This is a genomic window from Paenibacillus sp. CR_12 (genome assembly GCF_041953985.1).
In the GTDB taxonomy this organism is placed as follows: Bacteria; Bacillota; Bacilli; order Paenibacillales; family Paenibacillaceae; genus Paenibacillus_AQ; species Paenibacillus_AQ lautus_A.
Genome location: NZ_JAVFHO010000004.1, coordinates 460,294 through 517,964, shown reverse-complemented (window position 1 = coordinate 517,964; position 57,671 = coordinate 460,294). Strand labels below are relative to the sequence as shown.

Here is a 57,671-nt window from a genome sequence, read left to right as displayed (position 1 = left end):
CTGGCCAACGATTTCGACTTTGTCTACGACAATATTGAGATCAACGAAAAAACATGGGAAAAGGCGGAACGGAAGCTGCTGGAGGACGCGTCGAGAAAAGCCGTCGAAAAGGCGGGCATCAAGGAAGACCAGCTGCAGTTTTTCGTGGGCGGGGACTTGATGAACCAGATCATCAGCAGTTCGTTTGCCGCCAGACAGATGGGCGTGCCGTATATCGGCGTGTTCGGTGCTTGCTCCACATCGATGGAGAGCCTTGCGGTCGCCTCCATGCTTGTCGATTCGGGCGGAGCCCAGTATGTCATGGCTGGTACGGCCAGCCATAACTGTACCGTCGAGAAGCAGTTCCGGTATCCGACGGAATACGGATCGCAGAAACCGCCTTATGCGCAATATACGATCACGGGAGCAGGCTGCTCCGTCGTTTCGGACAAGGGAGACGGACCTGCCGTGACGTATGCCACCATCGGCAAGGTGGTCGATCTGGGCATCAAAGATCCGTTCAACATGGGGGCGGCGATGGCTCCGGCGGCGGCCGACACGATCACGAAGCACTTTAAGGACACGGGCCGGCAGGCGAAGGATTATGATCTGATCGTGACGGGCGATCTGGCCTCGGTCGGACTTCCCATTGCGAAAGACCTCCTGCAGCAGAACGATGTCATCATGGACGGCACGGTATTTGCCGATTGCGGCTTAATGATCTACGACATGGAAAAACAGAAATACGTCAACGCAGGGGGCAGCGGCTGCGGCTGCTCGGCGGTTGTCACCTACGGCCATATTTTGAAACGGATGCGCAAAGGCGAATTGAAAAAGGTGCTGGTCGTTGCTACCGGTGCCTTGCTGTCGCCCCTTTCTTACCAGCAGGGTGAGAGCATTCCGTGTATCGCTCACGCCGTAGCCTTAGAGATGGGAGGATAACAAGATGCAGTTTTTATGGGCGTTTATTATTGGCGGATTGATTTGCGTCATTGGGCAAATTATGATGGACGTTATTAAACTGACGCCGGCGCATACGATGAGTACGCTGGTGGTTGCAGGGGCCATCGCGGACGGCTTCGGATTGTACGAACCGCTGGTGAAATTCGCGGGAGCGGGAGCCTCCGTGCCGATCACGAGTTTTGGCAACTCGCTTGTGCACGGCGCGTTGACGGAGCTGGGGAGGGACGGCTGGATCGGGGTCGTGACGGGGATATTCGAAGTAACCAGCGCGGGGATATCCTCGGCGATCATTTTCTCCTTCCTGGCAGCGCTGTTCGTTCGTCCGAAGGGATAACATCGTGAACATCCAGAAGCAAAAGATCTCGGCTTTATGCCGGGGTCTTTTTTTTCTGCCTAATGGGCCTGTAAGAAGGAGAACAACCAAAATATCTCTACGAATGTACTCCGGGACTTCGATCATGTACAATAGTACTAAATTAAGTATTTATTCCCTTACAGGAGGTTAGTCATACATGCCCGTAAGCCAAGAATCCATGAAAATCATTACCTCGGTACGAACCAATCTGGAGTCGTGCCTGCTAGGCAAAGAATTTGAGATCCAATTGCTCCTTACGGCGCTGCTCGCTGGCGGACATGTACTGATCGAAGATGTGCCCGGCACGGGAAAGACCCAACTGATCAAAGCACTAGCGAAATCCATGCAGGGGGATTACCGCCGCATTCAATGCAACCCGGATATCCTCCCGAGTGATATAACAGGCGTTTCCGTTTTCCACCCTCGAGACGAGATGTTTTACTTCCGACCAGGTCCGGTCATGACCAATATTTTGCTGGCGGACGAAATCAACCGGGCCACAACCAAAACGCAGTCGGCCCTGCTTGAAGTGATGGAGGAGCGCAGCGTAACGGTGGACGGGGCTACCCACGAACTCCCGCATCCTTTCATGCTGTGCGCGACCCAGAACCCGATTGATTTTGAAGGCACCTATATGCTTCCGGAAGCGCAGCTGGACCGGTTCATGCTGAAGCTGAGCCTGGGTTACCCTGATGCCGCCACGGAGAAGCAGCTGATGTACCGTTCGCGCGACGGGCAACTGTCGGACAAGCTTCAGCCTGTGACGCATATGGATAAGATTTCATCCATTCAGCGCGAGATTCGCGAGGTATTCATCGGCGAGCCCGTTGCCGATTACCTGCTGAATATCACCCGTTCGACCCGTGAGCACCCTTCCGTTATGCTGGGCGCAAGTCCACGGGCCACCCTGTCCTTCATGAATGCGGTTAAAGCCTATGCCTTCCTGCAAGAGCGGGATTACGTTCTGCCAGATGACGTGAAGACGCTTGCTCCCTACGTACTTTCGCACCGGATCATGCTGCGTCCGGAAGCCAGGCTCGACAATGCGAGTCCGGAGTCGGTGCTTGAGTTTATACTCCGTCAGGTTAAAGTGCCTGTTCAGATGGGGAGATAGGCATGCGCCGCGCGGTTTCGTTATTTTTGAATGGCATGCACCCGTCCAGACTGGCAGCGGTATTGGCGGTATGGTGCCTATGTCTTTTGTATGTTTTATTCCAGGGAGGGAAAACCTCGCTCATGCTCTTCTCCATGGTCAGCCTTCTGACGGTCTATCTGATCGGCGCTGGTTTTGGCGGGGTCAATCGCGTCAAAGCGCACCGGGTCGTCCTTGGGGGAACGGAGCGCGGTGGAGAACAGCTTCATGCCGGCGAGCAAGTGCGCGTTAAGCTCGAGGTCCATGTCCCGGGGCTGCTGCCGATGCCCTATATGATCGTGCGCGAAGTGCTGCAGAGGCATAACGGAGACTCCTGGTCCTTTGAAGACAGCGTCATTCCGAACCTCCGGGGGGCAGGCAAGCTTGTATTCCAGACGCCTCCGCTCGAACGCGGGCGATATGTTTTTTCCAAGACGGAATGCATAAGCGAAGATATCTTCGGATTGATGGAGCATAAGGGACGCATCGAGGTTCAAACGGATTTCCGCGTTCTGCCGAGAACCATTTATATTCCAAAGTGGCAGCGGAACATTAGGAACTCCAGATTGGGCGGGACGCAAACTACGGTGTCGGCTTCAAGACGGGAAACCACGCAAATTAACGGCGTCCGCGATTATGTATATGGCGACCGGATCTCCCGGATTCACTGGAATGCAACGGCGAAGACCGGCTCGTGGAAATCGAAGGAATTCGAGCATGAGTCCTTCCCCAGAACGATGATCGTTCTGGATTGCGCCGCCGACGGATACGACAATGCCCAGCAATTCGAGCTTGCCGTATCGGCAGCCGCTTCGCTGATCGAATACGGGGCCAAGGAGCATGCGGGGACGGGGCTGTTCACGGCTGCCCAGGAAACCCAAATGTTCGCTCCGGCCGATCACGCCGGGGAACGGATGCGCATGATTCAGCATTTGGTTGACGTGGATTATAACCGGAAGAGCAAGCTGATTGCGTCCCTTGAGAAATCCTATCGCCATTTTCCCAAAGGAGCCTTGTTCCTGCTGATCAGCCCGATGAGCGGCAAAGAGGCTTCTGAGATCATGCGCTGGGTGGAGACCAGAGGGATGAACCCGTGCTTCTTGCAAATCGCTCCTTCCAAAGAAACAACAAAACGCGATGAATCGATTTCGCTCCTGCAATCCCGGGGGATCTCAAGTTATTCGGTTGCTTCCCTCGATGAGCTTCCGGCTGCGCTTGGAGGTGGTGCATGATGAAGTTATGGCTGGACAAACTATCGACGACCTTCTTCAGCACGTTAACGATGCTGTGGATCTGGATCATGGGGATGCAGTGGGTATCCTTCACGGAAACGATATGGCTGTCGGAAACGACCGCCATCGTTATCGCGGCTCTAACGATTACGGCGGTTACCGAAGCGCTGCTGCCGATCAAGCAGGGTTACCGAGTGGTTCTCCAGTTTCTATTGATCCTGTATTGCGTATACAGTTTGCTGAAAACTTCCGGCAATCCGGTTCCTGTCTTCGGAGCGGAAAGTTTCCTGACCGAAGAACTCCTGTATCTCTTTCCTTATTTATGGTTTGCTATCGCTGCTTGGGCCATGTTCCTCTTTCTTGCCCGCTGGGCCAAAACCAAGGGACGCGTCCTTCTTGTAGTCGGGATCCACGTCATTAGTTTTGCCATTTTGGATTCCTTCACGAAAATCGTGCTGTGGGACGAGATTGCTTGGGTCGTCGGGGCCGGAATGGGCTGGCTCGTATCCAGCCACTTCAACCGGTTCCGCAGACGCTTTCCTCAAGGATGGGTCAATCTGTCGAAGTATCCGTTTAAGATTATCGCCAATATTCTGGTCATTTTCTCATTGATTATCGTGGCCGGCGTGAACATGCCCCACGTGAAGCCGACACTGACCGATCCTTATACGGCATGGAGAGAGTGGAACGGGGTACCGTTATCCGGCGTCGGCACATCGGGGACCGGAACCCTTATCGAGTCGGCGTCCGAAAGCATGTCCGGTTACGGAAGAGAGGATAACGATCTTGGCGGCGGTTTTAATTTTGATTATTCGCCGGTGATGTCGATCACCTCGGAAGAACGCAGCTATTGGCGCGGCGAAACCAGAGCCGTGTACTCGGGCACGGGCTGGGCTGACGGAGCCAGCAGCGGTCGATCCGGGACGGGAGTCGACATCGGCGACTCCTTGCCGGGAGAAGCCGGCACATCCGTACCTACCAAAAAGCTGGAACAATCGGTAACGATGCTGAGCGACACGGTGTATCCGGTCTTGTTCGGGGCCTACAGCGTTCGTCAGCTGGAAAGCCTGGATGAGGACATCGATCCGGACCGGCTCAGCTGGGTGACCGAAGGCGCGGAGATGCATTTGGACGACGTTCGCGATGCGGACTATCCGAAGAGTTATACCTTAACGTCGGAAGTTCCCGTCATCCCGATCGATGAGCTGAGCGCCAGAACTTATGATGAGCTGTATTCCGGCTCGTTCGACGAAGCCTACGTCCAAATGCCAAGAAATTTCCCGGACCGCGTATCGGATCTGGCCGAAGAAATTACGTCGGACGGAGACACGCCGTATGAGAAGGTTATGCTTTTGCAACAATATTTAACGAGCAACTATACCTATACCAACACCCCCGACCTTTCGCTCAAAAAGAGCGACGATTTCGTAGATGCCTTTTTGTTCGAAATCATGGAAGGGTATTGCGATTACTTCTCCACGTCCATGGTGATGATGACTCGGTCGCTGGATATCCCTGCTCGCTGGGTCAAGGGCTACGCCCCCGGCAGGATGACGGCTACGGAATACGTTCCGGTCGACGGTCAAACCTCGATCGAGCCTGATAACTATACCGTTACGAACGCTGACGCCCATTCCTGGGTTGAAGTATACTTCGGCGAGTACGGCTGGGTTCCGATCGAAGCGACTCCGGGATTCAGCATGCCGATTCTGACGGCAGACACCGAGGCTGAGCCCGTCATCGAGGAGGAAGTCGAAGAGGAAGAGAAGGCCGAGGACGAGGCAGCTCCTGCCCCGACTTCTGATAATCCATCATCCGGATGGGTTAAAGTCATAGTAACGGCAGCGGTGGTTGTCATCGTGCTGTGGATTCTGTATATCATGTGGAGAATGCGTATCAGCCTGCGCTTCGCCGGGGCACGGATTCGGGCAGGCAAGCCGCTGACGGCAGCGGATAAGGTGATTGCCGAGACGGAACGCTGGATCCGTTCCGTGCAGCGCAAGGGGTTGGTAAGGCAAGAACATGAAACGCTCCGTGAATCGGTTCGCCGCTGGGCATTTGCGCATCCTGAACTGGAAGCAGAGCTGAGACCGCTGCTGCAGCAGTTCGAGGCTGCCCGTTACAGCCCTGCGGAAGTGAAGGAAGAGCAGTGGCGCTCGGTCCAACAGGATGCCGAGAAGCTGAAGAAGTCCATCAAGAAGGTCCGCATTGTGCCGGACAAACGTCTATCAACGTAATCCAAGAAGACAGACCGCGTCACAAGTGGTTGTTCTTGCGATATCAGGATAGCTTGATATGAATACGTTCTGATATCGGTCATTTCAAGACCGCCCGGTCCGCTTCGACGGCTGCCGGGTGGTCTTTTGCTGGTAAAGATTGCAATCCGGAAAGAAGGAAGGCGCCGGCCGTGATTATTTTTACTAAGGAACCGGAATATGGTATAGTTTTTCGTATGAAATTGAGGTGACGAATTTGTTTGAAATGTTAATCCCCAAGCTCCGTGTCAACACGGTTTTTGATATTAACCTGGAGGAATTATATGAGCAGGGGTATCGTGGAATCATTACCGATTTGGACAATACCCTTGTTGGGGCCAAGGCGCCGCTTGCCACGCCGGAATTGGTCGTTTGGTTCAAAAGAGTGAAGGAGATCGGTTTCCAGCTCATCATCGTCTCGAATAATCAGCTCGAGCGCGTATCTAAATTCGCGACGCCGCTGGACATCCAGTATGTGCATGAAGCCCGCAAGCCAAGCAATACTCCGTTTCGCAAAGCGATGAACATGATGGAGCTCACTCCGGAGAAAACGGTTGTTGTCGGCGACCAGATGCTGACCGACGTATACGGCGGGAATCGGCTCGGCTTGTATACGGTTCTGGTTATGCCCATCGCCATCAACGATGAAGGATGGTTTACCCGCCTCGTCAATCGTCGGGTGGAACGCATCGCCTTGACCCGTTTGCGCAAAAAAGGATTATGGATGGAGGAGGAACCGAAATCATGACGTTGCCTACAGGCGGAGATGACATCAAGAAGTGCAGCGGCTGCGGCATACAGCTTCAGAGCGCTGCACAGGACAAGCCGGGCTATTTGCCGGAGAAGGCTTGGGACCGCGACCCGGTGATTTGCCAGCGCTGTTTCCGTATCAAGAATTACAACGAGGCTTCTTCGGTCGCCGTAGACCAGGATGAATTTTTACGGCTGCTCGGACAGATCGGCGGCAAGAATGCGCTGGTCATTCACATCGTGGATCTTTTCGATTTTGAAGGAAGCCTGATTTCAGGGCTGCAGCGGTTTGTCGGCAACAATCCGGTGATTCTGGCGGTTAACAAAACCGATCTTCTGCCGAAGGTGACCAATTGGAACAAGGTTCTGAATTGGGTGCAGAAGCAGTGCAAGGAGCATGGTCTGAGAACGGAAGACATCGTGCTCTGCAGCGCGAAGAAGAACCAAGGCTTTGAGCGGCTGCTGGAGACGGTTGCGCATTACAGGGGCGACCGGGATGTCTATGTAGTCGGCGCCACGAACGTGGGGAAATCCAGCTTGATCAATCGCCTGATCCGCGACTACAGCGATCTGGACCAGGAGCTGACCGTTTCCCGTTATCCCGGAACGACGCTCGATATGGTCAATATTCCGCTGGATGACGGCCGGTATATTATTGATACGCCCGGCATTGTGTACCCATGGCGCTACAGCGAGCTCGTGAGCCGTGAGGATCTGGGGACGGTCATGCCGGAGAATCCGCTGAAGCCGATGGTATATCAGCTGAACGAAGGGCAGACCCTCTTCTTCGGAGGTTTCGGCCGCTTTGATTTTCTGCAAGGGGAGCATCAATCCTTTACTTGCTTCATCAGCGGCCGGCTCGGCATTCATCGGACCAAGCTGGAACGGGCGGATTCGCTATTTGCGGAGCATGCCGGGGAGCTGCTGTCCCCGCCGACTAAGGAACGGCTTGAAGAGCTTCCGGAATGGACGAGACACGAAATTCGTATTCCTAAGGGTGCGCGCCAAGACGTGTTTATCTCGGGACTCGGCTGGATCAAGATCAACGGTGAGCAGGGAGCGCTTGTAGCGGTTCATGTACCTAAAGGTATCAAAGTCTTGTCGCGTCCATCCCTGATATAAGTGATATATCCCAATGGTAACCGTCCGGCTATCATGGGAGAGGCAGAGGAGAAATGAAAGTGAATCCAATGAACGAGCGTGATTATTTGCTCCTTGGCGTAATGGGGGATCCGATCGGCCACTCGAAATCGCCGGCCATGCATGATGCGGCGATCAATGCCCTAGGTTTGTCAGGAGCGTACGTCCCCCTTCATATTCGTCCGCATGGCCTGGGCGACGCCATCCAGGCCGTCAAAGCACTGGGATTTCGAGGGGTGAACGTAACGATCCCGCACAAGGTGGAAGTCATGAAGTATTTGGACGTCGTCGATGAAGGGGCGCAGCGCATCGGTGCCGTGAACACCATCGTCAATGACAACGGCAAATTGACGGGTTACAATACGGACGGCATCGGATATGTTCGTTCATTAAAGGATGAAGCCTGTCCCGACCTGAAGGGAAAGCGCATCGTTGTCATTGGTGCGGGCGGAGCCGCAAGAGGCATCATCTATGCCCTCATCGGCGAAGGGCCCGAGAAGATATCCATTGTAAATCGGACGTCCGCCAAAGCATTGGCGCTTGCCGAGGAGTGGGGCTCGCTTGCGGACTTGAGAGGGTACGGAGAGGAACAGGCCGGAGAGGCGTTGTCGGATGCCGATGTCATCATTAACACGACCTCGGTGGGCATGTTTCCCCGGGTTTCGGAGCTTCCCATTCCGTCGGAGTCCATACGTGAAGGGACCGTTGTCAGCGATTTGATCTACAATCCGTTGAAGACCGAGCTGCTGCGGCAAGGGGAGCTTCGGCGATGCACCATACACGGCGGGCTTGGAATGTTCATTAATCAAGGTGCCTATGCATTCGAATATTGGACGGGTCTGACGGCACCCGTGCAGGCCATGAAGGAAGCCGTTCTGACCAGCTTCCAATCCGAGTCTTAATATCTTTGTTTATTGATTAATGCTTATGCAAAAGCTACAATATAGCTTTCGACAAGCGCCAGGTTTTAATAATTGAATGTTTAAGGAGTAATGACCAAGCATGTTAACAGGAAAGCAAAAACGACATTTACGCTCGCTCGCCCATCATCTGGATCCGATGTTCCAGGTAGGCAAGGGAGGCAGCAACGAGCATCTGATCCGTCACATTTCCGAGGCGATCGAGAAGCGGGAACTCATGAAGGTATCCGTGCTCAACAACTGTCTTGAAGACCCGCGCGAAATCGCCCAGGAGCTTGCTGAAGGAGCCGGAGCCGAGCTGGTGCAGGTGATCGGCAAGACGATCGTGCTTTATAAAGAATCGAAAGACCACAAAACCATCGAACTGCCGTAGGGGGGCCGGACGGCTCCAGCTTAGCGGATATTAATAACTCTCTAATTAGGGGAGGTGAACCCGGATGAAGGTGGGGATAATGGGCGGAACCTTCGATCCCATTCACATCGGGCATATGCTCGCAGCCGAATGCGCGCGGGACGCTTACGATCTGGAAGAGGTGTGGTTTATGCCAAGCCACATCCCGCCGCATAAGGAAGATGCCGGCGTAACGGGCCTGATGAGGCTGGAGATGACCGCTGAAGCCATAGCCGGTCATCCGTCGTTTCGCACGTTGGATTGGGAAGTGAAACGCGGCGGCGTCTCCTACACGGTAGATACGGTCAGAGAGCTGCGCGATGCGTACCCCGAGCATGACTTCTACTTCATTATCGGTGCGGATATGGTTGCGTATCTTCCCAAGTGGAACCGGATCGGCGAACTGGCGGAAATGCTGACTTTTATCGGGCTTAACCGTCCCGGAACCGAACTATCGGTGGATGATCTGCCCGATTTTCTGCAAAAGGCGGTTGTCACGGCCGAGATGCCGCTGATCGAAATCTCCTCCACCATCATTCGGAGCCGGGCGGCATCAGGTTCGTCCATCCGTTATATGGTGCCGGACCGAGTATACGATTATATTGTTAGGAGCGGTATTTATGGACTACAGCCGTGATGAGCTCATAGAAGCCGTATCCTCCCAGATGCCGGCCAAGCGCTGGGAGCATACCAAAGGCGTCATGGAAACCGCGGTCATCCTTGCCGGCAGGTTCGGAGCCGACCCGGTTAAGGCGGACTTGGCCGCCATCCTGCATGACGTGGCTAAATACTGGCCCGTGCAGAAGCTTCATCAGATGATGGTGGAGCATAAGCTCTCCGACGAGCTGCTCCATTACGACAAACAGCTTTGGCATGCTGAAGTCGGGGCATTCGTAGCGGAACACGAATATGGCGTAACGGATGCCGAAGTGCTTGACGCCATTCGGTACCATACGTCGGGGCGCATCGGCATGACGCTCCTTGACAAGGTGGTCTGCCTGGCGGATTATATGGAACCGGGGCGGGATTTCCCCGGCGTGAATAATATTCGCGAACTGGCCAACCATAGCCTTGAAGAGGCGCTTGCAGCCGGTTTTGATTCGACGATTGGATATCTGCTCTCGCGCAGACAAATCATTTTTCCGTTGACGGTGCTTGCCCGCAACGATCTAATTAAGCAATTGGAGGCGAATTCATGACGTTGAAACCGAATGAATTGTTAAATGTGGCAGTAGCTGCCGCTGAAGATAAAAAAGCGATGGATATCGTGGTCCTGGATCTCAGAGGGATTTCCCTGATCGCCGACTATTTTGTCATTTGCCACGGTAACTCGGATACCCAGGTTCAAGCGATCGCAACCGAGGTCCGCAAACGGGCTCACGACGAGGGCGTGGCATTGCGCGGACTGGAAGGAATGGATGCTGCCCGTTGGGTGCTGATGGACCTTGGAGACGTGATCGTTCATATTTTTCACCGCGATGAGCGGGAATACTACAACATCGAGCGTTTGTGGTCGGACGCCAAAGTGGTGGAGAACGTATGAGTCTGATTGCCGGCACATTAACGAAACTCGTTGTATCCAGGGAAGTGTCCCCTTACGGTTATTTTCTGGATGGCGGAGATCGGGATGTGCTTCTTCACTATTCGGAGCTTACGGGTAAAATCGAGCCGGGGGATACGATAGAGGTCTTTATATTCTTCGATACGGAAGACCGCCTAGCCGCAACGATGAAGAAGCCGTTCCTAACGCTGGGCGAAACGGCGAAGCTTGAAGTGGCCGACGTCCATCCGCGCCTCGGCTGTTTCCTTGAGATGGGACTTGGCAGGCAGCTGCTGCTTCCGATCCGGGAATTGCCGGAGCTGCGGGAGCTTCACCCGCAAGTGGGAGACCACGTGTTTGTGATCATGGAGCATGATAAGCAAGGCCGGCTGCGAGCGAAACTCGCCGGGGAACAAGAGCTAGCTCCGCTTGCGTTCCATGCGCCGGATTCGTGGAAAGGCCAATGGTTTACTGCCCTGGTGTATAAACCGCTCCAGATGGGCACGTTTGTCATCATCGACGGCGGCGTGGTCGGCTTCGGCGCGATCGGCATGATCCATTCCTCGGAACGGACGCGGATGCTGCGTCTTGGCGAAGAGGTAAAGGTTCGGGTCAGCCATATCCGGGAGGATGGCAGGGTCAATCTGTCCATGGTTCCGCAAAAAGAGATCGGACGGACCGACGATGCAGACCGGCTGCTTGCTTTTCTGAAGGAGCGTCCCGGCCATGCGATGCCGTATTCGGATGAAACGCCGCCCGACATCATCAAGCAGCGTTTCGGCATCAGCAAATCCGCCTTTAAACGCGCCCTTGGCAAGCTGATGAAGGAAGGCCAGGTTACGCAGAAGGACAGCTGGACGTATATGGTCAAAAAAGAGGAGAACTCCGGTTCAAACGAATAACCCGGCAACGCAGGGGAAGCTTCTAAGAAAGTGGTGTCATCATGTTGTCTTACCGCAAGTTTGCTTACGTATATGATCAACTCATGGAAGACATGCCGTACCCGGACTGGATCCGCTTTGCGAGAACCGCCTGGGAGAAGCACGGAATGCCAAAAAGCGTCGTCGAGCTCGGATGCGGGACAGGCAGCATCACCATACCGCTCGTCAACTCCGGTTTTGAAGTAACGGGGATTGACCTGTCAGCGGATATGCTGTCGGTTGCCAGGCGCAAGCTGGAGGGCACGCCTCAGGGACATCGCTTGTTCCGGGAAGGGAGCGTCCGCTGGGTGCAGCAGGACATGCGTTCCTGGGAGCTGCCCGAGCAGGTGGATTCCGTCATTTCATTTTGTGATTGTGTGAACTACCTGCTGGAGGAGAAGGACATCCGCTCCGCTTTTGCAAGGACCTACAACGGTCTCAAGGAAGGCGGCACGTTCCTGTTTGACGTGCATCACCCCAATACGCTGCTGCGATACGACGAAGAGCAGCCATTTGTTCTGGATGAACGGGAAGTGTCCTATATATGGACATGCGACCTGGACGAACGCAGGATGGAGATTGAACACCATCTCTCCATTTTTGCACGGGATGACCAAGACCGAACGATCTACCGCCGCTTTGAAGAAACGCATGTCCAGCGGGGATACGACCCGGAATGGATGAAGGTTGAGCTGATTAAGGCCGGATTCCGGGACGTGAAATGCTATGCCGATTTTGAGTGGACGGAAGCGGGTCAGGATGCATCCAGGCTGTTCTACGTTGCCGTAAAATAAACGAATACCCTATGAGAAGGCACGCTTCTTCGTCTATTCAGGACGGAGGAGGTGCCTTTTTTGGTTATATAAGAGTGCCTAAACTTCGAGTCCGGGCCTCTTCGAAAATCGCTATGGATGCGACGGCTCATCGCGGTCTGTTCTCAAGGGAAACACGTCGATGGACACTGTGCTTGTATCAACGGGAGCTGCATTATATTCAAAGACATTTCTTTTCGGCTTTATTTGACTGTGGTTAAGGTTCATGGGAAGGGATATGGGTTTGCTTTCGGTACTGTGCTACGATGGGGGATAGATAGGATCATCAGATATGAGAGCGCTATCTTTCGGGAGGCTTTTAACCATCCGGAACGCACTGAATGACATCATATGAGTTCAACGTTGGTCAAATGATGCATAAGCTAATAAATTTGGTCGAGAGAGGATGAATGATTATGAAACTGTCCGTATTTACGGTCGCCACCCCTGATTTACTGCCGGAGGAATTGGCCCAAGCGGCGGCGGATGCCGGTATCGAAGGGATCGAGTGGCGCTTCAAGGAGATTCCGGAAGAGGCTGCCGGAGAGAAGCCTTCCTTCTGGCGGCATAACCGCTGCTCCATTGATCCAAACGGCACGCAGGAAGATTGGCTCAGATTTAAGCAAGCAGCCGACAAGCATGGCCGGCGCAGTCTTGCGGTCGTTCCTTATCTGACCTGCGGCGACGTGGAAGCAACGGAGAAGGTCATGCAAGCGGCCAAGCTGATCGGAGCCTCTTTCATTCGCGTTGGGATTCCGGGATATGACCGAACGCGCAATTACAACGAGCTGTACGACCAGGCGGTCCGTTACCTCCATGAGGTGCAGGATCTCGCTGCCGCTTACGGGGTTAAAGCCGTGGTGGAAACCCATCATCTTACGATCACTCCGAGCGCCGGACTGACGCACCGGCTCGTATCCCACTTCAATCCGCAGCATATCGGCGTGCTGTATGATCCGGGCAACATGGTCCATGAAGGTTATGAGAACTACCGGATGGGCTTGGAGCTTCTCGGTCCCTACCTGGCTCATGTCCATGTGAAGAACGGGGGATATCGAAAAACGCCTTCGAAGGATGGAAGCTCGGCATCCTGGTCCGGAGAATGGGTCTCGCTTGACCAAGGGGCCGTCCCATGGAAGCAGGTCATACAGGATTTGCAGTCGGTCGGCTATGAAGGTTACTACGGAATCGAGGATTTTAGCGGGACGTTTGAATCCAGGGAGATGCTGCTTCGTTTTGCCGAGCAGATGAACATGTGGGCAGACCATAAACAAAGCGTATAGGACACTTATGAAGGAGGCGATAGATATGGAACAGGTAAGAGTAGGGGTTATCGGACTGGGGATGGGTTTTTCGCATGCCAAATCGCTTGCCGCGGGGCGGATTGCGGGGGCGCGGCTTAGCGCCATATGCGACCTCAACCCGGCCAAGCAGGAAGAAGCGAGGGCTACGCTCCCTTCGGACGTGAAAATTTGGAGTGACACGGACGCTATGATCTCTTCGGGAGAGATCGATGCGGTGATTATCGCAACGCCCCATTATGCCCATCCTCAAGTGGCCATCGCGTGCCTGAACCAAGGACTCCACGTCCTGATTGAGAAGCCGGCGGGCGTGTATACGAAGCAGGTGCGGGAAATGAACCGCGCGGCCGAAGCCAGCGGCAAAGTGTTCTCGATCATGTACAATCAGCGCTGCAATCCGCTGTATAAAAAGCTTAGAGAGCTCATCGCGGCCGGCGAGCTCGGCGAAGTGCGGCGAATGAATTGGATCGTCACGAATTGGTACCGCTCACAGAGTTATTACGATTCAGGCGGATGGCGCGCGACTTGGGCGGGAGAAGGCGGAGGCGTCCTGATTAACCAATCTCCGCACCAGCTGGATCTGTGGCAGTGGACAACCGGCATGATGCCGAAAAGAATCCGCGCATTTTGTTCGTTCGGCAAGTACCGGAACATTGAAGTGGAAGACGACGTGACGGCTTATGCGGAATACGAGAACGGCGCCACGGCCGTCTTCATTACGACAACGGGGGAAGCGCCGGGCACGAATCGGTATGAAGTGACGGGAGACCGCGGTAAAATCGTCATCGAGGACGGCAAGCTTACCTTCTGGCGTCTCCGGGTGCCTGAACCGGAGTTCAATCAGCAGTATACCGGGGGCTTCGGCGAACCGGAATGCTGGAAATGCGAGGTGCCGATTTCGGGGGACAATCCGCAGCATAACGGCATCATCCAGAACTTTGCGGACGCCATTTTGCACGGAACGCCATTGATTGCGCCGGGCGAAGAGGGAATCCACGGATTGACCCTGTCCAATGCCATGCATTTGTCCACCTGGACCGACAATTGGGTCGACCTGCCGTTGGACGAAGATCTGTATTACGAGATGCTGCAAGAACGGATAGCGAATTCGTCCACCCGGAAAACGGTCAAGGAGATCGGGCCGGTGGATATGAGCAAGACGTTTGGCGCTTATTAAATTACAATCGGGGAGGCTCTTGGTATGGACCGCAGCAATGGAATGCTCTATGCGCCGGTGGGCAAGGCCCAGCCGGTGTGCAAGCCCGGAGAATTTATTTTTGCAGCCATGTCGCTGGAGCATGGCCATATATACGGCATGTGCAACGGCTTGATTGAGGCCGGGGCGACGCTGAAGTGGGTGTATGACTCAGACCCCGCCAAGGTTGCTGCTTTTTGCAAGGCATACCCGGAGGTTGCCGTGGCTTCCTCCGAGGCCCAGGTGCTGGAAGATACCGAAGTTCATCTGGTGGCGGCTGCCGCCATTCCTTCGGAGAGATGCGAGCTTGGCCTGAAGGTCATGTCGCACGGCAAGGATTATTTCACGGATAAAACGCCGTTCACCACGCTGGAGCAGGTGAACGCTGCACGCGCGAAAGCCGCGGAGACGGGCAAGAAATACATGGTCTATTACAGTGAACGGCTGCATGTGGAGAGTGCCGTCCATGCCGGGAAGCTGATTCAGGACGGGGCGATCGGGCGAGTGGTGCAAGTGATGGGAACCGGACCGCACCGTTTGAATGCGTCCTCCCGCCCGGACTGGTTTTTCCGTCATCAACAGTACGGGGGCATCCTGTGTGACATCGGCTCCCACCAGATCGAACAATTTTTGTTTTATGCGGGATGCCGCGATGCCAAGGTGCTCAGCAGCAAGGTGGGCAATTATGCGAATCCGGAATACCCCGAGCTGGAGGATTTCGGAGATGCAACGCTGGTGGGAGACAATGGAGCCACCAATTATTTCCGCGTCGATTGGCTGACGCCCGGAGGACTTGGCACTTGGGGAGATGGCAGAACCTTTATTCTGGGAACGGAAGGATACATCGAGCTTCGCAAATACATCGATATCGCAAGGCATCCGCAGGGGGATCATCTGTACTTGGTTAACGGTGAAGGAGAGTTTCATATGGAACTCCAGGGGAAAGTGGGCTATCCGTTTTTCGGGGAGCTTATCCTGGACTGCCTGGAACGCACGGAACATGCCATGTCCCAGGAGCATGCCTTCAAGGCCGGAGAGTTGTGCGTGATTGCCCAAAATGAAGCCGTGCGCATTCCCTAAAATCATTTATAATAGAGAAAACCCCGTTACGTTGAGGGTTGGGGGTTAGACGACTCCAAAATCGCTAAAGGGGCGATTCTCTAAATGACCTCATCTGTCGATATGATGCCAGGCTTTGACCGCATGCAGCTTCAAGCGCCGTTCGATCTGACCTACTACAATGAACAGCCGCTGTCGGGAGGGCGGTTTCACTCGCATGCTTTTTATGAAATTTATTATTTCCATGAGGGACGCTGCACGTATTTGATCGGCGATTCCGTGTTCACCCTGAAACCGGGGGATCTGCTCCTGATGAACGGGCTTACGCTGCACTGTCCGAACGTTGAACCCGATTCCAGATATGTCAGGAGCATTTTGCATTTTGATCCGGCCTGGGTCTGCAGGGGGCTTTCGGAGACGGCCAAATCGATATTGCTGGACCCCTTCGAAACGCTGCGGAATCATCGCATGACGCTGACGGGGGAGAACCGGGAAGAATTCGAAGGGATGCTGGCCGATATACACCGCCTGTCGTCCTCCACGGCCGGCTTTCGCCAGGAGCGGATGACCCTTCGAATCCAGGAGATGATGTACGTCATCGCCGATTGGTGCCAGGCCGCCGTGCAGGATCACGACTCGATCTCGGAGAAGGAGCGGCATGTCCAGCATGTCGTCTCGTTTGTCGAGGAAAATTATATGCTGGATTTGACGCTGGAGGGAATCGCCCGCGACATGCATATCACGAAACACTACTTATCCTCCTTATTCAAGGAAGTGACCGGAACGACGGTGTTCAAATATGTGTATCACCGGCGGATCAACCAGGCCAAAATCATGCTTAGGCTCCACCCCCATCTGAGCATAACGGAGATCAGCCAGGCGTCCGGTTTCAAGCATTTGGCCCATTTCAGCCGGATGTTCAAGGCCATGGTCGGGACCACGCCGGAACATTACCGCAGAAGCGGAGAAGAGCTTTCGTTGACTTGACCGCGCTTTTTGGGTATAATAGCCACATTAAAACGGTAATATGAACGCGATGATGAGGATCAATCGTTCCAATTTCGATCATGCAGAGAGCCGGTGTCTGGTGAAAACCGGTTGACGATAGGGATGAACTCGCCTCGGAGCAATGGTGTTAACCCGGCCGTCGGAGGGCTGTATTCCGGCAGAATCGGCCGACGAAGCATCGTCGTCTTATCCGCGATAAGGATGCAAAGGGAGCGAAAGGCAAAGCATGCCTTTGGCTAACTAGGGTGGTACCACGGGAATCAAACCTCTCGTCCCTAGCGATCAACGCTATGGATGATGAGGTTTTTTTGTTTTTTTGGGCAATGGCGCAGGCCTTGCCTCTCGACTGTGAAGGAGGAGCAATGAAGTATGACGGACAATCAACCAACCGGCCACGGCTACCAGCCGCAGGCCATCGAACCGAAGTGGCAGCAATACTGGGATGAGAACAAAACCTTTAAAACGGAAGATTCCTCGTCCAAACCGAAATTTTACGCGCTGGATATGTTTCCGTACCCATCGGGCGCAGGCCTGCACGTAGGTCACCCGGAGGGATACACGGCAACGGACATCGTGTCCCGCTACAAGCGGATGCGCGGATACAACGTGCTTCATCCGATGGGATGGGACGCCTTCGGCCTGCCGGCAGAGCAGTATGCGATGGACACGGGCAAACATCCTCGGGAGTTCACCGTGCAGAATATCGATACGTTCCGCCGCCAGATCAAATCCCTCGGGTTCTCGTATGACTGGGACCGCGAGATCAGCACCACCGATCCGGAATATTACAAATGGACGCAGTGGATCTTTATCCAGCTCTACAAACGCGGCTTGGCCTATGTGGCCGAGGTTCCGGTGAACTGGTGCGAAGCGCTCGGCACCGTGCTGGCGAACGAGGAGGTCATCGACGGCAAGAGCGAACGCGGAGGCCATCCGGTCGTACGCAAGCCGATGCGCCAATGGATCCTGCGCATTACCGAATATGCGGATCGCCTGCTGGAGGATCTGGACGAGCTGGACTGGAGCGAAAGCTTGAAGGATATGCAGCGCAACTGGATCGGCAAATCCACGGGCGCCGAGGTCCGTTTTGACATCGAAGGGTATGATGGTCATCTGGAGGTGTTCACCACTCGTCCGGATACGCTGTTCGGGGCAAGCTACTGCGTCCTGGCACCGGAGCATGACCTCGTGGACAAAATTGCGACAGCCGATCAGCGCGAAGCGGTGAAGGCTTATCAGGATCAGGCAGCACGTAAAAGCGACCTGGAGCGGACGGATCTGGCCAAGGATAAAACCGGCGTATTCACGGGCGCGTATGCCGTCAATCCGGTAAACGGCGCCAAGGTACCGATCTGGATCGCGGATTACGTGCTTGCCGGCTACGGCACCGGTGCCATTATGGCGGTTCCGGGACATGACAGCCGGGACTGGGAGTTTGCGAAGCAATTCGGTCTTCCGATCATTGAAGTCGTTCAAGGCGGAAACGTCGAGGAGGAAGCATATACCGGCACCGGCGCGCACGTGAATTCCGGCTTCCTGAACGGGCTGGATAATGAAGAGGCTATTCAGGCGATGAATGAATGGCTGGAGAAAGAGGGCAAGGGCAAGAAGAAGGTAACCTACCGTCTGCGCGACTGGCTGTTCAGCCGTCAACGCTATTGGGGCGAGCCGATTCCGATTCTGCATCTGGAAGACGGAACGATGAAGACCGTGCCGGAAGATCAGCTTCCATTGCTTCTGCCGGATGTAGACCAGATTAAACCGTCCGGAACCGGCGAATCGCCGCTGGCCAACGTGACGGAGTGGGTGGAGACGGTTGATCCCGAAACGGGCATGAAAGCCCGCCGCGAAACCAATACGATGCCGCAATGGGCCGGCAGCTGCTGGTACTACCTGCGTTACATCGATCCGGATAACCATAACGAACTGTGCTCCAAGGAGAAACAGAAGGAATGGCTGCCGGTTGACCTGTACATCGGCGGCGTGGAGCATGCTGTGCTGCACTTGCTGTATGCGCGCTTCTGGCACAAAGTATTGTATGACCTGGGCGTCGTCGATACGAAGGAGCCTTTCCAGAAGCTGGTCAATCAGGGCATGATCCTGGGGAACAACAATGAGAAAATGAGTAAATCCCGCGGCAACGTCATCAATCCGGACGATATCGTGAACGAGTATGGCGCTGACACGCTGCGCGTATACGAAATGTTCATGGGGCCGCTGGAAGCGACGAAGCCATGGAACACCAACGGCGTTGAAGGAACGCACCGCTTCCTTTCCCGCGTATGGCGTCTGTTCATCGGAGACGACGGTCAATTGAATCCTAAAATCGTGGATGGCGAGGGTACGGACGAATTCAAACGCACGCTGCACAAAACGATTAAGAAAGTGACCGACGACTTTGAGCATCTGCGCTTTAACACAGCGATCAGCCAGTTGATGATATTCATCAACGAGGGGTACAAGAGCGAAGTGCTTCCTCGCAAGGCGATGGAGAACTTCGTCCAACTGCTTTCCCCGCTTGCCCCTCACCTGGCTGAAGAGCTGTGGAGCCGTTTAGGCTACACGGAGAGCGTAACTTACGTGCCATGGCCTGAGTTTGACGAGGCTTGGACCGTAGAGGCAGAAGTCGAGATCGTGGTGCAAGTCAACGGCAAAATCGTGGAACGCGCCAAAATCGCGAAAGACATGGACCAAGAAGCCATGCAACAACATAGCCTCTCCCTTCCAAATGTCAAGCAGGCGCTGGAAGGCAAGAGTATTCGCAAAATCATTGCCGTACCGGGTAAACTGGTCAATATCGTGGCCGGTTAATCGTAAAACCGAAGGCAGCATCCAGTTTGGCCAAATCCTCCTCATACTTGTCGTGTGTGGTTTGGATCAATTGGTAGAACAACCCGTTCAGGTTCGATTCCAGCAGTGCCAGAGCCTGGGCCGTGATGCCTCCGGGAACCGCCACCCGCTTTTGCAGCTCTTCGGGGGAGAAGCCCTCCTCCGTTAGCAGCTTGCCGGTGCCAAGCAGCATTTCGCCGGCTAGTGCATTGAGGGACCTGCGGTCGATTCCGGTCATTTCAACGGCAGCGTCGATCCATTTTTCCATGAATAAACTTAAAAAAGCAGGCCCGCAGCTGGAGAAATCGGAAGTGATTCGCGTGTGCGATTCCAGTATATTGAGCGGCCTGCTGATATAAGACAGGAGGCTTTCTATAAGCTGCCTGTCTTCTTCTTTTATTCGGGAACCATACATGCATAACGATGCTCCGCCTCCGGTGATGTTAGTGATGCTCGGTATGATTTTCGCTACCTTGCAGGGCAGCGATGATTCCAGATGGATCAGTTGGACCGGACTTGTGATGGATATGGCGATTTGCCGGGTTTCGAGCCGATCCTTGATTTCGCCGATGACCGCTTTGAATTCCAACGGCTTGATACATAAAAATAGCAGGTCGCTTTGAGAAGCCGTCTCCGTGTTACTGCTGCATACCGTCAGACCGGGATGACGTTTTGCCAGCTGCAGCGGCTTTTCTGGGCTTCGGTTGCTGACCCGAATCTGCTCAGGCAGGAGTGCGCCCGATTGAATGAAGGCATCGATCAACAGACTACCCATGCTGCCCGTACCGATAAAACCGACCTTCATGTGTATGTTCCCTCCTTTCGCGCTTTACGGCAGAAATGTACCGTCCTTACGTCTAATGTATGCGGGGAAGATGCCGATTCATGACGGTTTTTCATGCGATTCCGGTGGGGAAGCCGAAGATTATTCCAGAGTTTGTACGAATTGAACTTTGAAGTTAAGGAGAGGTCTTGGATGAAACGGATATCTTTAGGTTGGAGTCTTGCCGCAACGCTTGCGGGCTGCGGACTCATCTTGTTTGCCGGCGGTACGGAACAGGGAATCGAGGGCTGGCAGCCGTTAAACGAACAGCTGGAGCAAGTCATGACCATGGAGGAGAGCGCCGGTGCGAAGGCGCTTGCTTCCGATTCCCGGGATAAGGATGCGGGAGGGGCTGCAGCCCCTGCTGACGCTCGAAGGGATTCTGCTGATGCTGCAAAGACCGCTCAGGGTGGACAAGGCGAGCCCGCCACGAACGCGAAGGAACCGGTGCCAAGTCTGGACTCGGCCGCTGCGGCCGGGAACGGCCAAGGAGCGGAAGCCTCACCATCTTCAGCTTCTGATCAGGCAGCCGTTTCGCCGGCTTCATCCCCGCCGGAGGCTGTCGGTCAACCGATCTCTGCCAATGAACCTCCAGCGCTGCCGCCGTCCATTCCGGATCCGTCCGGATTGATCAACGTGAATACGGCGGATGCAGCCACGCTGATGGAGCTGCCCGGCATTGGCGAGGCCAAGGCCAAGGCGATTATCGATTACCGGAATCAGTTCGGCCCATTTCGAACTCAGGCCGACTTGATGAACGTAAAGGGCATCGGGCCCAAAATGCTGGAGAAGATGAAGCCTTACGTAGGACTTTAGCTATGTGCTACAATAAAGGAGATATTGACAAGGAACAGGTGACAGATGATGAGTGCAGATCAACGTAAAGATTGGGATACTTATTTCATGGATATTGCCTTTATGGTATCTACCCGTTCTCAATGCCCTCGGCGTCATGTGGGAGCGGTGCTGGTGCAGGGCAAGAAGCTGCTCGGGACGGCTTATAACGGCGCGCCGATGGGGGTGCCGGATTGCTCGGAAGCAGGTTGTATGATCGCGGAGGATTATGAATTGGTCGTGCAGGACGGCGAGGAAAGCATGGTGAAGAAGCAGCGCTGCATCCGCACGATTCATGCCGAGCAGAATCTGCTGCTGTTCACGGACCGGATCGACAGGGAGGGCAGTACGGTGTACGTGACAGACGAGCCTTGCTGGACCTGTGCGAACATGCTTGCCAACAGCGGCATTGTCGAGGTTGTGTTCCATCGTCCTTATCCCAAGGACTCCGGCAAGGTGTCCCGCATGATGGAACAGAAGGGGATTTCGTTTCGGCAGCTTGAAGCATACGAGCCGCCGCGCGAAACCTTGATGACGGTAGCGGAATAGATCATGCATTGACGATGCGAATGATAGGAATAGGAAGTTATGGAGGAAGAACCTTTGACTGCGATTTGCAGGCAAGGGTTCTTTTTTTTATTTCGTCAAGAAGGGGATAGATTCAATGATGAAACGAAGGCCATTACTTGTGTTTACCGTGTTATGGGTGATCGGCAGCGGTGCTGCATGCCTGTATGACGGATGGAAGCTCGCCGTGATTGCGGTCGGGCTAATTCTTCTATTATTAGCTGTATGCCAGTGGGTGGGCGCAGGGCGCCTGTTTACGATCTGCATGCTGTTCTCATTGTGCGCATCGGGCTCGTACTGGGAATGGCATGATGCGGCGAATGTAAGTGATTTCGAGTCGGTCCTTGCAGCGGAAGAGTCGACTGAACCCATTCCTGTTACTGCGTTCGGGGTGATTTCTTCTCCTGTCGAGGTGGATGGCGACCGGGCTGATTTCCAGGTAACCTTGCAGCGGGCTGATCTGATTCAATCCAATCACCCGGTTGTGCAAAAACAAGCCGATCCGAATGACAGCATGATGCTGAATACAGACGATATCGTTATGGTCCAAGTAAAACTGCTGAATAAAACGGAGCTGGAGATTGTGAACCAATGGCAGCGCGGGGACCGCATACAGCTGAGCGGGGAAATGCAGAGGCCTGGAGTGGCCCGCAATTTTGGCGGGTTTGATTACCTTCAGTATTTGCGTACTCAGAAGATTCATTGGATCGTCAAAGTGAAGGGCTCGGACCAAGGGGTGATCGAACCACCAGACAGCTGGAAATTAAGCCATGTTCTCAGATGGAATGATGCCCTTCGCGACAAGCTTGGAAGCAAGCTGGATCAATTGTACGGCGGCATCCATGCGGGGTATATGAAGGGACTCATCATTGGCAATCAGGATGACTTGGATCCCGATACATTCATGGAGTTCTCGCGTTTGGGATTGACTCATATTCTTGCGATATCGGGCATGCATGTGGCCGTGGTTGTAGGATGCCTGCTATTCGTATGCACAACCCTTCGAATGACGAGGGAGGCCTCGCTGACTGTGGTGATGTGGCTGATTCCCGTATATGTCCTGCTGACCGGGGCGAGTCCTTCCATCGTGCGCGCGGGCATCATGGGAATGATCGGTTTGTATGCAGCGCGGCGGCGGCTTTTGAAGGATGGGCTGCATATCCTCAGCGTGGCCGCGCTTGCCATGCTGGTGTGGAATCCGTATTTTCTCGTGAACGTCAGCTTTCAGCTGTCCTTCATCGTGACGGCGGGTTTGATGATATTCGTGCCCAAGCTGATGCCGCTGCTGGCATTCTTGCCCCGCTGGCTGGGGGGAACCGTCGGCATAACGGTCGTGGCGCAGCTGATTTCCTTTCCGCTCACCATCTATTACTTCAACCAGGTCTCGCTTATTTCCGTTTTCGCCAATCTGATCCTCGTTCCGGTCATTAGCCTGGTCGTTCTGCCTTTAGGCATGGTGTCTCTGTTGATGGGATGGGTATGGATGCGCGGGGCTGGCTGGCTGGCCGCCGTGACCGAATGGTTAAACCATATCACGTTCCGGATCGTTGAATGGATGAATGGTTCCTCGGTTTTTATGACATTGTGGCCGTCCCCGTCGTTAGCCTGGATACTGTGTTATTTCGTTGTCCTGTACGCTTTGCTCTCCATCCTGAACAAGAGATTCAAGAATCCCGAGGGCGGGCAGAACGGGTCGAATGATACGGAGCCATTGGACGGACGCCCGCCATGGGGCGGTAGAGCAGACTTGTCCGGCGTGGACACGCTGCCGATCGTGGGTCGATTGGCCGGTGCTTTGCGATGGAGAGGCTTCCTTCGTGCCAGTCATCATATCGAACGGTATGCCCCGGGAGCTGCGATAGCCCTGCTGACCGGGATTTTGATTGTTCTGCTGTACAGCGGCTATCAGTCGCCGTCTACGCAAGGGGCGGGACTGGTGCAATTCCTGGATGTGGGACAGGGAGATTCGATATTGGTCACAACGCCTTCGGGCAAGCATGTTCTCATTGACGGTGGCGGGACGGTGAATTTTCGCAAGGAGAAGGATGCCTGGAAGGAAAGGAAAGCTCCGTACGAGGTAGGAGCGAAAGTGGTGGTGCCTTTGTTGAAAAAACGGGGCGTGCACCAGCTTGAAGCCGTCATCATGACCCACGGGGATCAGGACCACATAGGGGGACTCCTGGCTGTTTTGCAGGAAATCCCCGTGAAATCCGTCGTGTTTAACGGGACCTTGACCGAATCCGCTTCCTTCCGGAAGCTGATGTTATCCGCGGTTGAACAGCGCATTCCCGTATATCGGGCAGGAGCCGAATCCGAATGGAAACTTGACGGTCACACGGAGATCCGATTTTTATCCCCTCTTTTCCCAGAAAGTGGAGAAGTCATCAAAGCATTACCGTTGATTAAGGAGCAAAATCATGCTTCACTAGTATTTGTCCTTCAGATGAACGGCAGCCGGGTTTTATTTACGGGGGATACGGATCAAGCAGCCGAACGGAAAATACTGCAGTACCTGGAGGGGCAATCCCAAGATGACCCAGCTGTCGAAGACCGGATCGACGTCATGAAGGTGGCCCATCACGGAAGCAAGACATCCACATCCGCGCCATGGCTGAATGCATGGAAGCCGACGGCTGCGGTAATTTCTGCCGGCGTCAACAATATGTACGGTCACCCTCATCCGGACGTGGTCGGCCGGTTGGAACGTTTTCAATCCATCATCTATCAAACCAATCTTCATGGCGAAATCCAGATGAGGATCAAGAACGGGCATATTGAGACGCGAACGAAGATTCCATGAAGACGCCCGCTGTTCCTGGGACCGGGTTTCGTAGTATGATCTTTATAGGAAAATGCAGCGGATGACTATAATCTTTATATTTGGTATAGTTAGATGAAGTTTCCTGAAAAAATTAATAGGTTACATACTGCAACATTTTTTAATTCTATCCGTCTGTATGTATGCAGGGAGAGGGGGATCCACTGTGGTGGAGCAGGGACTCATAAGAGCCGCTCAATCGGGCGATCGCGACGCTCTAATCACCCTATTGCGAGAAATTGAGCAACATGTTTACCGAACTGCTTATTACATTTTAAACAATGAACAGGATGCCATGGATGCAGCCCAGGAAGCACTGATACGCGTATATACGAAGATCAACTCCTATGAGGAGAAAGCCCAGTTCAAGACTTGGGTCCAGCGGATCGTTACCAACATATGCATCGATAAATTCCGCAGAACGAAGCCGACGGTTTCCATCGATGAGCATGACATGGTGTTTCGGGATCATCTCGACGTGGAAAGGGAAGTGATGTCGGGCTATCTGGCCCAGGATATCCAGGAGGCCATTAACCAACTGCCGGATCATCATCGCACGGTCATTGTCTTAAGGTATTTGCAGGACCTGTCCTACAACGAAATCGCTGATTGTCTGAACCTTCCGCTCAATACGGTGAAATCCTATTTGTTCAGGGCCAGGCAGCAGCTGCAGAATATGCTCCAAGAGCATCAGAAAGGTGGTGTATCAGGATGAATTGCCAAGAGGTGGTGGAACGCATGCACCGCTATTTGGACCGGGACCTTACTTCCGATGAGACGGCCCAAATGTATCAGCATATTGCCTTGTGTCCCGAGTGTGCGGAGACCTTTAACATATTAAAGTCATTAAACAGAGAGCTTGAAGATCTTCCGGCCGTTACCCCGCCTGTCAGTCTGGTAGACGCTATCATGCCTAAACTGGATGCCATCGACCGTGATCGCGAGAGCCTTGTCGCACCTCCGGCCGTGAAAAGCCAGGAGCCTGCCGAAATGATGCCGGACATTCGGCGTCCGCGGCGTGCGGGCAGCTGGTGGAGCACGGTTGGCGGAAGAACGGCGATCGGGGCTGCCGCCGCTGTACTTATTCTCGGCGTCGCTATTTTTAATTATGAACCGAAGATGTTATCCGATGCGGAGATTCCGTACGAAGAGGCGAGCACGACCAGCGCGGGAGCGAATGAGGATTCGGCCGAGTCGGAGATTCAGGATATGGTTCAGCCGTTTGCCGCCGATGGCGGCGCGGAGACTGGCGGTACGGCGAACGAGGGGAGCGATCCTTCCGCAGGTTTGCGGAGTTCGCCGCCGGAATCGTCGGAATCCGATCCGAATCCGGGCCCGAACGACGAATCCAAGGAGAAGACAGAGCCATCGGATGGGGCTAAAGACACCAGGGAAGATGCAGCAGTCCCCGATGCTCCGGTTCAGAAGAACAATGATGGGCAGCCTCAAGCGCCAGACCAACCTGCAACAAGCAGCAATGAGGTACCCAAAAAAAATGACGCAAGCCCTTCGAACCCTCCGGCCGACGAGCCTGGCCAGAACTCGGAGAGCATGAGCATCCAGACTTCGCCTAATGAAGCAATGGACGTCCAAACCGAGATGGTGCCGCCGATCAGCGACCCTGCCGGCGATGCAGGCGCTGGAAGCACGGAATCTTCCGACCGTTCCACCGGATCGTACCAAGGGCTGGCGATGGTGCCGGAACAATGGCCGTCCCCGGATGGTCTGTACAGAGCCTCCCTGGAGGCCGAATATCTGGTGATCTATCGCCTGCCGTCGGGAGACCAGACTTCAGCTGAAGCGGTCGAAACGGTCGAGAGGATTCCGCTTGGCGGAAGCTGGGTATCCGGTCAATGGTCCGAGGACGGCTTAACGTTCAAGTACAAGGTACAGACGAACAAAGAGCTGGTTGAATCCGTCTACTCCATAGAGAAGGCTCAGCCGCCGGCGTCTGCGGGGCAGAAGCAGCCTAAACCATAGAATTATACAGATATAAATACATTCGGCGCACCAATGCCGGGAGATATGAATACAATATATTAGAGAGAGCATTATACCAACTACCGTCGTATGACCGGCGGCGAGGTGTTTCTAGAGCATGCTTGCCGGCGTTTATATAGATGTGTTGGGACGAAGGGACCTTGCCGCTGCCTACAGCCGAGGTCTCTTTGTTTTCGCGTGGGCGATTTCGTTTTTTATGTTGGACGTCTATCGCATTCGGGCACTGTTTTTTGGTATAGTGTACAGAGTAGAAAGGGGGGACGCCGATGGATGCCAAAGCGGCGGCCAAGGCGGTCAAGCAGGGAGACGTGTCTTCCGTCTATTTGCTGTACGGCAGCGAGAAATTCCAGATGAAGGAGTTCGCCGAATTTCTGGAAGCCCAGCTGATCCCGAAAGAAGACCGGGATTTTGCGCTGGTTCACATGGATTTAGGGGAAGTTCCGATACAAACCGTGGTAGAGGAAGCCGAGACGGTTCCTTTTATGGTTCAGAAAAAACTGATATTCGTCCGGGATACGGCTTTTTTTACGGCTGCAAAAGATAACGGGAAAGTGGATCATCGTCCAGAGGCTTTGCTGGATTATTTGACCAATCCCGCAGACTATAGCGTGATTGTCTTTATGGTGGGGCAGGAAAAGCTGGATGAGCGCAAGAAGGTAGTCAAGGCGGTCAAGAAGTCGGGGGTTGCCCTCTCCTTCATGCCTTTGGGCGGGGACGAACTTCTTCGCTGGGTGGACCAGCAGGTGAAGAAAGGCGGCTGCACGCTGCGCGCAGGCGCGGCGGAAGCGCTTGTTCGGAATGCGGGAACCAGTCTCCAGGCTTTATCGGGTGAAATCGAGAAGCTGTGTTTGTATGCGGGAGCCGACGGAGCCATTGATGTTGCAACCGTGGATATGCTGGTGGCGCGCAGCACGGAACAGAATGTGTTTGCGCTCGTGGAGGATATCGCCAATCTCCGATTGGACAAGGCGCTCGGGATCTATTATGAGCTGCTGAAGCAGCGTGAGGAGCCCATCAAGATTGCGGCCCTGATTACCAGACAGTTCCGAATCATTCTTCAAGTGAAGACGCTATCCACCCAGAGCTACTCGCAGCAGCAGATTGCTTCCCAAATCGGGGTGCATCCTTATGCGGTGAAGATTGCTGGCGAGCAGGCCCGCAAGTTTCAGACGGCACGTCTTGAAGGCATACTGAACCATCTCGCCAATCTGGATTACCAGATGAAGACCGGGGCCGTGGATAAGGTGCTCGGAATCGAGTTGTTTCTGCTGCGGCTTGGCGCGTAAGCGAACCGAAATAAGTCAAGAGCGTACGGGGACGCGCGAGCGGCCGTACGCTCTTTTTCATCTAGAGATCAGAAAGTATGACCTGCAGAGCTAAACCAAGTTGACCCCGCATGAAAAACATCCGCTATAAGCGGTCAATCCTCGGAAGAGTGTGCATCGATAAACGTTTTTCTAATCACAAAAAGCCCTGAGCAGCGTGAACTGTTCAGGGCTTTTTCCATGTCGTATTCAACAAACGTTTCTTACGCTTGGGACGTAAGAGCGTTTAGTCTTTTCGCCAGACGGGATTTCTTGCGGGCAGCTGCGTTCTTATGGATCAGGCCCTTCGTTACGGCTTTATCAAGCTTCTTGGAAGCAGCTTGGAAAGCTACTTTAGCAGCTTCGATTTCTGTACCGTTCAACGCTACGTCAGCAGTTTTAACAGCTGTGCGAAGCGCGGATTTTTGAGAAATGTTAAGCGCGTGGCGTTTGTCATTTGTCTTTACACGTTTAATCGCGGATTTGATGTTTGGCATTACATTCACCTCCTGTAAGGCATTTCAATAGAGCGAAATGATTCACAACTTAAAATATTTTAGCATGGGGGTGGACAAAAAGCAATACTCATTCGGACTTCTGCATAATCTCTCCCTTACTCTCGCACACTACTAACAATATGAGGAGGAGTGTGAATTTAGATGGATCTGGATCTGCAAAAATACTCGGTCCGAACGGATCTGGCCGTGGAATCAAGAGAACTGGCTGGAGGCACAGGAAGCGCGCCCATTCCCGGGGTAATGGAGGACGTGGTGCAGGAGGACGGAATCAAGATTACAAGGCTGGATGTGGAGAACGATGCTGCCTCTCAGCAAATCGGAAGGGTGAAGGGGCATTACGTCACGTTGGAGGTTCCCGATCTTCGCAAGGGCGATACGGGGCTTCAGGATCAGGTATCCGTTGTCTTCGCCCGCGAGTTTGAAGCTTTCATGTCCCGGATCGGGATTGGACCCAAGGCAAGCGTGCTCATTGTCGGGCTCGGCAACTGGAACGTGACGCCGGATTCGCTGGGACCGCTCGTGGTGGAGAACGTGATGGTGACCCGCCAGTATTTCGAGCTCATGCCGGATCGGGTGGCCCCGGGCTATCGCCAGGTAAGCGCCGTTGCGCCGGGCGTTCTCGGCCTGACGGGGATTGAGTCGAGCGAAACGGTTCAAGGCATCGTGGAACAAACGCGCCCCGAGTTGATCATCGCCATCGACGCACTGGCTTCGCGTTCGCTGGAGCGGGTGAACACGACCATCCAGATTGCGGATATCGGCATCCATCCCGGCTCCGGCGTCGGCAACAAGCGCAAGGGATTGACCCAAGAAATTCTCGGGGTGCCGTGCATTGCGATCGGCGTTCCGACCGTCTGCTACGCTTCCACCATCGTCAATAATGCGATTGAGCTGATGAAATCCCACTTCGGGGAAGGCACGCCGGAGACGGGCAAGATTATGGGAATGCTGCACGATATCCCCGAAGGCGAGCGCCTCGCCCTGGTGAAGGAGGTTCTGGAGCCGCTGGGCCATGACCTTATCGTAACGCCTAAGGAGATTGACGAATTTATAGAAGATATCGCCAACATCGTGGCGACCGGCCTGAACGCGGCGCTCCATGAAGCCGTGGATCCCGGCAATGTAGGCGCGTATACCCACTGACCCATAGTAAAAGCTCCGAATCTATCGGAGCTTTTATATTTTTCCAGGATCTAGTTCTATCGAATCTCCCCGGTTCATAGATTTGAAGTATAAGAGATTACAGAGTCGCGGGAACGGCTGGATGAGGTCGGCATCTCCCGGCGAACCGAGGAGGACATCGCTATGAACAATCGCAAGTTCCGCATCTGGAATATTGCCAGAATGAAACGGAAGGTCATGGAAGGTCTGAGCATGGGGCGTACGTTAATTATACTGATGCTAGGCTCTCTTATATTTTTTATTTTGCTAGGGCTCGGGGGAATGGCGGAACAGCGGATGAATTCCTCGCCCGTGTCGTCGATGAAAGGATTGGCCGCTTCGTTATCAAGCCATTTTTTCATCGATATGATCGGCATGGAGATGCCGCATATGACGGCTTCCAAAGAGACCTCGAGCTTCTCCGGCGAAAAAATGTCCACGTTCGTCTTTGAGCTCCTGACGAGCGTAAACCCGAAGGATCCGAAGAGCCTCCTTGCGGGAGAGCTTCCCGGCATGAAGGCTAATCAACCGGTTCAGCTGTCGCACGGCTCCGGTAACGAGGATGGCGAGGCACCGGCCGATTACCGGCCGGATCCGGCGGAAGAGCAGGCGGAGGGAGAGCCCGCCGAGACCGGGGAAGAGCCGACGCAAGGCGAACAAGGGAACAGCGGCAATGAAGGAAAGGGCGAGGATGCTCCGGATCAGGGCGGGAAGGACGATCCCGGCAGCAAGAATGAACCCGGAAGCACCTCCAAGGACGGAAAGACAACGAACGGGAAGAAATCCGTGCTCATCTATCATTCCCACCCGCAGGAAGCGTATAACCCGCTGCTCTCGCATCCATCCGATAATCCGGGGGCGGTATCCCCGACCAAGAACGTCATGCTGGTGGGCAGCTTCCTGAGCAAAAGGCTTGAAGCCAACGGAATCGGCACCCTGCACGACAAGAGCGATTATCAATCTACCGTGGAAGGATATAACTATAACTATTCTTATAAATACTCGCGCCAGATGGCCATGGAGGCCATGTCCCAGAACGACGGCATCAACTATCTGATCGATATCCACCGGGATTCGCAGCGATACAACAAAACGACGGCTACCGTAAACGGCGTCAATTACGCCAAGGTGTACTTCATCATCGGACATGCGAACGAGAACTGGAGACAGAACGAGGCGTTTGCAAGCAAAATCAATGCCAAGCTGGAGAAGTCCTATCCCGGCGTTTCCCGGGGCGTGTGGGGCAAATCGGCGGACCAAGGGAACGGAGAGTACAACCAATCCTTGTCCCCGAACAGCATCCTGATCGAAATCGGCGGCATCGACAATACGAAGGAAGAATTGCAGCGAACGGCCGAAGCGCTGGCCGACATCATCGCCGACGTGTACTGGCAGGAACAAGAAGCCGAGAAGGCCAGTGTGAAAAAAGAGAGTGATCCAGCGAAGAGCAAGTCGGCTTCAGCAGCCAAGGACGGTAGAGATAAAGGTGCCGAGGATAAAGCATCCAAAGCAGGTTGAAGGTAAGGGGTCATTAACGGAGCAGGAATGAAGGGGTAAATCAAGGAGGGGCTTATGATGTCGAGATTGGGAAAACGGTTTGTGGCGCTAATCATATGGACAGGTATCGGCATATTGGTCGGCATGCAGCTTGGAGGGGCCAAAGGGCCAGTGCCGGCCGACGGTACCGGGGGAACGCAGACCGTGGTGCAAGGCCATGTTCAGGATCCGCAAGGCGGTACGGCCCAGGGAAATGGTTGGGGAGGGACGCGGAAGCATCCTCCCGCCCCTGAATCCGTCGACCAGGAACCGGACGCCCGTAAGACGGCAGTGCCCGAATACGAGCCGTCGCCCAGCGACATTCTGCTCCCCGAACGCTCCCAACCGCCTGCCGATGTGCTTGCCGACAAAACGGCCGGACTGCTTCAGCAGCTCTCTGACCAAAGCATCCGCTGGGTCGTGTCGATGTTCGGATCGATTACGGAATAAATTTCGCCTTTATTCTCAGCATTGCTGTGCATCCCCTCAACTGGTATAATAAGTTGATTCAAACATCTGGTGGTTGTTGGGGGTTAGGCATGACAGACGTACAAGTAAGACAACAAAAAATTCGTAATTTCTGTATCATTGCACATATAGACCATGGGAAATCGACGCTTGCCGACCGTATTTTGGAATTTACGGGCGCATTAACTTCGCGTGAAATGCAGGAGCAGGTACTGGATCAGATGGATCTGGAGCGAGAGCGCGGAATTACCATCAAGCTGCAGGCGGTTCGCCTGAACTACAAAGCCGATGACGGCGAGGAGTATATATTGAACCTGATCGATACTCCGGGACACGTCGACTTCACGTATGAGGTATCCCGAAGCCTGGCCGCTTGCGAAGGCGCGCTGCTCGTTGTCGATGCCGCGCAGGGAATCGAAGCGCAGACATTGGCCAACGTATATCTGGCCTTGGACAACAATCTTGAAATTTTGCCTGTCATTAACAAAATCGACCTGCCGAGCGCTGATCCCGAACGGGTGAAGCAGGAGGTCGAGGATGTGATCGGGCTCGATGCCAGCGATGCCGTTTTGGCTTCCGCGAAAGCGGGCATCGGAATCAAGGAAATCCTGGAGCAGGTGGTTCAGAAAGTGCCTGCGCCAACGGGTAGTTCCGAAGAACCGCTGAAAGCGCTGATTTTCGACTCCCATTATGATCCTTACAAAGGCGTCATCGTATATGTTCGCGTCATTGACGGCAGCATCAAGGCCGGCTCCAAGATCAAGATGATGGCCACCGGCAAAACCTTCGAGGTGATCGAGGTGGGTGCCTTTAAGCCGCGCATGTCCATCGTGGACGAGCTTAACGTCGGCGATGTCGGTTTCATCGTTGCGGGCATCAAGAGCGTGGGCGATACGCAGGTCGGGGATACGGTAACGGATGCCAAGCGTCCGACGGCCGAGCCGCTCCCGGGTTACCGTAAAATCAATCCGATGGTGTTCTGCGGATTGTATCCAATCGAAACATCGGACTACAACGATCTGCGCGAGGCGCTCGAGAAGCTGCAGCTGAACGATGCATCGCTCAGCTTTGAGCCGGAGACGTCCAGCGCGCTCGGATTCGGCTTCCGCTGCGGATTCCTGGGCCTCCTTCATATGGACGTCATTCAGGAGCGGATCGAACGCGAGTTTAACATACCGCTGATTACGACCGCGCCGAGCGTGATTTACCGCATTACGCTGACGAACGGAGAGCAGATTCAAATCGATAACCCTTCCCATTATCCTGAGGTCGGCAAGGTCGATTATGTCGAAGAGCCTTATGTTAAAGCAGCCATTATCGTGCCGAATGATTATGTCGGAGCGATCATGGAGCTTTGCCAAAACAAACGCGGCGAATTCGTCAACATGGAATACCTGGACACGACGCGCGTCACCATTACCTATGAAATTCCGTTGTCGGAAATCGTGTACGATTTCTTCGATCAGTTGAAATCGAGCACCAAAGGATATGCTTCATTCGATTATGAGCTGTCCGGATACCGCCGGTCCAATTTGGTCAAAATGGACATTCTGCTTAATGCCGAGCAGGTGGATGCCCTGTCCTTTATCGTGCACAAGGACCGCGCCTACCACCGAGGACGGGCGATTTGCGAGAAGCTGCGCGAGCTGATTCCTCGCCAAATGTTCGAGGTGCCGATTCAGGCATCGGTCGGTACCAAGGTCGTGGCCCGCGAAACGGTTAAAGCGATGCGCAAGAACGTGCTTGCCAAATGTTACGGCGGCGACATCTCCCGTAAGCGGAAACTTCTGGAGAAGCAGAAGGAAGGTAAGAAGCGGATGAAGCAGGTGGGCAGCGTCGAAGTGCCGCAGGAAGCCTTCATGGCCGTTCTGAAAATCGACGACAAGTAATTAGGAAGCCAATGGCAGGGGAAGGCCTTTGAGTTAAAGAGCTGCTCCTTGCCTGTATAGCCTTCTCGATGTAAATGATGGGAAAGCCGATTCTCGGCTTTCCTTTCTTTCATTCCAAGAGGCATAGCGTTATAGTAGAGAAGGAACTTTCAAGAAGTTACTTAAAGTAAGTCATGCCAGAGCGGTATATGAGGGGGCAAGAAAAGAATGACGGCAAACGATCAACGGACGGAAGCGGTGTACATCCATATTCCGTTCTGTACCAATAAATGTTTTTACTGCGACTTCAATTCCTACGTGTTAAAGGATCAGCCGGTAATGGATTATTTGCGAGCGCTGGATAAGGAAATGGAGCTGACCGTTCAGGCTAATCCGCCGGGACGAATCAAAAGCATCTTTGTAGGCGGCGGGACGCCAACCGTGCTGAAGCCGAACGAAATGGAATACTTCTTGCAGAGCGTGAAGCGCCATTTTCCGGAATGGTCCGATAGCATCGAATTTTCAATGGAGGCGAATCCCGGCACCACGGATCTGGAGAAGCTGTCCGTCATGCGCCAAGGCGGGGTGAACCGGATCAGCTTCGGGGTGCAGGCCTTCCAGAACACATTGCTGACCGGCATCGGCAGAATTCATGATACGGATGACGTATACCGAAGTCTCGATAACGCCAGAAGAGCAGGCTTTGACAACATGTCCATCGATCTGATGTTCGGTCTCCCGAATCAAACCTTGGACATGCTTGCGGAAAGCGTGGATAAGGCATTGGAGCTCGAACTCCCGCATTATTCAATCTACAGCCTGAAGGTCGAAGAGAATACGCTGTTCCATACGATGTACCAGCGAAACCAGCTTCCGCTTCCGGATGAGGAGGACGAGCTGAATATGTACCTTCTTTTAATGGAACGGATGAAGGCTGCCGGATATAAGCAGTACGAAATCAGCAATTTTGCGAAACCCGGCTTCGAGAGCCGGCATAATATGACGTATTGGCGCAACGAAGACTATTACGGCCTAGGCGCGGGGGCGCACGGATATGTCGGCCGTCAGCGCCATGTGAACATCAAAGGGGTCAATCCCTATAATGAAGCAGCCAATAAAGGCCTTCCAAGATTGGAGAGCTTTGAGATATCTAAGGAAGAAGCGATGGAGGATTTCCTGATGGTCGGGTTGCGCGTGCTGGACGGCGTCTCGCGCAGCCGGTTCCGGGAGCAGTTCGGGATCTCCATGGAGGATGTTTTTGCCGGTCCGCTGAATAAAATGGTAGGCGCGGGCCTCCTCGATGCCACCGAAGACGGGTATAAGCTGAGCAGCAAAGGCATTTTGTTTGGCAACGATGTGTTTGGCGAATTCATAGGAAGCCTGACGACAAATTAATCTATTGAACTTATATGCGCTCTGTTGTATATTTATTCATAACATGACGGAGCGTGTAAAGGGGAGACGGACAACATGTCGGCGGTATGCAGAAAAGCAAAGTTAGAGGATGTCGAGCCGCTGTATCAGATGATTCAGGGTTATGCCGAGAAGGGGATTATGCTCCCCCGGTCCAAAAAAGTGCTGGAGAAACAAATCGGAGAATTCGTTGTAGCTGAATCCGAAGGGCACGTCATTGGCTGCGGTTCATTGTGCCAGCTGGGAAGCGATTTGGTCGAGATTCGTTCGCTCGGCATCTCGGAAGGATATAAAGGGCAAGGCATCGGCTCCATGCTGGTGGACACCCTTCTGGAAGAAGCGAAACGCCGCGAGCTTCCGAAAGTAATGGCCTTGACGTATGAGGTATCCTTTTTCATCAAAAACGGCTTTGCCGTCGTAGAGAAGGAGATTTTTCCGGAGAAGGTGTGGACCGACTGCATCCACTGCAAGAAGCAGCATGCTTGTGACGAAATAGCTGTTCTTAAAGTACTGAACTGACTTGACAATCCTCAGGTCGGTTTGGTATTTTTGTTATATCGGTTAGCACTCGATGGCGATGAGTGCTAACGAAAGCGAAAATGAGCAGTCAGCAAGGAGGGAAGCGACATGTTAACAGATCGTCAGCGCATGATTTTGAATGCCATTGTGGATGACTATATCCGTTCTGCCGAGCCGGTTGGTTCAAGAAGCATTTCCAAGCGAGGGGACGTCGGCTACAGCCCGGCAACCATTCGCAACGAGATGGCTGATCTGGAGGAGCTCGGGTTTCTGGAGCAGCCCCATACTTCAGCTGGACGAATACCGTCGCATAAAGGATATCGATATTATGTTGATCATCTCACGTCGTCGTTTTCCTTGAACCCTGCGGAACTGCATATGATGAAATCATTTTTTGCAGAAAAGCTGAACGTGATGGAGCAGATGATACAGCATACAGCCGGCATTCTGTCTCAAATGACTAATTACACTTCCATCCTGCTGGGACCGGAAGTTTTTCATACGTCTTTGCGCCATTTCCAGCTTCTTCCTCTCCATGAGGATCAAGCGGTGGCCATCATCGTTACCAGCACAGGGCAAGTCGAGAACAAGGTTGTTTCGATTCCGCAGGGCGTGTCCGTATCGGAACTGGAGCAAGTGGTAAATCTTCTGAACAAGAAGCTGGTCAATGTGCCTCTATATAAACTCAAGACTCGTTTGTATTCGGAAATTGCCGAGGAAATGCAGCGGCATATTTCACATTATGAGGATCTGATGAGTATGCTGGATATCGCTCTCAACAACGAACCGGATCACCGGGGGGTCTATCTGAGCGGCACGACCCACATGCTGAACCAGCCGGAGTTCAAGGATGTTGATAAGGTTAGGGAAATATTCGAGCTTCTGGAGCAGACTCCCGCACTGATGAAGCTCATGGCACCTGCTCCCGGGGAGCACGGTGTCCAAGTGAAGATCGGCACGGAGAATACGCATGAGGCCATTTCGAACTGCAGTTTGATCACTGCGACGTATTCGATCGACGGCAAAGCGCTTGGTTCGATCGGCATTCTCGGTCCTACAAGAATGGAATATGCACGGGTGATCGGCATCTTGAATGTGTTATCCCATGACCTGACGAAGCTGCTGTCACACTGGTACAAATAAAGGAGTGAGACAGATGAGCCAAGGACAACATAGCCAAGTGGACGGAGACGAGCGTTATTCCACGCTGCTGAACAACAGCAATGCCGTCCGCGCAGTTACGTCCGCCGTAGAAGGCACGCTTGGCCCCAAGGGGCTCGACGTCATGCTGGTTGGCCCGCGCGGCGAAGTGGTCATCACCAATGACGGAGTGACGATTCTGGACAAAATGGATGTCACCCATCCCGCCGCGCGCCTTCTGATTCAGGTGGCTCGGGCGCAGCAGGAGAAAATCGGCGACGGTACCACAACGGCAACCGTGCTTGCGGGCGCCCTCGTGCAGGAAGGGGTATCCCGCATCACGCGCGGGGTGCCCGCTTCCAAGGTGGTTGAGGGCCTGCGCCAGGGAGTCGAGAAATCGATGCAGCTCTTGTCGAAGCGTATCCGGCTGATCGGCGGATTGGATGATCCGCTGCTGGAACGGACGGTGCATGTCGCCGGGCGTGAACGGAAGGACATCGTGGAGCTGGTTATGCAAGCCGCGCGCAAAGCCGGAATCGACCGTCTGCAGGATCCTTCCTACTCGCTCGCAGACAGTATAATTGCGCTGGAGAATGCCGAGAATGAAGTGTTCGAGGGGGTTCTGCTCCGGCAGCGGCCGATCTTCGCCAGGGAGTCCAAGTCCTACGACGATGCCAGAGTGCTGGTGCTGTATGATTCCCTGGAGCCCGACGACATCGACGAAGAGGCGCTTACAACCGAAGCCGGATTCGCGCAGTATATGGATCTGCGAAAAGTGTTCGCGTCGGATTTGGACAGATTGTCCGAACTATCCGTAAAACTCATCCTCCTCGAAAAGGGCATTCATCCGGATGCGGAGCAGTTTTGCCTGGATCACGGGATGATGGTGGTGCCGCGCGTATCGCGTGCGGATCTCCGCAAGGTAAGCGACATGACGGGAGCTACACCGATACGCCGCAAGGCGTTACATAAAGACTCGAAAGAGCTTGCGGCCCTTCTGGGTCATACCCCGCGCGTCGCTTATGATGAAGGCATCGAAAAAATCCGCCTGTCCTGCGGCAGCAAGGACCGCATTGTGACGGTGATCGTCGGGGCAAGCACTTCGGAAGTGGTAGGGGAGGCCGCCAGGATTGCGGGCGATGCCGCTTCGGCACTGCAGGCTGCCGTATCCGGCGGGGTGCTTCCAGGCGGCGGGACAAGCGAACTGGCCGTGTCTTATGAACTGGAACGGATCCGGGAAGCCCAGAAAGGCATGGAAGCCTTCGGCATGGAGGCAGTTTCCGCCGCGCTGCGAAAGCCGATGTCGCAGATTCTTCTGAACGCCGGTTATAATCCGCTTGAGAAGATGGAGGAGGTCCGAGCCGCACAAATCCGAGCCGACTCCGACTGCATGGGGATTGACTGCGACAGTGGGCGGGTTGTCGACTATGAAGAGCTGGGCGTGCTGGATCCGGCCCCGGTCAAACTTCACGGCCTGCGGGCAGCCGGCGAGGTTGCGGCTGCCGTGCTGCGGATTCATCATGTGATCAAGATGAAGGAAATAGGCGAATAACGCTAAGATAGATGAGCTATAGACCGTCTGGTTTAGAATATGAAGGAGGTGAAGGCGTCTTGAATAATGAGCACAAGGATGCCGTTCAAGATACAGTTACAGAAGAAACGATCGAAGAAACTTTGGAAAACACGCCAAACACGGGTGAGAGCGGGTCTCCGGAGGAGGCCGTGAATCCCGAGCAGGAGATTCCCGTAACGGAATCGGCTGATGAAGCCGCTGGTTCGGCCGAGCTTGAGAAGCTTCAGGCCGAGCTGCGGGAGCAGCAGCAGCGTACCCTGCGGGTACAGGCGGATTTCGATAATTTCCGCCGCCGCACGCAGAAAGAGAAAGAGGATCTGGGCAAATATGCTTCCTCCAAACTGATTACGGAGCTTCTGCCCGTCATCGACAACTTTGAGCGTGCCCTCCAGGCATCCGAGGAGAACCCGGAATTTGAATCCTTCTCCAAGGGCGTCAGCATGATCTTCCGTCAATTGGAATCCGTTCTTGCTACCGAAGGCTTGAGCGCAATGAAGAGTGTGGGCGAGCCGTTCAATCCGGAGTACCACCAAGCGATCATGCAGGTGGAGAGCGATGAGTACGAGGAAGGCATCGTGGTTGAGGAAGTGCAGAAAGGGTACATGTTAAAAGATAAAGTATTGAGACCTGCCATGGTTAAAGTGAGCATGTAAACGACTTTCGATAGTCGTTTATCATATAAAAATGATGAATGTCATGCGGGGATTCGCATGAATGAATAAGGAGGAAAATTTTACATGAGCAAAGTTATTGGTATCGACTTAGGAACAACCAACTCCTGCGTAGCCGTCATGGAGGGTGGGGAAGCGGTAGTTATCCCGAATCCGGAGGGTGCCCGCACAACCCCGTCGGTTGTCGGATTTAAGAAAGACGGCGAGCGCATCGTCGGGGATACAGCCAAACGCCAAGCGATCACCAACCCGGATCGCACCATCATTTCCATTAAGCGCCATATGGGCACGAATCACAAAGAATCCATCGACGGCAAAGACTACACGCCGCAGGAAATCTCCGCCATCATTCTGCAGAAGCTGAAATCCGATGCGGAAGCATACCTGGGCCAGCCTGTAACCCAAGCGGTTATTACGGTTCCCGCATATTTTAATGACAGCCAGCGTCAGGCTACCAAGGATGCCGGCAAAATCGCGGGCCTTGAAGTTCTGCGTATCGTCAACGAGCCGACGGCTGCGGCATTGGCTTACGGCATGGAGAAATCCGAAGACCAAACCATCCTGGTATACGACCTTGGCGGCGGTACATTCGACGTTTCCATTCTGGAACTGGGCGACGGCTTCTTCGAAGTAAAAGCAACCAGCGGGGACAACCAACTGGGCGGCGACGACTTCGACCAAGTGATCATCGACTATCTGGTAGCCGAATTCAAGAAAGAGCAAGGCATCGATCTGAGCAAAGACAAAGCAGCCGTTCAACGTCTGAAAGACGCAGCGGAAAAAGCGAAAAAGGAATTGTCCGGCGTACTGACAACAACGATCTCGCTGCCGTTCATCACGGTTGCAGACGGCGTTCCTCAGCACCTTGAGATCAACCTGACCCGCGCCAAATTCGAAGAATTGTCCGCTTCCCTTGTAGAGCGTACGCTTGGACCGACTCGTCAAGCGCTCAGCGATGCAGGTTTGACAGCGAACGATATTCATAAAATCGTCCTGGTCGGCGGTTCCACTCGTATTCCTGCCGTGCAGGAAGCGATCAAAAAATTGACGGGCAAAGAGCCTCATAAAGGCGTAAACCCGGACGAAGTGGTTGCGCTTGGAGCAGCGGTTCAAGCCGGCGTATTGACCGGTGACGTTAAAGACGTCGTATTGCTCGACGTGACCCCGCTGTCCCTCGGTATCGAAACCGCAGGCGGCGTATTCACCAAAATGATCGACCGCAACACGACGATTCCTACAAGCAAATCCCAAGTGTTCTCCACTTATGCGGATAACCAGCCGAGCGTGGAAATTCACGTACTGCAAGGCGAGCGCGAAATGGCAGCCGGCAACAAAACGCTGGGACGCTTCATGCTCGGAGACATTCCTCCTGCACCGCGCGGCGTTCCGCAAATCGAGGTTACCTTCGATATCGATGCCAACGGGATCGTAAACGTGTCGGCAACGGATAAAGGTACCGGCAAGAGCCAGAAGATCACCATCACGTCCTCCAGCGGCCTGAGCGACGCTGAAGTTGAACAAATGATGAAAGACGCTGAGCTTCATGCCGAAGAAGACCGTAAACGCAAAGAGCTGGTGGAGGCTCGCAACAATGCCGACCAGCTCGTGTACACGACCGAGAAAACACTCAAGGACCTGGGCGACAAAGTCGATGCTTCCGAAGTGGAAAAAGCAAACGAAGCGAAAGACAAAGTGAAGAAGGCGCTTGAATCCGATAACCTGGAAGAGATTAACGCTTCGGTAGAGGAGCTTACTCAAATCGTACAGCAGCTGTCCGTGAAGCTGTATGAGCAAGCGGCACAAGAACAACAAGGTGCTGAAGGTGCCGATTCCGGCGCTCCTAAGAAAGACAACGTCGTGGATGCAGATTACGAGGTTGTTGACGAAGATAAAAACAAAGGTTAATCTGAATAGATTGTATGGGAAGGTCAAAGCTGCGCATCTTCGCACTTTGGCTTTCCTTATGTAAAGAGTAATAAAGAGATTGGGGTGAAACCGTGGCTGATAAGCGTGATTATTATGAGGTGCTCGGTGTCGGCAAGGATGCATCGGACGATGAGATCAAGAAGGCGTACCGCAAAATGGCCCGCCAGTATCATCCGGACGTGAACAAAGCGGCGGACGCGGAAGCCAAATTCAAGGAAGTGAAAGAGGCTTACGATGTATTGAGCGATGGTCAGAAGCGTGCGCGTTATGACCAGTACGGTCATATAGATCCGAACCAAGGCATGGGCGGAGGCGGTTTCTCCGGTGATTTCGGCGGTTTTGGAGATATATTCGATATGTTCTTTGGCGGCAATGGACGCCGTGATCCGAACGCGCCTCAGCGGGGGAACGATCTGCAATACACGATGACGGTTGAATTCAAGGAAGCCGTATTCGGCAAGGAAACGGACATTACCATTCCGAGAACGGAGACATGCGATACATGTCACGGCTCGGGAGCGAAGCCGGGCACGCAGCCGCATACCTGCTCGGTGTGTAACGGAAGCGGGCAGCAGGAGGTCGTGCAAAATACGCCGTTTGGACGTATGGTGAACCGCCGCGCCTGCTCGAACTGTAACGGAACAGGGAAGATCATCAAAGACCGCTGCTCGACTTGTAACGGCAACGGCAAGGTGAAGAAACAGCGCAAGATTCACGTTCGTGTACCTGCAGGCGTGGATGACGGAGCTCAGCTGCGCATGACGGGCGAAGGCGAAGGCGGATTCCGCGGCGGTCCGGCCGGCGACCTGTATATCGTAATCCGCGTGAAGCCGCATGACTTCTTTGAACGCGAAGGGGACGACATTTATTGCGAAGTGCCGCTTACCTTTGCCCAAGCCGCGCTTGGCGACGAGATCGAGATTCCGACGCTAACCGAGAAAGTGAAGCTGAAGATACCGGCCGGCACGCAGACGGGAACTTTCTTCCGCTTGAAAGGCAAAGGGGTGCCACGGCTGCGCGGTATGGGACAGGGTGACCAGCATGTCAAGGTTGTGGTCATTACGCCTAGCAAGCTCAGCGATGAACAGAAAGAGCTGCTTCGTCAATTCGCTTCGCTTGATGGCGAACAGACCCATGAACAGGAACAGTCCTTTTTTGACCGTGTAAAAAAAGCTTTCCGCGGTGATTAATCCACGATAGGGGTAATTCCCTCATAGCATAGCAAAATAGCAAAAAGCAGCAGGCTCTAAAGGTTTCCCTACCTTTGGCCTGCTGCTTTTTGGTTTGTGGCAGAAGAAGCAGCAGGGATATCCCGCTGCTTTACAGGTTCGTATCGCTCAAGAATAAAAGGTTTGACAATGAAGCAACCTAGGATGGTTCCATCTCGGAAGATGCAATCTTGAATAGGAAATGCAGGTGAATGAAGTGGCAGAGAAAAACATTTTGGCCTATTTCAAAAGTCCGGAAGAAGCCCGGCATGCCGCCCGCAAATTGCAGTCGCTGCGCGTTGCCGATATGTCCATCGACCGGTTTAGCGCCGATCCCGGCGGGGAGCTCAACAATCGGATGAATCCGTTGACAGGCAACATCGCAAGCTTAACAACGATGACCTTAAATGCGGATATTTCGGGGCCGGGAGCCGGAATTCTCGGAGCTGCGGACCCAGCGGCCAGCGGGATGAGCACCGGCGGTGAAGATGGAACCGAAGGCCGGGATATTTTGCTGACGGTTGTACTGGACGAAAGCGTCTTCCCGCAAGCCATGCGGTTAATCGAAGAATCCGGCGGCATGATTTAAGGTTCCAGGCACCGCTCTGAGTGTTGATATCGGAAAGGAGAATGACACCCATGATGAGACGCGTAAAAAAAGGGAAGATCTCGAGCAAAACCGAGAAGATGATTGCGCTGCAGTCCGCCAAGGCGGAGGATGTTGAGTTTTCGGCTATGGAAGCCGATCACGATGATGTGGAAGCGCTGCGCCGAAGCGAGGCAGCGGATGAACGCCAATTGAAGAAAATTTTGGATGAAACCAGCAAAAATGTAGATTAATCGCTACCGATGTGGAATGTGGAAAAGCCCGCCTGCCTTCTTTTAATGGAGGTTGCAGCAGGGCTTTTTTGAATTTGATGAATGACTTTGAAAAGTTATCATGGTATTTTAGTGCAAACTTTGTATCCGGGGTCCTCAATATAGTACAATGATACTTACGTATGAAAGAGGAGGAACAATTGCACATGTTATGGCGTGAATTAACGATACATACCACGGAGGAAGCCGTGGAGATGATTACGAATTTCCTGCATGAAGCGGGAGCCGGAGGCGTTTCGATCGAGGAGTCCGGTACTACGAACAAAAAGCGGGACACCTCTCTGGGACAGTGGTTTGACGAGATCGTTCCGTTTAACGATATTCCTGAAGGCCAGGCCGTCATCAAAGGTTACTTCGACGAGACGGTGACGCTGGAAGCGATCCGCGATGAAATAACGCCGCGCGTCAATGAGCTGAAGGAATTCGGTATCGAAACGGGCGAAGTGCGGTATGAGATGAAGACGGTGGACGAGAATGATTGGGCTACGGCCTGGAAGCAGTATTTCAAACCGATCCGCGTCTCCGACAGGCTGACCATCAAACCGACGTGGGAAGAGTACACCCCGGAATCAGAGCACGAGTCCATCATCGAGCTGGACCCGGGCATGGCCTTCGGCACAGGAACGCATCCGACGACTTCGTTATGCTTGCGTACATTGGAGATGGTGATCAAGGGCGGAGAGGAAGTCATCGATGTCGGGACAGGCTCAGGCATCCTCTCCATCGGCGCAGCGCATCTGGGCGCTTCACGAATTTTGGCTCTCGACCTGGATCCGGTCGCGGTATCCAGCGCGACGGAGAACACCCGCCTGAACGGCCTGGAAGACCGGATTACGGTGAAGGAAAGCGATCTGCTCTCCGTACTCACGGATTCGTCCGATGACTCGGATCTGGGCGTGACGCTGCCGGTACAAATCGTGGTGGCAAACATTTTGGCCGAGGTTATTCTGCTGTTCGTGGACGACGTATACCAGGCTCTTCAACCGGGAGGCGCTTATATCGCTTCGGGCATTTACAAGAACAAGGAAGAGAGCGTGGAGAAGGCTTTGATTGCTTCCGGTTTCGAAATTGCGGATATTTGCCGCGAGGATGATTGGGTTGCATTCGTGGCGAGGAAGAACTGATTATGGATTTTTTGGACCAACTGCTATTTTACCCGTTGGAGCAGCTTCCTTTTTACCTGATTGCTTTGATCATCGCATTTACCGTGCATGAGTTCTCGCATGCCTATTTTGCCAATAAATTCGGAGACCCGACGGCCAAGCTGCTGGGCAGGGTCACGCTGAATCCGGCGGTGCATTTCGATTTTCTGGGAATTCTTCTCCTGCTGATTGCAGGTTTCGGCTGGGCACGGCCGGTGCCGGTCAATCGGGAGAACTTCAGCAACCCGCGCCGCATGAGCATCATCGTGGCTGCAGTCGGTCCGCTGAGCAACCTTCTCTTGGGAATACTGGGGGCTCTCATTTATGCCGTTTTGTATCAAACAGGGATGATTCCTCCTGTCGGATTAACCAAGACGGATCAAGCGGTGCATTTGTTCTTTAATATCTTTATATTGCTCAATTTCTTTCTATGCCTGTTCAATCTGGTTCCATTGCCTCCGCTGGACGGCTACCGGATTCTGGAGAATGCGCTGCCGCCGCGTCTTAGCGCGAGGATTCAGAAGTTTGAGCAATGGTCGATCCTTTTCTTCCTGTTGATCATACTGTTGCCTGTGTTCCAGGATTATACGATCAAACCCCTGTACGATGCGGCACATGCACTGTCTTCCAAATTTTTGGACATGTTCATTATGATGACCGGCGGTTACCGGCTCTGATTTACTCTGGTCAGTTTGCGCGAAAAGTTGTATGATGGGGTTTGGCGATTTTTGAGTTAGGTGAGGATAGAGATGCAGCGATATTTTGTGACTCCCGCGCAATTCGAGGGAGAACGTGTTGAGATTACGGGCGACGATGCCCGTCATATTGCCAAGGTCATGCGAGGCAGGCTTGGCGATAAATTGATCGTGAGCGACGGGGTATCCCGCGAGGCCTTGATGGAGATTGAGCGCATCGATGCAGGCAGCGTGTTTGCCGTCGTGATTGAACCCATGGAGATGTCGCAGGAACCGCGTCTGCAAGTGAGCATTGCTCAGAGTTTGCCGAAAGGCGACAAGATGGAGACCGTCATCCAAAAGTGCACCGAGATCGGCGCGGTGTCCTTTGTTCCCTTCCTGTCGGAAAGAACGATCGTTCAGTACGATGCCAAAAAGGAAGGGAAGCGGCTGGAGCGCTGGCGCAAAATCGCGAAGGAGGCGGCTGAACAGGCGCATCGCAACCGGATTCCGTCTGTTGAACAGCCTCTGACGTGGAAAAATCTGCTTGCAGCGTTTTCCGGCTATGATGCCGTATATTTTTGTTATGAAAAAGAGCAGGGTTCCCAGCTGAGGGACGTGCTGAAGCCTTTTGCAGAGCAGGCGCTGCGTGAATCGGCCAAGCCTGCCAGCTTGCTGCTGGTCGTTGGACCCGAGGGCGGCTTTACGGAAGAGGAATGCCGAGCGGCCGAAGCTGCGGGAGCCGTAGCCGTTGGACTCGGAAGGCGGATCCTTCGCTGCGAGACCGCCGGCATGACGGCGCTGGCCTGCGCACTATACGAATCTGGAGAAATGGGGGGCGTTTGAACATGCCATCCGTAGCGTTTTATACGTTGGGTTGCAAAGTCAATTTTTACGATACCGAGGCCATCTGGCAATACTTCAAGAATGAAGGCTACGACCAGGTGGACTTCGAACAAACCGCAGATGTTTATTTGATTAACACCTGCCACGTTACCAACACAGGGGATAAGAAGAGCCGCCAGATGATCCGGCGCGCGGTTCGCCGAAATCCCGAGGCGATCGTGGCCGTAACGGGCTGTTATGCCCAAACCTCGCCGGCGGAAATTCTGGATATCCCGGGCGTGGATCTCGTCATCGGGAACCAGGATCGCGAGAAAATCATGGATTTCATCCATGACATCGAAAAGACGCGCCAGCCGATTAACGCCGTGCGCAATATCATGAAGACCCGGGTATTCGAGGAAATGGACGTACCGGATTTCGCGGAACGTACTCGCGCATTTCTAAAAATTCAGGACGGATGCAACAACTTCTGCACGTTCTGCATCATCCCTTGGTCCCGCGGTTTGTCGCGAAGCCGTGATCCGAAGAGCATCATCAAGCAGGCGCATCAGCTGGTCGGAGCGGGTTATAAGGAAATCGTGCTGACCGGTATCCACACCGGCGGATATGGGGATGATCTCGAGGATTACAGATTGTCCGATTTGCTGTGGGACCTTGACCGGGTTGACGGTTTGGAACGGATCCGCATCAGCTCCATTGAAGCAAGCCAGATCGATGAGAAGATGCTGGACGTGCTGAACCGCTCCAGTAAAATGTGCCGCCATCTTCACATTCCGCTCCAAGCGGGGGATGATACGGTACTGAAACGGATGCGCCGTAAATATACGACGGAAGAATTCTATAACAAGATGGGCCTGATTCGTCAAGCGATGCCGGATGTGGGCATTACGACGGACGTCATCGTCGGCTTCCCTGGCGAAACGGATGAGATGTTCCGGAACGGATATGACCTGATGAAGGCGATTCAATTCTCGGAAATGCATGTATTCCCGTATTCGAAGCGTACCGGCACGCCGGCGGCACGAATGGAGGATCAGGTGGACGAGGAAGTGAAGAATGCGCGGGTGCACGATCTGATCGACTTGTCGGAGCAGCTTCAGCTGGCTTATGCCGAGCGTTTCGTGGGCCAGATTCTGAACGTGATACCGGAGCGCGAATACAAGGGTGCTCCCAAAGGCGGAAAAATGCAGGGTTACAGCGACAACTACCTGCAGCTTGTATTCAACGGATCGCCTGATCTCGAAGGCAAGCTGTGCCGCGTAAAAGTAACCAAAGCCGGTGTAAATGAATGCGAGGGCGAACTCCTCAGCGTCATGGATCATGGATTAAAGGCAGCTGCCCAGTAATATTCCATAGCGGCCATACCAGACAAGGATTTCATTTCCTGGCTACCGGAAGTGGAGTCCTTGTTGTACATGAAGGAGGAACAGGACATGGCATATACACAAATTTCCGCGGGCGGCGTTGTATACCGTTATCATGAAGGGGCGCTTCAGATCCAGCTCATCTTGGACCGTTATGGAAAAACCTCGCTTCCCAAAGGCAAGATGGAAGCCGGTGAAACCGTCGAGCAGACGGCTCTCCGAGAAATACGCGAGGAGACAGGTATAGTCGGATCCATCACTTCTCCAGTGGACATTATTGCATATAAATACCATCATCCCGAATTCGGCCTGGTCGACAAGGAAGTTCACTACTACCTCGTTAAGGCGGAAGGAGGCATCCTAAAACCCCAAATCGAGGAAATCAACGGGGTGGACTGGTTCGAGCCTCTTGCCGCATGGAGGAAGCAGCGTAGCAACGGGTACAATAACAACGATATCATCCTGCGTAAAGCGCTGATGCTGCTTGAAGTCGCTATTCCGGCGGATGAAGATATGAAATTCTAGGACGGCAACCGCTTGTTCCAGAAGGGCAGATAGCATAGAGGAAGCGCGATCAGCGAGCATGCGATATTAAACAGGGTTTGCGCATGGGCGATTTGTCCGGCCGGATCTGCGGCTAACCATCCGGATACGGCGGTTAATCCCGCTGTGAACGGAATGAAGAGCAGGACTCCGCCGATATTAAGCCCCAAATGGGACCAAGCCACGAATCGTCCGGCGCGGCTGCTGCCAATCGCCGCGATGAGCGCCGTCACGCAGGTGCCGACATTGGAGCCCAGCACGATCGCGACGCCGATCTCGGGAGGCAGCGCTCCGCTGGCGGCGAGCCCCATAGCCATGGCGATGACGGCGGCGCTGCTGTGCATCAAAGCCGTCAGGATCGCACCGGCTGCAATGCCCCAGAGGACGCTTTGCGAGGCGTAGTCAAGGAACCATTGGAACAAACCGAGGCTTTGAAGGGTCGGCCCAATGGATTGCATGATTTGTATCGCGAGCAGCACCAGCGAAAATCCGGCGACAGCGAGGCATAAAAATTGGCTGCGGATCAACTGGTTTTTTAACTTGTCGTGACTCGCAGGTACGCGCTCGCTGACAAGAACGGCTCCGACCCACAGCATCAGCGAGAGGACAAGCAGAGGCATGGCGGCTTGTCCGATCTGCAGGCTGATGAGTTCGGTGGTTACCGTCGTGCCGATGTTCGTGCCGAGAATAACGCCCAAGGTACCGGACAGGCTTAACAATCCGGCATTGGCAAAGCCTATCGCCAGCACGGTTACGGCGGTGCTGCTCTGCAGCAGGGCCGTGACCGCCGTGCTGGCAACCATGCCTTTCAGGGGCGTGGATGTCGCTTTGTGGAGCCACTTATGCAAGAGCGGTCCGGCCCAGCGCTGGAGGGCGACCTCCATGACCTTCATGCCGAACAGAAACAGGACAAGACCATAACAGACGGGAAACCAGAGCGTGGATAGCATGATGTTCTCCTTTTTGTAAAATAAGGTGGGAGCGCAGTTTCCAGCAAAGCCGAAAGTCATCGGTCATCGCAAGAAAACGATCTCTTCACGCGGTCGGGTAACTGTGAGAGCACGTCGGTCGACGTTTTTCTTAATTACGTATATGACCCTTGGCGGACATGCATGCCTATTGCAATAAACCAGGGGATAACTTTAAGGAGTGAAATACAGTGCCATCGGTTATTTTGGAGCGCAGTCGAAAAAAGAGACTGGAGCAGGGGCACCCTTGGGTGTATAAAAGCGAGATTGCTTCTGTCGAGGGCGAGCCCGAGCCGGGCGATATCGTATCGGTGTTCAATCACCAAGGCCGTTTTCTTGCCTCCGGGTATTACAATCCGTTATCACAAATCACCGTGCGCACCGTTTCGTATGAACCGGTCGAGGCGATGGACAAGGCTTTTTTCGCAGCCAGATTCCAGGAATGCCTGAAACACCGGGAGCGGTTTATCGGAGACGAGAATGCTTACCGGCTGGTATACGGCGAGGCTGATTTCCTGCCGGGGCTGATCGTGGACCGTTTTGCCGACGTGCTGGTCGTGCAGCTACTGACGCTGGGCATGGACCGATGCCGTGCGGACATCGTGGACGCGCTTGTCGAAGTGGTACAGCCGAAAGGAATTTACGAGCGCAGCGACGTTTCCATCCGGGAACTGGAAGGGCTGGAACAGCGCAAGGGAACTCTTTACGGGGAGTGTCCCCGTCACGTCGTCGTGACGGAGAACGGCTTGAAGATCAAAGTGGATATCGAAGAGGGTCAGAAAACCGGATATTTCTTTGATCAGCGGGAGAACCGGGCATCCATCAAACCGTTAATGACCGGTTGGGGAAGCCGCAGCGGGATTACGCTTCAGGCCGTGGAGCAGGAAGGTGAGACGAAGACCCTGCCGGTGAACAAAAGCGGAAAAGAAGTTACGTTCCCGTATTGGGACGGCGCAACGGTGCTGGAATGCTTTTCGCATACGGGCAGCTTCACGCTGCATGCATGCAAGTACGGCGCCAAGAAAGTCACCTGCCTCGACATATCGGAGCATGCCATCGAAAGTGCCAAAGAGAACGCGGAATTGAACGGATTCCAGGATCGCGTGGAATTTGTGGTGGATGACGCCTTCCAATATTTGCGCAGCCAGGTAAAGGGTTTGGAAGAGCGCGAGCTGCGCGCCCAAGGGGATCAGAAAGTGGATACCTCGAAACCGTTGACCGCGGGCGGGGGGCGATCCTGGGACGTGGTCATTCTGGACCCGCCGGCGTTTGCCAAAACCAGGTCGGCCGTCAAGGGGGCTTGCCGCGGGTACAAGGACATCAACCTTCACGGCATGAAGCTGGTCAACGAGGGCGGATATCTGGTTACGGCAAGCTGCTCGTACCATATGCGGCCGGATTTGTTCCTGGAGACGATCCAGGATGCGGCGAAGGATGCCGGCAAAATTCTGAGATTGGTGGAATGGCGTGCGGCCGGCAAGGACCATCCGCAAATTCTTGGGGTCGACGAGGGACATTATTTGAAATTCGCCGTCTTTGAAGTGCGCAGCAAATCAAAACTGTAAACACCCCAGCTTGGCGGTTCATGTAGAGGATCTTGCAATGGTGGATAACCACGATGGCAGGGTCCTTTTTCATATGTCCGAAATCGTTGGGAATGGGAATGAAATCCAAACGTATGTTCCACCAATCAGGACTTATGTTATACTAGTAACCAGCATCTTTTTTTGATAGAGCCGAACCATCACGCAAGATTTGACATACATTTTTGATCTTGAACTACTAGATTCAAAGGGCATGATTTCACCGGATCAGCAGCTGGTTTTGAAGGTGAATGAGTCTCTTTCTGCAAGATGTAAAGGAGGCATAGCATGAGCGTTCAATTTGTTATCGGCAGGTCGGGCAGCGGCAAGAGCACGTCGATCCGCCAAGAGATGATCGAACGGTTGGAGCATAATCCCAAGGGGGATCCGATGATCCTGATCGTTCCGGAGCAAGGGTCCTATGAAGCGGAGCACGCGCTCGTCAATGCGGGAGGCATTCGCGGCATGATGCGCGCGCAGGTGCTTAGCTTCCGCCGTCTGGCTTACCGCGTCATGCAGGAAACCGGCGGAGCCGCGAAAGTGGCGATCAGCGAGGAAGGCAAGCGGATGCTGCTGTATAAAATTCTGCGGAGGCGCAAGGAAGAGCTCCACATGTTCGGCGCCTCGGGAGAGCAGCATGGCTTTGTCGGCAAGCTGAGCGAGCTGTACACGGAAATGAAGCGCTATTGCATTGACGCCTCATGCGTGGAGGAGCAGCTGGGACAGATGGTATCGGGCTCCGGGAATTCACCGATGCTGCGGCGGAAGCTGGAGGACATCGTAACGGTCTTTCGCGATTTCGAGCTTGAAATTTCACGGTTTTACATGGATGAGGAAGACACGCTGGCCTCATTGGCTGAGGGTGTGGCCGAATCGGAATATATCAAGCGTGCCGACATCTGGATCGACGGCTTCCACGGCTTTACGCCGCAGGAGTACCGGGTGCTGCGGGAGATCATCGCACACGCCAAGCGAGTGACGATCGCGCTGACGCTGGACAAGCCTTACAGGAACGGGACGGTTCCGCATGAGCTGGATCTCTTTCATCCTACTGCGGTGACGTACATAAAGCTCAAAGGGATTATCGATGAGATCGGGCTGGAGGCGGAGCACCGCATTCTTCATCCCGATGTTCTGCCGCGGTTTCAGGAATCTCCCATGCTTGCCCATCTTGAGCGCGGTTATGATCGGAAGAGACGCTGGGCGGAACCGGATGAAGGCCCGGACACAGCGAGCAGTCCAAACCGCGGGAGGAAAGGTCTGCTTTTACACGCTGCCAGCCATCGCCGGGCCGAAATCGAAGGAGCTCTGCGCGAAATGCTGCGGCTGGCACAGGAGGAAGGGGCAAGATACCGCGAAATGGCTGTTTTTGTCCGGAATATGGGGGACTATGAGCATCTGATGGGTCCTTTGTTCAGGGAATACGGCGTTCCTTATTTTCTCGATCAGAAGCGGAGCGAGCTTCACCATCCGCTGGTCGAGTTCATTCGCTCTGCGCTTGATGTCATCGGTCGCCGGTGGCGTTATGAGGACGTATTCCGCTGCGTGAAGACGGATCTGCTGCTGCCGCTGGACGGTTCGCTTACCCGTGAGGACATGGACCGTCTGGAGAACCATGCGCTGGCCTCCGGAATCCAGGGCACGCGCTGGACGGACGGCCGTCCCTGGAAGGGAGTTCCAAGCCTTTCTTTAGAAGAGGGGGAAAGCGAGATCCGCAATCAGGACGGCATGGCGGCGATCGAGTACGCCAGGAAGGTGATAACGGAACCGCTGCATGCGTTCGAGAAGCGGATGAAAAAGGCTGCGAGCGCGATGGATCAGAGCACCGCGGTCTATCGGCTGCTGGAGGAGTGCGCTGTGCCCGAGAAGCTGGAGCTGTTAAGCCGGGCCGCACTGGATGCCGGGCGTCCTGAGGAAGCCCGGGAACATCGCCAGGTATGGGGAGCCGTGCTCGGCCTGCTCGACCAAATCGTCGAGATGATGGGCGCGGAGAAGCTAAGCACCGAATTGTTTACCGGCGTGCTGGATACGGGACTTACGGAAATGAAAATGGCTCTTGTGCCTCCGTCTCTGGACCAGGTGCTCATCGGCAGCATGGACCGGACGCGGACGGGCGGGGTGAAATATGCTTTCCTTCTCGGCATTAACGACGGCGTGCTCCCGGCCCAGTTCCAGGATGACGGCATCCTGACGGAGCCGGAACGGGTTCATCTTGAAGACCGCGGGCTGGAGCTTGCCCCGAGCATATCCCGAAGACTGCTGGATGAACGGTTTCTGATCTATAATGCGCTGACTTCGGCCAGCAAACAGCTGTGGGTCAGCTACCCTGCAGCGGATGATGAAGGCAAGCCGTTACTGCCATCCGAGGTGGTGCGGCATCTGAAGCTGATGTTCCAGCTGGAAGAGGAGCCTTTGTTTCCAAGGCCGCATGCCGGGCAATCGGCCCTTGAGCAGGAGGGTTATGCGGTCCGTCCAGACAAGACGCTTGCTTATTTAGCGGGCCGGCTTCGCGACTGGAGGAATGGGGAGGAGATCCCGGATTTGTGGTGGCATGTTTACAACTGGTATGCGGAGCAGCCGGGTTTGCGGCCCCGCCTTACGACCATGCTCTCCTCCTTGTCTTACCGGAATGAAGCCCGGCCTCTCAAGCTGGAAACCAGCAGACAGTTGTACGGAACGAAGCTGCGGACAAGCGTATCCCGGATGGAGCGCTTTGTTGCCTGCCCGTTCTCCCATTTTGCCTCCCATGGGTTGAAGCTGAGAGAGCGGCAGCTGTACAGGCTTCAGGCTCCCGACATCGGACAGCTGTTCCATGCTGCCTTGAGCAGCATGGCCGTCAAGTTCCAATCGCAGCATCGAAGCTGGGGAGACCTGACCGCCGAGGAATGCCTGCGCGAAGCGGAAGCGACCGTGGATCGGCTCGCGCCCATGCTGCAGGGTGAAATCCTGCTCAGCTCCAAGCGGTACGGCTATATTTCGCGAAAGCTTAAAAACATCGTGGGCAGAGCATCGGTCATATTGGGAGAGCAGGCGAGGCGCGGCAAATTCGAGCCGATCGGCCTTGAACTTGATTTCGGTCCCGGAAAGCCGCTGCCACCCCTGGCGTTTGAATTGCCGAACGGGACCAAGATGGAGATTGTCGGGCGCATAGACCGGGTCGACATGGCTCGAGGCGAGCATGGCATCATGCTTCGAGTCATCGATTATAAATCGAGCCAGAAGGATCTGCGGCTGCATGAGGTCTATTACGGCCTATCCCTGCAGATGCTGACCTATCTGGACGTGCTGCTGACGTTTGCGGAGGAATGGCTGGGCGAGCAGGCCCTGCCTGCGGGAACCTTGTACTTCCACGTGCATGATCCGGTATTGCAGTCCGCCAACGGCATGACGCCGGAGCAGGCGGCGGAGGAGCTGCTCAAGCGCTACAAAATGAAAGGCCTGCTCCTGGCAGACCGCGAAGCGGTGTCCCTCATGGATTCGTTCCTTGAAAAAGGGCACTCTGCCATCCTGCCCGTCGCCGTCAAAACGGACGGCAGCTTCTACAGCAGCGCGGCCGTGGCAACGCCTGACCAGTGGGAGACCTTGTTGTCCGCCGTGCGGGAGAACATGCTGAACATCGGCTCCCGCATCACAGGCGGCGATGTCGCGATTAAACCGTACCGGATACAGCAGGAGACCGCCTGCACGTTCTGTTCTTTCCGGCCCGTATGTCAGTTCGACGACGCGATTGAGGGCAGCGAATACCAGCTGCTGGGCAAACCGGGCAAAGATCAGGTGTGGGATATGCTTGGACATCCGAAGGGAGGAGAGAGCCGGTGAGAGAGATGATAGCAAAACCCGAGGGAAGCATGTGGAGCGACGACCAGTGGAAAGCCATTGCGCTGTCGGGCGACGATATGCTGGTTGCAGCTGCGGCAGGTTCGGGGAAAACCGCCGTGCTGGTTGAACGGATCATTCGCAAAATCCTGGACGATGCCGCAGGGTTCAGCGTAGATCGGCTGCTTGTGGCTACCTTTACGAAAGCCGCCGCTGCCGAAATGCGGGGACGGATCCGGGAAGCGCTGGACCGTGAGCTGGACCGGGATCCGGACAATGAGCATATCCGGCGTCAGCTCGCTTTGCTTGGCAGAGCGTCGATTACAACGCTGCACTCCTTCTGCATGGAAGTCATTCGGCGATATTATCAGTTAATACCGCTGGATCCGGGATTCCGCATCCTGAACGAACATGAGGCGGATTTAATGCGGCAGGATATGCTGGAGGAGTTGTTCGAAGAGAAATACGGAGAGGCGGAGGGGGACCGGGAAAGCCGGTTTCTGCGCTTGGCGGACTGGTTCAGCGGCGAGCGAACGGACGATGCGCTGTACCGTCTCGTGCAGCGTCTATACGATTTCTCCCGCAGCCATTCATGGCCGTCACACTGGCTTAGGGAGACAGCCGCCGGCTTTCAGGTGGCCGATACGGAAGCCCTTGGTAACACGCCATGGGTCCAGAGCATCTTGGCTGATGCACGCCTGGCTCTGAACGGAGCGGCAGGGCTGCTGCAGCAAGCCAAGGCCATTGCCATGCAGCCGGGAGGGCCAACACCGTATGCGGACAATCTCGATGAGGACTTGCGGCTGGTGGCTTCCCTGCTGGAGGCCATCGATACTTCGCCGTGGGAATCGTTGTACGGCATTTTCCGCGAGGCGTCTTTCGGCAAGCTCAAATCCGTTCGTAAGGATGAGGTGCTGCCGGAGCTGCAGGAGCAGGTCAAGGAACTGCGCGACAACGTGAAGAAAATCGTAAATGAGCTGAAAAATGCATTGTTCGGCCGTCCGGCATCGGAGTTTTTGCGGGAGCTTCACACGGCAGCGCCGCTGATGATGGAGCTGGCCGAGACGGTGATCGCGTTTGGCGAGCGATACCGGGAGGCCAAGGCGGCCAAAGGCATGGTCGACTTTAACGACCTTGAGCATTACTGCCTCCATATACTTCGCCATCCCGATTCCGTGCCGGGACATATGATGCCTTCCGATGCGGCGATGGAATACCGCGAGCAGTTTGATGAAGTGCTGCTGGACGAATATCAAGATACGAACAGCGTGCAGGAAGACATCGTACGATTGATTTCCCGGGAGATGCCGGGCAACCGGTTTATGGTCGGCGACGTGAAGCAGAGTATTTATCGGTTCCGTCTGGCGGAACCGGGACTGTTTCTCGATAAGTACAAGACGTTTTCTTCTGAGACAGGCACGTCCCAAACGGGCATCCGTATTGATCTGGCCCGTAATTTCCGCAGCCGGATGGAAGTGGTGGACGCCGTCAATTTGCTGTTCCGGCAGATCATGAACGAATCGGTAGCCGAGATTGCCTATGATGAACGGGCCGAGCTTGTATGCGGAGCTTCCTTTCCGGAACAGGAAACGAACGGAGGCGCGAATCCCTACATGCCCGAAATGCTGCTGATCGACCGTGCCGGAAAAGGTCCGGAGGAGCAGTTCGATGAATCGGCTTCCGAAGAGGAGGGGATTCAGCTTGAGGCTGAGGCGCTCGAAATGGAAACCGCCCAGCTGGAAGCCCGCGCCATCGCACGCAAAATCCGCGAAATGACAGGCGAAAGCGGAAAGCCGCTCATGGTTTACGATAAAGGGGTGAAAACGATGCGGCCCGCCGGGTATGGGGACATGGTCATTTTGCTGCGCTCCGCCATGGTTTGGGCACCGTTAATTATTGAGGAGTTAAGGCAGGAGGGAATACCGGCATTCGGCGAGCAGAACAAGGGATACTTTCAGGCTACGGAAGTGGAGATCATCTTATCGCTGCTGCAGGTGATCGATAATCCGCGGCAGGACATTCCTTTGGCTTCGGTATTGCGCTCGCCCATTCTTGGATTATCCGAGGAAGAGATGGCACAGGTTCGCCTGTGCGCGAAAGGGTCTTATTACGATGCGCTGAAGGCGGCGGTCTCGTTAAGCGTCGCGCCGCCGGTCATGGATCCGGCACGCCCTATGGGCTTCGTCGACGGAAAATGGACGCCGGGCGCAGGACTGGAAGGCCTGGCCGAAGCCGCCGCCGGTCATGAGCTCGTAGCAGGCAGCCATCTTTCGGATGTCCCGCTATCGGCGGAGGGCCATGCTATCGAAATATCGGCGGAGCTTGGCGCCAAACTTGGATTGTTTATGGATCGGCTGCAGCGCTGGCGGCAGGAAGCGCGTCAGGGAAGCCTGAGCGATCTGATCTGGGGGATTTACAGCGAAACCGGATATTTGGATTGGGTTGGCGGCTTGCCCGGCGGCAAGCAGCGTCAGGGCAATCTGACCGCCTTATATGACCGGGCCGTGAAGTATGAACAGGACACAGCCTCGAGAGGGCTCTTCCGTTTTCTGACCTTTATCTCGCGTCTCCGCGAGCGCGGCGGGGATCTTGGCACGGCCGGAGGCACGGAAAGCCAGGGCAACGCGGTGCGCCTGATGACCATTCACAAGAGCAAGGGCCTGGAGTTTCCGGTCGTGTTCGTGGCGGGATTGTCCAAAAATTTCAACCAGCAGGATTTGAACGCCCCCTTCCTGATGCATAAGGAGCTTGGCTTCGGACCGAAGTTCGTGGATGAAGGCATGCGCGTAAGCTACCCGACGCTGCCAAACCTGGCGATTCGGCGCAGATCGCAGCTGGAGCTGCTGGCCGAGGAGATGCGGGTGCTCTACGTTGCGCTTACAAGGCCGAAAGAGAAGATGATCCTGGTCGGCACGGTGAAGGATTTGCCGAAAAAGGTGTCCGCTTGGGCACAGGCCGATTTTAACCCGGAGCAGCTTCTGCCGGATTACGTCCTTGCCCGGGGACGGAGCTACCTGGATTGGATCGGTCCGGCCGTGATACGGCATCCGTCTGCGGGTCCGCTCCGCGGACAGGCGGGATTGGAAGAGACGAGCTCGCGCGCGTTAGCGGCAGACCGATCGCAATGGATATTCTCGATTGAAACGCCGGAATCCCTGGCGCAGGGCATGACCGGCATGAGCGATGACGTTCAGGCGGACAGCGAAAATCGGATGACGAAGCTGAATGCCCTACGCAGGCTCGAGCCTGTCCCGGAATCTGCGATTGCCGAAGCGGAAGAGGAGGGGACGGATGTTCAGCGGGCTTCCATCGATCAGCGGTTGTCGTGGAATTATCGTTATGAAGCGGTCAGTCAAATATCGGCCAAAACGTCCGTAACGGAGATGAAAAAGCTGCTTGCCCTACAGGACAGCCCCTCCTTGGATTTGCTGGAGGAACGGGCCGTGAAACGCCGGAGCAGGGAACGTATAGACGCAAGCACTTCCTTCACGCTGAGCCTGCGGCGGCCGAAATTTATGGAGTCCACGAAGCTGACGCCCGCCGAGCGGGGAACCGTCTATCATACCATCATGCAGCATCTGCCGCTTCAACGGCTGGAAGACGCTGCAGAACCGACAGCGGAGATCGAAGAAACCATCCGTTACCTGGTGGAAAAGGAGATCATCACCGGTGAGCAGGCTTCCGCGGTGGAAGCAACGGAGATTAGCAGCCTTTTTGCTTGCGACCT

General features: G+C 54.5%; 49 protein-coding genes and 1 other annotated feature (2 of these 50 only partly in view). Of the genes, 46 read left to right on the top strand and 3 right to left on the bottom strand.

Annotated features, from left to right (window positions below; translation table 11 throughout):
* From spoVAD to leuS, 19 genes are all read left to right on the top strand, one after another.
* On the top strand, nt 1–921 hold the 3' portion of the coding sequence (gene spoVAD / locus RB297_RS18040) for a stage V sporulation protein AD (protein ID WP_096773012.1). Its footprint begins 93 nt before the window's first position; the window shows 921 of its 1,014 coding nt (coding positions 94–1,014); its start codon lies off the left edge, out of view; the stop codon is at nt 919–921.
* Nucleotides 922–925: 4 nt separating this feature from the next.
* Nucleotides 926–1,276 carry a stage V sporulation protein AE gene (spoVAE, locus tag RB297_RS18035; RefSeq protein ID WP_015734153.1) on the top strand — a complete coding sequence of 117 codons (351 nt, stop codon included), beginning with the start codon at nt 926–928 and terminating at the stop codon, nt 1,274–1,276.
* Nucleotides 1,277–1,454: 178 nt separating this feature from the next.
* Nucleotides 1,455–2,411: an AAA family ATPase gene (locus RB297_RS18030; protein ID WP_009592163.1), complete on the top strand. Its 957-nt coding sequence runs from the start codon at nt 1,455–1,457 to the stop codon at nt 2,409–2,411.
* 2 nt (nt 2,412–2,413) lie between these two features.
* Nucleotides 2,414–3,661, top strand: a complete 1,248-nt coding sequence (locus RB297_RS18025) for a DUF58 domain-containing protein (protein WP_375121056.1) — start codon at nt 2,414–2,416, stop codon at nt 3,659–3,661.
* Complete coding sequence (locus RB297_RS18020) at nt 3,658–5,898, top strand: transglutaminase TgpA family protein (protein WP_375121055.1); 2,241 nt, start codon at nt 3,658–3,660, stop codon at nt 5,896–5,898. The genes RB297_RS18025 and RB297_RS18020 overlap by 4 nt, the downstream gene beginning before the upstream one ends.
* A 235-nt stretch (nt 5,899–6,133) precedes the next feature.
* Nucleotides 6,134–6,664: a YqeG family HAD IIIA-type phosphatase gene (locus tag RB297_RS18015; RefSeq protein ID WP_015734156.1), complete on the top strand. Its 531-nt coding sequence runs from the start codon at nt 6,134–6,136 to the stop codon at nt 6,662–6,664.
* Nucleotides 6,661–7,788 carry a ribosome biogenesis GTPase YqeH gene (gene yqeH, locus RB297_RS18010; RefSeq protein WP_119849350.1) on the top strand — a complete coding sequence of 376 codons (1,128 nt, stop codon included), beginning with the start codon at nt 6,661–6,663 and terminating at the stop codon, nt 7,786–7,788. Before RB297_RS18015 ends, yqeH begins: the two co-directional genes overlap by 4 nt.
* Before the next feature lie 53 nt (nt 7,789–7,841).
* A complete protein-coding gene (locus RB297_RS18005; RefSeq protein WP_375121054.1) occupies nt 7,842–8,708 on the top strand; it encodes a shikimate dehydrogenase in 867 nt (288 codons plus the stop codon).
* A 100-nt stretch (nt 8,709–8,808) separates the two neighbouring features.
* Nucleotides 8,809–9,099, top strand: coding sequence for a ribosome assembly RNA-binding protein YhbY (gene yhbY, locus RB297_RS18000; RefSeq protein WP_375121053.1), 291 nt, complete (start codon nt 8,809–8,811; stop codon nt 9,097–9,099).
* 64 nt (nt 9,100–9,163) lie between these two features.
* Entirely contained in the window at nt 9,164–9,754 is a 591-nt protein-coding gene (gene nadD, locus RB297_RS17995) for a nicotinate-nucleotide adenylyltransferase (protein ID WP_090911900.1), read from the top strand.
* A complete protein-coding gene (yqeK, locus tag RB297_RS17990; RefSeq protein WP_015734160.1) occupies nt 9,738–10,316 on the top strand; it encodes a bis(5'-nucleosyl)-tetraphosphatase (symmetrical) YqeK in 579 nt (192 codons plus the stop codon). The genes nadD and yqeK overlap by 17 nt, the downstream gene beginning before the upstream one ends.
* Nucleotides 10,313–10,660, top strand: a complete 348-nt coding sequence (gene rsfS, locus RB297_RS17985) for a ribosome silencing factor (RefSeq protein WP_009592160.1) — start codon at nt 10,313–10,315, stop codon at nt 10,658–10,660. Before yqeK ends, rsfS begins: the two co-directional genes overlap by 4 nt.
* Nucleotides 10,657–11,559, top strand: a complete 903-nt coding sequence (locus RB297_RS17980; protein ID WP_096773020.1) for a CvfB family protein — start codon at nt 10,657–10,659, stop codon at nt 11,557–11,559. The genes rsfS and RB297_RS17980 overlap by 4 nt, the downstream gene beginning before the upstream one ends.
* Before the next feature lie 41 nt (nt 11,560–11,600).
* Nucleotides 11,601–12,371 carry a class I SAM-dependent DNA methyltransferase gene (locus RB297_RS17975; protein ID WP_009589238.1) on the top strand — a complete coding sequence of 257 codons (771 nt, stop codon included), beginning with the start codon at nt 11,601–11,603 and terminating at the stop codon, nt 12,369–12,371.
* 434 nt (nt 12,372–12,805) lie between these two features.
* Complete coding sequence (locus RB297_RS17970) at nt 12,806–13,672, top strand: sugar phosphate isomerase/epimerase family protein (RefSeq protein WP_192569249.1); 867 nt, start codon at nt 12,806–12,808, stop codon at nt 13,670–13,672.
* A gap of 25 nt (nt 13,673–13,697) precedes the next feature.
* Complete coding sequence (locus RB297_RS17965) at nt 13,698–14,867, top strand: Gfo/Idh/MocA family protein (protein ID WP_015734164.1); 1,170 nt, start codon at nt 13,698–13,700, stop codon at nt 14,865–14,867.
* A gap of 24 nt (nt 14,868–14,891) precedes the next feature.
* Complete coding sequence (locus tag RB297_RS17960) at nt 14,892–15,965, top strand: Gfo/Idh/MocA family protein (RefSeq protein WP_096773022.1); 1,074 nt, start codon at nt 14,892–14,894, stop codon at nt 15,963–15,965.
* An 84-nt stretch (nt 15,966–16,049) separates the two neighbouring features.
* Entirely contained in the window at nt 16,050–16,931 is an 882-nt protein-coding gene (locus RB297_RS17955; protein WP_096773023.1) for an AraC family transcriptional regulator, read from the top strand.
* Nucleotides 16,932–16,971: 40 nt separating this feature from the next.
* Nucleotides 16,972–17,232 (top strand) — a binding site (T-box leader).
* Between the two features lie 89 nt (nt 17,233–17,321).
* The gene (gene leuS / locus RB297_RS17950; protein WP_096773024.1) at nt 17,322–19,763 is read left to right on the top strand and encodes a leucine--tRNA ligase; all 2,442 of its coding nucleotides are present in this window, start codon (nt 17,322–17,324) and stop codon (nt 19,761–19,763) included.
* Here the strand turns inward: leuS and comER are convergent.
* Nucleotides 19,744–20,586: a late competence protein ComER gene (gene comER / locus RB297_RS17945; protein WP_375121052.1), complete on the bottom strand. Its 843-nt coding sequence runs from the start codon at nt 20,584–20,586 to the stop codon at nt 19,744–19,746. The two genes, leuS and comER, sit on opposite strands and share 20 nt — an antisense overlap.
* Nucleotides 20,587–20,757: 171 nt before the next feature.
* On the opposite strand from comER, the gene RB297_RS17940 reads away from it, so the two are divergent.
* The 6 genes from RB297_RS17940 (at nt 20,758) to holA (ending at nt 28,110) form a co-directional block, all read left to right on the top strand.
* Nucleotides 20,758–21,420 (top strand): ComEA family DNA-binding protein, encoded by a 663-nt coding sequence (locus tag RB297_RS17940; RefSeq protein WP_375121051.1) that lies wholly within the window; start codon nt 20,758–20,760, stop codon nt 21,418–21,420.
* Nucleotides 21,421–21,468: 48 nt separating this feature from the next.
* A complete protein-coding gene (locus tag RB297_RS17935; protein WP_375121117.1) occupies nt 21,469–21,987 on the top strand; it encodes a deoxycytidylate deaminase in 519 nt (172 codons plus the stop codon).
* 115 nt (nt 21,988–22,102) lie between these two features.
* Nucleotides 22,103–24,805 (top strand): ComEC/Rec2 family competence protein, encoded by a 2,703-nt coding sequence (locus tag RB297_RS17930; protein WP_375121050.1) that lies wholly within the window; start codon nt 22,103–22,105, stop codon nt 24,803–24,805.
* Between the two features lie 184 nt (nt 24,806–24,989).
* On the top strand, nt 24,990–25,538 hold the full coding sequence (locus tag RB297_RS17925) for an RNA polymerase sigma factor (RefSeq protein WP_009590814.1): 549 nt from the start codon (nt 24,990–24,992) through the stop codon (nt 25,536–25,538).
* Nucleotides 25,535–26,803, top strand: a complete 1,269-nt coding sequence (locus RB297_RS17920) for a zf-HC2 domain-containing protein (RefSeq protein ID WP_375121049.1) — start codon at nt 25,535–25,537, stop codon at nt 26,801–26,803. Before RB297_RS17925 ends, RB297_RS17920 begins: the two co-directional genes overlap by 4 nt.
* Nucleotides 26,804–27,090: 287 nt before the next feature.
* Nucleotides 27,091–28,110 (top strand): DNA polymerase III subunit delta, encoded by a 1,020-nt coding sequence (gene holA, locus RB297_RS17915; RefSeq protein WP_096773028.1) that lies wholly within the window; start codon nt 27,091–27,093, stop codon nt 28,108–28,110.
* Between the two features lie 242 nt (nt 28,111–28,352).
* On the opposite strand, the gene rpsT is transcribed toward holA, so the two are convergent.
* Nucleotides 28,353–28,625, bottom strand: a complete 273-nt coding sequence (rpsT, locus tag RB297_RS17910) for a 30S ribosomal protein S20 (protein ID WP_009590780.1) — start codon at nt 28,623–28,625, stop codon at nt 28,353–28,355.
* A 162-nt stretch (nt 28,626–28,787) separates the two neighbouring features.
* Here rpsT and gpr point away from each other — a divergent pair, with 162 nt between their 5' ends.
* The 18 genes from gpr to RB297_RS17820 all read left to right on the top strand — a co-directional run bounded on the left by gpr (nt 28,788) and on the right by RB297_RS17820 (nt 47,559).
* Nucleotides 28,788–29,789 (top strand): GPR endopeptidase, encoded by a 1,002-nt coding sequence (gene gpr, locus RB297_RS17905; RefSeq protein WP_375121048.1) that lies wholly within the window; start codon nt 28,788–28,790, stop codon nt 29,787–29,789.
* Nucleotides 29,790–29,951: 162 nt separating this feature from the next.
* The gene (locus RB297_RS17900) at nt 29,952–31,325 is read left to right on the top strand and encodes a stage II sporulation protein P (RefSeq protein ID WP_375121047.1); all 1,374 of its coding nucleotides are present in this window, start codon (nt 29,952–29,954) and stop codon (nt 31,323–31,325) included.
* Between the two features lie 54 nt (nt 31,326–31,379).
* Nucleotides 31,380–31,793: a hypothetical protein gene (locus tag RB297_RS17895; protein ID WP_090911872.1), complete on the top strand. Its 414-nt coding sequence runs from the start codon at nt 31,380–31,382 to the stop codon at nt 31,791–31,793.
* Nucleotides 31,794–31,882: 89 nt separating this feature from the next.
* Nucleotides 31,883–33,700: a translation elongation factor 4 gene (gene lepA, locus RB297_RS17890; protein WP_036666087.1), complete on the top strand. Its 1,818-nt coding sequence runs from the start codon at nt 31,883–31,885 to the stop codon at nt 33,698–33,700.
* Nucleotides 33,701–33,907: 207 nt separating this feature from the next.
* Entirely contained in the window at nt 33,908–35,074 is a 1,167-nt protein-coding gene (gene hemW / locus RB297_RS17885) for a radical SAM family heme chaperone HemW (protein ID WP_096773030.1), read from the top strand.
* 75 nt (nt 35,075–35,149) lie between these two features.
* Nucleotides 35,150–35,611 carry an N-acetyltransferase gene (locus RB297_RS17880; protein WP_036666086.1) on the top strand — a complete coding sequence of 154 codons (462 nt, stop codon included), beginning with the start codon at nt 35,150–35,152 and terminating at the stop codon, nt 35,609–35,611.
* Nucleotides 35,612–35,719: 108 nt separating this feature from the next.
* A complete protein-coding gene (gene hrcA, locus RB297_RS17875; protein WP_015734180.1) occupies nt 35,720–36,754 on the top strand; it encodes a heat-inducible transcriptional repressor HrcA in 1,035 nt (344 codons plus the stop codon).
* Nucleotides 36,755–36,767: 13 nt separating this feature from the next.
* Nucleotides 36,768–38,303, top strand: a complete 1,536-nt coding sequence (locus tag RB297_RS17870) for a TCP-1/cpn60 chaperonin family protein (RefSeq protein ID WP_375121046.1) — start codon at nt 36,768–36,770, stop codon at nt 38,301–38,303.
* A gap of 59 nt (nt 38,304–38,362) precedes the next feature.
* Entirely contained in the window at nt 38,363–38,977 is a 615-nt protein-coding gene (gene grpE / locus RB297_RS17865) for a nucleotide exchange factor GrpE (RefSeq protein ID WP_375121045.1), read from the top strand.
* 84 nt (nt 38,978–39,061) lie between these two features.
* A complete protein-coding gene (gene dnaK, locus RB297_RS17860; RefSeq protein WP_375121044.1) occupies nt 39,062–40,900 on the top strand; it encodes a molecular chaperone DnaK in 1,839 nt (612 codons plus the stop codon).
* Between the two features lie 92 nt (nt 40,901–40,992).
* Nucleotides 40,993–42,111, top strand: a complete 1,119-nt coding sequence (gene dnaJ, locus RB297_RS17855) for a molecular chaperone DnaJ (RefSeq protein ID WP_009590783.1) — start codon at nt 40,993–40,995, stop codon at nt 42,109–42,111.
* 235 nt (nt 42,112–42,346) lie between these two features.
* Nucleotides 42,347–42,718 carry a hypothetical protein gene (locus RB297_RS17850; RefSeq protein ID WP_375121043.1) on the top strand — a complete coding sequence of 124 codons (372 nt, stop codon included), beginning with the start codon at nt 42,347–42,349 and terminating at the stop codon, nt 42,716–42,718.
* Between the two features lie 50 nt (nt 42,719–42,768).
* Entirely contained in the window at nt 42,769–42,969 is a 201-nt protein-coding gene (locus tag RB297_RS17845; protein ID WP_009590798.1) for a YfhD family protein, read from the top strand.
* Nucleotides 42,970–43,154: 185 nt separating this feature from the next.
* Nucleotides 43,155–44,132, top strand: coding sequence for a 50S ribosomal protein L11 methyltransferase (prmA, locus tag RB297_RS17840; RefSeq protein WP_375121042.1), 978 nt, complete (start codon nt 43,155–43,157; stop codon nt 44,130–44,132).
* A 2-nt stretch (nt 44,133–44,134) separates the two neighbouring features.
* The gene (locus tag RB297_RS17835) at nt 44,135–44,827 is read left to right on the top strand and encodes a site-2 protease family protein (protein ID WP_119849328.1); all 693 of its coding nucleotides are present in this window, start codon (nt 44,135–44,137) and stop codon (nt 44,825–44,827) included.
* A 72-nt stretch (nt 44,828–44,899) separates the two neighbouring features.
* On the top strand, nt 44,900–45,670 hold the full coding sequence (locus RB297_RS17830) for an RsmE family RNA methyltransferase (protein WP_375121041.1): 771 nt from the start codon (nt 44,900–44,902) through the stop codon (nt 45,668–45,670).
* A gap of 2 nt (nt 45,671–45,672) precedes the next feature.
* Nucleotides 45,673–47,016 (top strand): tRNA (N(6)-L-threonylcarbamoyladenosine(37)-C(2))-methylthiotransferase MtaB, encoded by a 1,344-nt coding sequence (gene mtaB / locus RB297_RS17825; RefSeq protein WP_015734186.1) that lies wholly within the window; start codon nt 45,673–45,675, stop codon nt 47,014–47,016.
* Nucleotides 47,017–47,103: 87 nt separating this feature from the next.
* The gene (locus RB297_RS17820) at nt 47,104–47,559 is read left to right on the top strand and encodes an NUDIX hydrolase (RefSeq protein WP_192569241.1); all 456 of its coding nucleotides are present in this window, start codon (nt 47,104–47,106) and stop codon (nt 47,557–47,559) included.
* Here RB297_RS17820 and RB297_RS17815 read toward each other — a convergent pair.
* Nucleotides 47,556–48,527, bottom strand: coding sequence for a Na/Pi cotransporter family protein (locus tag RB297_RS17815; protein WP_096773036.1), 972 nt, complete (start codon nt 48,525–48,527; stop codon nt 47,556–47,558). The two genes, RB297_RS17820 and RB297_RS17815, sit on opposite strands and share 4 nt — an antisense overlap.
* A gap of 209 nt (nt 48,528–48,736) precedes the next feature.
* On the opposite strand from RB297_RS17815, the gene RB297_RS17810 reads away from it, so the two are divergent.
* From RB297_RS17810 to addA, 3 genes are all read left to right on the top strand, one after another.
* Complete coding sequence (locus RB297_RS17810) at nt 48,737–50,110, top strand: class I SAM-dependent rRNA methyltransferase (RefSeq protein WP_375121040.1); 1,374 nt, start codon at nt 48,737–48,739, stop codon at nt 50,108–50,110.
* A gap of 306 nt (nt 50,111–50,416) precedes the next feature.
* Nucleotides 50,417–53,947 carry a helicase-exonuclease AddAB subunit AddB gene (gene addB, locus RB297_RS17805; RefSeq protein ID WP_375121039.1) on the top strand — a complete coding sequence of 1,177 codons (3,531 nt, stop codon included), beginning with the start codon at nt 50,417–50,419 and terminating at the stop codon, nt 53,945–53,947.
* 5 nt (nt 53,948–53,952) lie between these two features.
* Nucleotides 53,953–57,671, top strand: the 5' portion of a protein-coding gene (gene addA, locus RB297_RS17800; RefSeq protein ID WP_375121116.1) for a helicase-exonuclease AddAB subunit AddA. Its footprint extends 391 nt past the window's final position; the window shows 3,719 of its 4,110 coding nt (coding positions 1–3,719); the start codon lies at nt 53,953–53,955; the stop codon falls past the right edge of the window.

What these genes read in the sequence shown, in the direction of transcription:
- spoVAE (WP_015734153.1), top strand. Translation starts at nt 926, where the DNA reads ATGCAGTTTTTATGGGCGTTTATTATTGGCGGATTGATTTGCGTCATT.
- RB297_RS18030 (WP_009592163.1), top strand. Translation starts at nt 1,455, where the DNA reads ATGCCCGTAAGCCAAGAATCCATGAAAATCATTACCTCGGTACGAACC.
- RB297_RS18025 (WP_375121056.1), top strand. Translation starts at nt 2,414, where the DNA reads ATGCGCCGCGCGGTTTCGTTATTTTTGAATGGCATGCACCCGTCCAGA.
- RB297_RS18020 (WP_375121055.1), top strand. Translation starts at nt 3,658, where the DNA reads ATGATGAAGTTATGGCTGGACAAACTATCGACGACCTTCTTCAGCACG.
- yqeH (WP_119849350.1), top strand. Translation starts at nt 6,661, where the DNA reads ATGACGTTGCCTACAGGCGGAGATGACATCAAGAAGTGCAGCGGCTGC.
- RB297_RS18005 (WP_375121054.1), top strand. Translation starts at nt 7,842, where the DNA reads ATGAAAGTGAATCCAATGAACGAGCGTGATTATTTGCTCCTTGGCGTA.
- yhbY (WP_375121053.1), top strand. Translation starts at nt 8,809, where the DNA reads ATGTTAACAGGAAAGCAAAAACGACATTTACGCTCGCTCGCCCATCAT.
- nadD (WP_090911900.1), top strand. Translation starts at nt 9,164, where the DNA reads ATGAAGGTGGGGATAATGGGCGGAACCTTCGATCCCATTCACATCGGG.
- yqeK (WP_015734160.1), top strand. Translation starts at nt 9,738, where the DNA reads ATGGACTACAGCCGTGATGAGCTCATAGAAGCCGTATCCTCCCAGATG.
- rsfS (WP_009592160.1), top strand. Translation starts at nt 10,313, where the DNA reads ATGACGTTGAAACCGAATGAATTGTTAAATGTGGCAGTAGCTGCCGCT.
- RB297_RS17980 (WP_096773020.1), top strand. Translation starts at nt 10,657, where the DNA reads ATGAGTCTGATTGCCGGCACATTAACGAAACTCGTTGTATCCAGGGAA.
- RB297_RS17975 (WP_009589238.1), top strand. Translation starts at nt 11,601, where the DNA reads ATGTTGTCTTACCGCAAGTTTGCTTACGTATATGATCAACTCATGGAA.
- RB297_RS17970 (WP_192569249.1), top strand. Translation starts at nt 12,806, where the DNA reads ATGAAACTGTCCGTATTTACGGTCGCCACCCCTGATTTACTGCCGGAG.
- RB297_RS17965 (WP_015734164.1), top strand. Translation starts at nt 13,698, where the DNA reads ATGGAACAGGTAAGAGTAGGGGTTATCGGACTGGGGATGGGTTTTTCG.
- RB297_RS17960 (WP_096773022.1), top strand. Translation starts at nt 14,892, where the DNA reads ATGGACCGCAGCAATGGAATGCTCTATGCGCCGGTGGGCAAGGCCCAG.
- RB297_RS17955 (WP_096773023.1), top strand. Translation starts at nt 16,050, where the DNA reads ATGACCTCATCTGTCGATATGATGCCAGGCTTTGACCGCATGCAGCTT.
- leuS (WP_096773024.1), top strand. Translation starts at nt 17,322, where the DNA reads ATGACGGACAATCAACCAACCGGCCACGGCTACCAGCCGCAGGCCATC.
- comER (WP_375121052.1), bottom strand. Translation starts at nt 20,586, where the DNA reads ATGAAGGTCGGTTTTATCGGTACGGGCAGCATGGGTAGTCTGTTGATC.
- RB297_RS17940 (WP_375121051.1), top strand. Translation starts at nt 20,758, where the DNA reads ATGAAACGGATATCTTTAGGTTGGAGTCTTGCCGCAACGCTTGCGGGC.
- RB297_RS17935 (WP_375121117.1), top strand. Translation starts at nt 21,469, where the DNA reads ATGAGTGCAGATCAACGTAAAGATTGGGATACTTATTTCATGGATATT.
- RB297_RS17930 (WP_375121050.1), top strand. Translation starts at nt 22,103, where the DNA reads ATGATGAAACGAAGGCCATTACTTGTGTTTACCGTGTTATGGGTGATC.
- RB297_RS17920 (WP_375121049.1), top strand. Translation starts at nt 25,535, where the DNA reads ATGAATTGCCAAGAGGTGGTGGAACGCATGCACCGCTATTTGGACCGG.
- holA (WP_096773028.1), top strand. Translation starts at nt 27,091, where the DNA reads ATGGATGCCAAAGCGGCGGCCAAGGCGGTCAAGCAGGGAGACGTGTCT.
- rpsT (WP_009590780.1), bottom strand. Translation starts at nt 28,625, where the DNA reads ATGCCAAACATCAAATCCGCGATTAAACGTGTAAAGACAAATGACAAA.
- gpr (WP_375121048.1), top strand. Translation starts at nt 28,788, where the DNA reads ATGGATCTGGATCTGCAAAAATACTCGGTCCGAACGGATCTGGCCGTG.
- RB297_RS17900 (WP_375121047.1), top strand. Translation starts at nt 29,952, where the DNA reads ATGAACAATCGCAAGTTCCGCATCTGGAATATTGCCAGAATGAAACGG.
- RB297_RS17895 (WP_090911872.1), top strand. Translation starts at nt 31,380, where the DNA reads ATGATGTCGAGATTGGGAAAACGGTTTGTGGCGCTAATCATATGGACA.
- lepA (WP_036666087.1), top strand. Translation starts at nt 31,883, where the DNA reads ATGACAGACGTACAAGTAAGACAACAAAAAATTCGTAATTTCTGTATC.
- hemW (WP_096773030.1), top strand. Translation starts at nt 33,908, where the DNA reads ATGACGGCAAACGATCAACGGACGGAAGCGGTGTACATCCATATTCCG.
- RB297_RS17880 (WP_036666086.1), top strand. Translation starts at nt 35,150, where the DNA reads ATGTCGGCGGTATGCAGAAAAGCAAAGTTAGAGGATGTCGAGCCGCTG.
- hrcA (WP_015734180.1), top strand. Translation starts at nt 35,720, where the DNA reads ATGTTAACAGATCGTCAGCGCATGATTTTGAATGCCATTGTGGATGAC.
- RB297_RS17870 (WP_375121046.1), top strand. Translation starts at nt 36,768, where the DNA reads ATGAGCCAAGGACAACATAGCCAAGTGGACGGAGACGAGCGTTATTCC.
- dnaK (WP_375121044.1), top strand. Translation starts at nt 39,062, where the DNA reads ATGAGCAAAGTTATTGGTATCGACTTAGGAACAACCAACTCCTGCGTA.
- RB297_RS17845 (WP_009590798.1), top strand. Translation starts at nt 42,769, where the DNA reads ATGATGAGACGCGTAAAAAAAGGGAAGATCTCGAGCAAAACCGAGAAG.
- prmA (WP_375121042.1), top strand. Translation starts at nt 43,155, where the DNA reads ATGTTATGGCGTGAATTAACGATACATACCACGGAGGAAGCCGTGGAG.
- RB297_RS17835 (WP_119849328.1), top strand. Translation starts at nt 44,135, where the DNA reads ATGGATTTTTTGGACCAACTGCTATTTTACCCGTTGGAGCAGCTTCCT.
- RB297_RS17830 (WP_375121041.1), top strand. Translation starts at nt 44,900, where the DNA reads ATGCAGCGATATTTTGTGACTCCCGCGCAATTCGAGGGAGAACGTGTT.
- mtaB (WP_015734186.1), top strand. Translation starts at nt 45,673, where the DNA reads ATGCCATCCGTAGCGTTTTATACGTTGGGTTGCAAAGTCAATTTTTAC.
- RB297_RS17820 (WP_192569241.1), top strand. Translation starts at nt 47,104, where the DNA reads ATGGCATATACACAAATTTCCGCGGGCGGCGTTGTATACCGTTATCAT.
- RB297_RS17815 (WP_096773036.1), bottom strand. Translation starts at nt 48,527, where the DNA reads ATGCTATCCACGCTCTGGTTTCCCGTCTGTTATGGTCTTGTCCTGTTT.
- addB (WP_375121039.1), top strand. Translation starts at nt 50,417, where the DNA reads ATGAGCGTTCAATTTGTTATCGGCAGGTCGGGCAGCGGCAAGAGCACG.